At 71.2% G+C, this 46618-nt stretch carries 32 protein-coding genes and 2 tRNA genes; 6 read left to right on the top strand and 28 right to left on the bottom strand.

Annotated elements, in window-relative coordinates:
- Positions 1-261 precede the first annotated feature (261 nt).
- Positions 262-1902: a N,N-dimethylformamidase beta subunit family domain-containing protein gene (locus ACIQ9E_RS20310; protein ID WP_403708912.1), complete on the top strand. Its 1641-nt coding sequence runs from the start codon at positions 262-264 to the stop codon at positions 1900-1902.
- 88 nt (positions 1903-1990) lie between these two features.
- Here ACIQ9E_RS20310 and ACIQ9E_RS20305 read toward each other — a convergent pair whose 3' ends face one another.
- From ACIQ9E_RS20305 to ACIQ9E_RS20210, 20 genes are all read right to left on the bottom strand, one after another.
- Positions 1991-3274, bottom strand: a complete 1284-nt coding sequence (locus ACIQ9E_RS20305) for a nucleotide sugar dehydrogenase (protein WP_403708910.1) — start codon at positions 3272-3274, stop codon at positions 1991-1993.
- The gene (locus ACIQ9E_RS20300) at positions 3271-4914 is read right to left on the bottom strand and encodes a glycosyltransferase family 2 protein (protein WP_403708908.1); all 1644 of its coding nucleotides are present in this window, start codon (positions 4912-4914) and stop codon (positions 3271-3273) included. Before ACIQ9E_RS20300 ends, ACIQ9E_RS20305 begins: the two co-directional genes overlap by 4 nt.
- Positions 4911-6515 carry a glycosyltransferase family 4 protein gene (locus ACIQ9E_RS20295; protein WP_403708906.1) on the bottom strand — a complete coding sequence of 535 codons (1605 nt, stop codon included), beginning with the start codon at positions 6513-6515 and terminating at the stop codon, positions 4911-4913. The genes ACIQ9E_RS20300 and ACIQ9E_RS20295 overlap by 4 nt, the downstream gene beginning before the upstream one ends.
- A 20-nt stretch (positions 6516-6535) precedes the next feature.
- Positions 6536-9127 (bottom strand): glycosyltransferase, encoded by a 2592-nt coding sequence (locus ACIQ9E_RS20290; RefSeq protein WP_403708904.1) that lies wholly within the window; start codon positions 9125-9127, stop codon positions 6536-6538.
- A 111-nt stretch (positions 9128-9238) separates the two neighbouring features.
- Complete coding sequence (locus tag ACIQ9E_RS20285) at positions 9239-10276, bottom strand: Gfo/Idh/MocA family protein (RefSeq protein ID WP_403708902.1); 1038 nt, start codon at positions 10274-10276, stop codon at positions 9239-9241.
- A complete protein-coding gene (locus ACIQ9E_RS20280) occupies positions 10273-11403 on the bottom strand; it encodes a DegT/DnrJ/EryC1/StrS aminotransferase family protein (RefSeq protein WP_006349328.1) in 1131 nt (376 codons plus the stop codon). The genes ACIQ9E_RS20285 and ACIQ9E_RS20280 overlap by 4 nt, the downstream gene beginning before the upstream one ends.
- Before the next feature lie 357 nt (positions 11404-11760).
- The gene (locus ACIQ9E_RS20275) at positions 11761-15669 is read right to left on the bottom strand and encodes an Rne/Rng family ribonuclease (protein ID WP_403708899.1); all 3909 of its coding nucleotides are present in this window, start codon (positions 15667-15669) and stop codon (positions 11761-11763) included.
- Between the two features lie 306 nt (positions 15670-15975).
- A complete protein-coding gene (locus ACIQ9E_RS20270; protein ID WP_403708897.1) occupies positions 15976-16689 on the bottom strand; it encodes a TIGR03936 family radical SAM-associated protein in 714 nt (237 codons plus the stop codon).
- Positions 16690-16983: 294 nt separating this feature from the next.
- Positions 16984-18912, bottom strand: coding sequence for a TIGR03960 family B12-binding radical SAM protein (locus tag ACIQ9E_RS20265; protein ID WP_403708895.1), 1929 nt, complete (start codon positions 18910-18912; stop codon positions 16984-16986).
- 70 nt (positions 18913-18982) lie between these two features.
- Positions 18983-20500, bottom strand: a complete 1518-nt coding sequence (locus ACIQ9E_RS20260; protein WP_403708893.1) for a CHAD domain-containing protein — start codon at positions 20498-20500, stop codon at positions 18983-18985.
- A 93-nt stretch (positions 20501-20593) separates the two neighbouring features.
- Complete coding sequence (rodA, locus tag ACIQ9E_RS20255) at positions 20594-21796, bottom strand: rod shape-determining protein RodA (RefSeq protein WP_403708891.1); 1203 nt, start codon at positions 21794-21796, stop codon at positions 20594-20596.
- Positions 21797-21802: 6 nt separating this feature from the next.
- Complete coding sequence (gene mrdA, locus ACIQ9E_RS20250) at positions 21803-24037, bottom strand: penicillin-binding protein 2 (protein ID WP_403708889.1); 2235 nt, start codon at positions 24035-24037, stop codon at positions 21803-21805.
- A 22-nt stretch (positions 24038-24059) separates the two neighbouring features.
- Complete coding sequence (gene mreD / locus ACIQ9E_RS20245) at positions 24060-24725, bottom strand: rod shape-determining protein MreD (RefSeq protein WP_403708887.1); 666 nt, start codon at positions 24723-24725, stop codon at positions 24060-24062.
- A 9-nt stretch (positions 24726-24734) separates the two neighbouring features.
- Positions 24735-25829, bottom strand: coding sequence for a rod shape-determining protein MreC (gene mreC, locus ACIQ9E_RS20240; protein WP_403708885.1), 1095 nt, complete (start codon positions 25827-25829; stop codon positions 24735-24737).
- A 253-nt stretch (positions 25830-26082) separates the two neighbouring features.
- Complete coding sequence (locus ACIQ9E_RS20235; protein ID WP_006349316.1) at positions 26083-27102, bottom strand: rod shape-determining protein; 1020 nt, start codon at positions 27100-27102, stop codon at positions 26083-26085.
- Between the two features lie 323 nt (positions 27103-27425).
- Positions 27426-27839 carry a nucleoside-diphosphate kinase gene (gene ndk / locus ACIQ9E_RS20230; protein ID WP_403708883.1) on the bottom strand — a complete coding sequence of 138 codons (414 nt, stop codon included), beginning with the start codon at positions 27837-27839 and terminating at the stop codon, positions 27426-27428.
- Positions 27840-27985: 146 nt separating this feature from the next.
- Positions 27986-28363, bottom strand: coding sequence for a DUF4233 domain-containing protein (locus tag ACIQ9E_RS20225; protein WP_403708881.1), 378 nt, complete (start codon positions 28361-28363; stop codon positions 27986-27988).
- A 6-nt stretch (positions 28364-28369) separates the two neighbouring features.
- On the bottom strand, positions 28370-29926 hold the full coding sequence (locus ACIQ9E_RS20220; protein WP_403708879.1) for a bifunctional folylpolyglutamate synthase/dihydrofolate synthase: 1557 nt from the start codon (positions 29924-29926) through the stop codon (positions 28370-28372).
- Between the two features lie 42 nt (positions 29927-29968).
- Positions 29969-31132 carry a sensor histidine kinase gene (locus tag ACIQ9E_RS20215; RefSeq protein WP_403708877.1) on the bottom strand — a complete coding sequence of 388 codons (1164 nt, stop codon included), beginning with the start codon at positions 31130-31132 and terminating at the stop codon, positions 29969-29971.
- Positions 31133-31739: 607 nt separating this feature from the next.
- Positions 31740-34361, bottom strand: coding sequence for a valine--tRNA ligase (locus tag ACIQ9E_RS20210; RefSeq protein WP_403708875.1), 2622 nt, complete (start codon positions 34359-34361; stop codon positions 31740-31742).
- A 141-nt stretch (positions 34362-34502) separates the two neighbouring features.
- Between ACIQ9E_RS20210 and ACIQ9E_RS20205 the strand changes: the two genes are divergently transcribed.
- Positions 34503-35471, top strand: coding sequence for a hypothetical protein (locus tag ACIQ9E_RS20205; protein ID WP_403708873.1), 969 nt, complete (start codon positions 34503-34505; stop codon positions 35469-35471).
- 96 nt (positions 35472-35567) lie between these two features.
- Here ACIQ9E_RS20205 and clpX read toward each other — a convergent pair whose 3' ends face one another.
- The 5 genes from clpX to ACIQ9E_RS20180 all read right to left on the bottom strand — a co-directional run bounded on the left by clpX (position 35568) and on the right by ACIQ9E_RS20180 (position 40333).
- Positions 35568-36851 carry an ATP-dependent Clp protease ATP-binding subunit ClpX gene (gene clpX, locus ACIQ9E_RS20200; protein ID WP_403708871.1) on the bottom strand — a complete coding sequence of 428 codons (1284 nt, stop codon included), beginning with the start codon at positions 36849-36851 and terminating at the stop codon, positions 35568-35570.
- Between the two features lie 146 nt (positions 36852-36997).
- Entirely contained in the window at positions 36998-37657 is a 660-nt protein-coding gene (locus tag ACIQ9E_RS20195) for an ATP-dependent Clp protease proteolytic subunit (protein ID WP_403708869.1), read from the bottom strand.
- 94 nt (positions 37658-37751) lie between these two features.
- Positions 37752-38354, bottom strand: coding sequence for an ATP-dependent Clp protease proteolytic subunit (locus ACIQ9E_RS20190; protein ID WP_403709365.1), 603 nt, complete (start codon positions 38352-38354; stop codon positions 37752-37754).
- A 300-nt stretch (positions 38355-38654) separates the two neighbouring features.
- On the bottom strand, positions 38655-40058 hold the full coding sequence (gene tig, locus ACIQ9E_RS20185; RefSeq protein ID WP_403708867.1) for a trigger factor: 1404 nt from the start codon (positions 40056-40058) through the stop codon (positions 38655-38657).
- A gap of 198 nt (positions 40059-40256) precedes the next feature.
- Positions 40257-40333: transfer RNA gene (locus tag ACIQ9E_RS20180), tRNA-Pro, on the bottom strand.
- A 224-nt stretch (positions 40334-40557) separates the two neighbouring features.
- On the opposite strand from ACIQ9E_RS20180, the gene ACIQ9E_RS20175 reads away from it, so the two are divergent.
- Positions 40558-40631 (top strand) — tRNA-Gly (locus ACIQ9E_RS20175).
- A gap of 99 nt (positions 40632-40730) precedes the next feature.
- On the opposite strand, the gene ACIQ9E_RS20170 is transcribed toward ACIQ9E_RS20175, so the two are convergent.
- Complete coding sequence (locus tag ACIQ9E_RS20170; RefSeq protein WP_040916330.1) at positions 40731-40925, bottom strand: hypothetical protein; 195 nt, start codon at positions 40923-40925, stop codon at positions 40731-40733.
- A 431-nt stretch (positions 40926-41356) separates the two neighbouring features.
- Here ACIQ9E_RS20170 and ACIQ9E_RS20165 point away from each other — a divergent pair, with 431 nt between their 5' ends.
- Positions 41357-42511 (top strand): cation:proton antiporter, encoded by a 1155-nt coding sequence (locus tag ACIQ9E_RS20165; RefSeq protein WP_403708865.1) that lies wholly within the window; start codon positions 41357-41359, stop codon positions 42509-42511.
- A 203-nt stretch (positions 42512-42714) separates the two neighbouring features.
- Positions 42715-43116 (top strand): peptidase inhibitor family I36 protein, encoded by a 402-nt coding sequence (locus ACIQ9E_RS20160; protein ID WP_403708863.1) that lies wholly within the window; start codon positions 42715-42717, stop codon positions 43114-43116.
- A 57-nt stretch (positions 43117-43173) separates the two neighbouring features.
- On the opposite strand, the gene ACIQ9E_RS20155 is transcribed toward ACIQ9E_RS20160, so the two are convergent.
- Both ACIQ9E_RS20155 and ACIQ9E_RS20150 read right to left on the bottom strand, forming a co-directional pair.
- The gene (locus ACIQ9E_RS20155; RefSeq protein WP_403708861.1) at positions 43174-45279 is read right to left on the bottom strand and encodes a DUF6596 domain-containing protein; all 2106 of its coding nucleotides are present in this window, start codon (positions 45277-45279) and stop codon (positions 43174-43176) included.
- A 57-nt stretch (positions 45280-45336) separates the two neighbouring features.
- On the bottom strand, positions 45337-45666 hold the full coding sequence (locus ACIQ9E_RS20150; RefSeq protein ID WP_403708859.1) for a YciI family protein: 330 nt from the start codon (positions 45664-45666) through the stop codon (positions 45337-45339).
- 168 nt (positions 45667-45834) lie between these two features.
- On the opposite strand from ACIQ9E_RS20150, the gene ACIQ9E_RS20145 reads away from it, so the two are divergent.
- The gene (locus ACIQ9E_RS20145) at positions 45835-46515 is read left to right on the top strand and encodes a DUF998 domain-containing protein (protein WP_403708857.1); all 681 of its coding nucleotides are present in this window, start codon (positions 45835-45837) and stop codon (positions 46513-46515) included.
- Positions 46516-46618: the final 103 nt, after the last annotated feature.

The following is a 46618-nucleotide window of genomic DNA, read 5'->3' as shown; positions in this document are numbered from 1 at the left end:
CCACCCCCCCCCCCCCGCGGCCGCCCCCCCCCCCGCCGCCCCCCCCCCCCCCCCGCGCGGGCGGGGGGGGGGCGGCGCCCCCCGCCCCCCCCCCCCGCCCCTCGCCGTTGCATCCACCCCAGATTCGTGCATTCCGCATCATTGTTCGCCGAACACCGATAGGACATGAATCCAGCCATGCCTTGATATAGGCGCCGGAAAGGGCGCAACCCTTTCCCGGAGCCTCCCCTCTTACCTCCCGCAAAGCACCGGGAGGAAGCCATGTCAAGACCACCGCGCCGCGTTGTGCTGTCCCTGCTCGGAATCGGTGCCGCCGCCGGCGGCGCCGGTACCGGGGCCGTCGCCTACACCCTGCGCGAGACCCCCCTCCCCAAGACCGCCCGGACGGCCCCGGCGGTTCCCGTGATGCCCGCGGAGCCCATCGCGGCGAACGGGACGCCGCTGCGGAGCATCGCCGAGGAGAACCGGCTGCCGGGCTCCCGCGGCTGGCTCCCCGACGCCACCGTCCGCCGGGCCTCCGACGACCGGACCGGCGACATCATGGGCTACGCCGCCACCACCTCGGCCGGGCACGGCGAGGTGGTCGACTTCCATATATCCGTCGCCCGCGCCCGGACGTACCGCGTCGCGGTCTACCGGATCGGCCACTACGGAGGCCGGGGCGCCCGGCTGATGACCACCAGCCCGCCGCTGCCCGGGCGCCGCCGGACCGTACCGGCACCCGATCCCGGAACCGGAACCGTCGCCTGCGCCTGGCCGGTCTCCTGGAGCGTACGGATCCCGGACGACTGGCGTTCGGGCCTCTACCAGGCCGTGTTCACCTCCGACGAGGGCCATCGCAGCTCCACGCCCTTCGTGGTCCGCGAACCGCAGCGCGCCTCAGCCCTGCTCTGCGTGATCCCGTTCACCACGTACCAGGCGTACAACATGTGGCCCAAGGACCGGAAGAGCGGCAAGAACCTCTACGGCGGCTACCGCCCGGGCGGCGGCGCGGGCGGCTTCGAGCACCGCGCCGTCGAGGTCTCCTTCGACCGGCCCTACTCGGGCTCGGGCACCCCGTCCTGGTTCAATATGGACAGCTCCTTCGCCCGCTGGGCCGAGGAGAACGGCCACAACATCACCTATGCGAGCAGCATCGACCTGCACGACGGCACCGTCGACCCGGCCCGGTACCCCGCGGTCTTCTTCCCCGGGCACGACGAGTACTGGTCGAAACCGATGTACGACGCCGCGGCCCGCGCCGTCGCCTCGGGCCGCAACCTCGCCTTCCTCGGCGCCAACAACGTCTACTTCCACATACGGCTGGAGCAGTCCGCGAAAGGCCGGCCCAACCGGATCATGGCCTGCTACAAGACGCCGGACGACCCCAGCCCCGGCACCGCGGGCGCCACCGTCCGCTGGCGCGAGATCCGGGCCGACGGCGCCCTCGCCGAACAGCGGCTGCTCGGCATCCAGTTCAACGGCATCGTCAAAAAGCCCGCCCCGCTGGTCGTGCAGTCGGCGGACCACTGGCTCTGGCACGGCACCGGAGTGAAGAACGGCGAACGGCTGCCCGACATGATCGGTGTGGAGGCCGACGCCTACAACGGGAACGCCCCGGAGCCCCCGGGGGCCCGCCGGGTGCTGCTCGCGGCCTCCCGCTACACCGACTCCCGGCCGGGCTCGGCACCGCGCACCCAGAACACGGCGGTCACCGAGCAGTCCGGCGGCGGGACGGTCTTCATGGCCGGTACCTTCCACTGGCCCCTCGCCCTGGTCGACGACGACCGGTACACCAACACCCGGCTCCGGCTCTCCCCGGCCACCAGGGCCCGGATCCGCCGGGCCACCGCCAATCTGACCGGACGGCTGACCGGTGGCGGAGGCTCGCCCGGGACCGGGCCCGGCTCGGCGGTGCGGTGAGGTGAGGCACAGGGCGTACGGGAAAGGCCCCCGTACGGCAGCTCGACTGCCGTACGGGGGCCTTCCGCTCCGTCTGCGGGACCGGGGCTCAGCCGCCGATCACCACGCGCCGGACGCCCGCCCAGCGCTCCGGGTCGGTGGTGCGCCGGCCGTCGACCAGGACGGTGACGTCCGGCAGGTCGGCGGCGGCCAGCTCGCGGTACTCGGCGTGGTCGGCCTGGAGGATCGCGGCCGTCACCTTCTCGCCGCCGTGCGCGGGCAGCCCGTGCGCCACCAGCTCCTCGGCCGTGTACATCGGGTCCGAGACATACGGGTTGGCGCCCCGGGCCTTCAGGGCCGCCACCACGCCGTAGACGCCGGAGAACGCCGTCTCCTTGACGCCACCGCGGTAGGCGGCGCCCAGGACCAGCACATCGACGTCCTTCAGGTCGCCGTAGGCGGCGGCCAGCAGGTCGACGGAGTAGTCGGGCATGGCCGCGTTGGCCTCGCGGGCCGATCGGACCACCGTCGCCTCGGGGTCGTTCCACAGGTACATCCGCGGATAGATCGGGATGCAGTGGCCGCCGACGGCGATACCGGGCTGGTGGATATGGCTGTACGGCTGGGAGTTGCAGGCTTCGATGACCTTTTTGACGTCGATGCCGTTCTTGTCGGCGAAGCGGGCGAACTGGTTCGCCAGGCCGATGTTGACGTCGCGGTAGGTGGTCTCGGCCAGCTTCGCCAGCTCGGACGCCTCGGCGGTGCCCAGGTCCCAGACGCCGTTGGGCCGCGGCAGGTCGTCGCGCTCGTCGAAGTCGAGGACCTGCTCGTAGAACTCCACACCGGCGGCGGCCGACGCCTCGTCGATGCCGCCGACCAGCTTCGGGTAGCGGCGCAGATCGGCGAAGACCCGGCCGGTGAGCACCCGCTCCGGCGAGAAGACCAGGTGGAAGTCGGTGCCGGCGGTCAGGCCGGAGCCCTCCTCCAGCATCGGCGCCCAGCGGGTGCGGGTGGTGCCGACCGGCAGGGTGGTCTCGTACGAGACGAGGGTGCCCGGCTTGAGACCGGCGGCGATGGCCCGGGTGGCGGAGTCCATCCAGCCGAAGTCCGGCACCCCGTCGGCGTCCACGAACAGCGGGACGACCACGACGACGGCGTCGGACTCGGCGACCGCGGCGGCGGTGTCGGTGGTGGCGCGCAGCAGTCCGGCGCCGACCGTCTCCTTCAGCAGCCGGTCGAGGTCGTACTCACCGGGGAAGGGCTCCGTGCCGGCGTTGACCAGCTCGACGACCTTCTCGTTCACATCGGCGCCGACGACCTGATGGCCCTTGGCGGCGAACTGAACCGCGAGCGGCAGACCGATCTTGCCGAGCGCGACTACACAGATCTTCATCGGGACATTTTCCTCTTCACACGGGACATGACTTGTCGCACTCGTCCGCTCACGCTCACCTCGGGGCCCCAGAGGGGCGCCGTAGTGATCATCAGTCGGCCGTTGGGGGTGGCATTCGCCGACACACGGTACGGGACCTTCTCACGCCACCGGCGGGCCAGCGGCAGCGGGGTCTCGCCGACCGCCACGGCGACCTCGTGCCGGATGCCGCCGAGGGTCAGGAAGACCCTGGGGTGGGTACGGACGCGGGTGGCCGGCAGCGGGAAGGTCACGCGCAGCACGGTGCCGGTGCCGTCCTCGTCCGGCTCCCGGGTGATCAGGGCGTCGGTCGGGGGCACCGTGTCGGCTTCGGGCATCCGGCGGGCGCCGGTCTTGTCGCTCGCCTTGGAGAACGCCTTGGGGACCAGTCGCAGCGCGACCGCGGCCAGCGACTCCGGGGTGCCGGTGACGGGCACCCGGACCGCCAGGGAGACGGCCATGTCGTCGCCGTTCTGCTCCCAGCCGGCGGCGGCCAGCCGGGTGCCGTCGGCGATCCGCTTGGGCACGGCTTCGTCGTTCAGCCGGAACAGTTCGTCGTCCAGCCCGGCGAGTGCGTCCCGGAAACCGGGGTAGCGGGCGTAGGTGCGCTCGCCCTCCAGGACGAAGGGGACCGCGGCACCGGGGGCCTCGGCCTCGTTCGCCTGCTTCAGCAGCCGTACGTCACCGCGGCGGGCCAGTGCGATCCGTACCCGTGCCTGAACCCCGAGCGACTCGTTGAGCGGTTCGGTCAGGTACTCGTCGGCGAGCTGGGCGATCCCGTTGCAGAGCCGGTACTGGACGGCGCTGTCGAGGGCCGCGAAGTCGGGTCCCTGGACCAGCTTGGTCAGCTCCCAGGTGAAGTGGCGCTTCAGCACCGCGTCCCGGCGGGGTCCGGCCTCGATCAGCCCGGCGGTGTGCCGCATGATCCGCTCGGTGCAGTGCAGCCGGGCGAGGTGGTCGGCGCGGTAGGTGATGTTGCCCGCGTCGCCGCGCTTGACCGCGTAGTAGCAGGTGTAGTCGGCGACGACGGAGATCTTCCGGGCGCGGACGCACGCCTCGATGGTGAACGGCTGGTCGCTGCCGACCGGCAGGTCCTCCGGGAAGCGCAGCTTGTGGCGCTCGATCAGCTCCCGCCGGAACAGCTTGGTGTTGGCGAGGGTGAACGGGAGGGCCGAATCGTAGAGGCTGACGTCCGGATCGTTACTGCGGTAGAGCGCCTGGTGGACGTAGCGCCCGTTGGTGCCGACCATCTTGCCCACCACAACGTCCGAGGTGTGGGTGTCGGCGCAGTCGACGAGTCGTTTCAGCGCCTCCTTCCCCAGATGGTCGTCGGAGCCTATGAAGAACACATAGCGGCCGGTTGCCAGGTCGAGCGCCCGGTTGCTGGGGGCGGCGGGGCCGCCCGAGTTCTCCTGGTGGACGACCTTGATGGTCCCCGGGTAGCGGGCCGCCCACCGGTCGAGTTCCTCGCCGCTGCCGTCCGTCGAACCGTCGTCGACCGCGACGATCTCCAGCTTCTTGCGGCCGATGCTCTGGGCGGTCAGCGACTCCAGGCACTCGACCAGGTAGGGCATGGTGTTGTAGACGGCGATGACGACGGTGACGTCGGGAGCGGCCGTCATGAACCGCTCCCGGGCGTACGTCCCGTGCCGGGCACCAGCTTGGTGTAGAGCCCGTCGAGGACCTCGGCCTGTGCCTCCCAGGTCCAGTTGTCCAGCAGCCCCGGGGTGTCGTAGGCGGCCCGGTACTTCTCCGGGTCGGCGAGCACCGCCTTGATGGCCCGGACCAGGTCGGTGATGTCCTCGGCCCGGCAGACCTCGCCCTGGCCGGTGGAGCGGGTGACCTCCGACATGGTCTTCACATCGCTGACGACCAGCGGCAACCGCGCATGCGAGTACTCGAAGAACTTCGTGATCAGCGCGATCTCGTGGTTCGGCCAGTGGTGGATCGGTATGCAGCCGACGTTCGCCGCAGACAGGAACGGTACGACCTGCCAGTGCGGGACGTACGGTACGGCGTGCAGCCGGTCGCCGGCGCCCAGCTCCTGGGCGCGGCGGAGCAGGCCCTGGATGTATCCGGCGGCGGGCGCCGGGACCACGAAGGCCATGTGGACGCCGTCGAGCTGCGGCAGCGCCTCCACCATGTCGCCGAGGCCGCGCTGGGGGCCCGGGGAGCCGCTGTAGACGACCAGCGGGACGTCGGGGCCGATACCGCACAGCTCACGCAGGTCGGGTACGGGCTTGCCGTCCTTGGAGATCTCCTCCGCCAGCTCGTCGGCCCCGGCGGGCCGGTCGGGCGCGTTGAGGACGACGGTGGGCTGCTCCTTGAGGCCGTGGCGCTCCTTCAGCAGGTCGCCGAGGCCGTCGGAGACGGTGACCACGGCGTCCGCGAAGGGGGCGTACTCGCTCTCGTGGGAGGTGTTGCCCGGGATCCAGTGGGCGTTGTCCTCCCAGGGGCGGACGCCGGGGAGGTACTCGTGGGCGTCCCAGACGAGCTTGCAGGTACGGCCGGCAGCGCGGGCGCGGATGGCGGCCCGGGCGCCGACGCCCAGCATCCGGAAGTCGTTGGCGTGGATCAGATCGGGCTTGAGGGCGTCGATCTCCTTGCCGTACGTCAGCTCGTAGTCCCAGAGCACCGGCTCCAGACGGCGCCAGGCGCGGGGGCCCTTGAGGCTCTTCCAGGAGGCGGTGAAGGCACGGTCGAGGGGGCCGCGCAGGGCGCGGCCGGCCTTCTGTGCCTGGCTGGTCTGGCGGGACCGGAACCCGACCCACTTCTGGACGGCCTTGGAGACCGGGCCGGCCACCGTGAGCCGGACCTTCTCCGCCTTGCGGAACAGGGGGGTGCCGACGGCCTGGGGGGCGACCCGCAGGGCGGCCCGCCGGGTGGCGACGTCGGCGCGCCACGCCTTGGCCCACTGACGGCGGTAAGCGGACATCGGGCCGGGCGGGTAGGCCAGCGGGCGGCGGAGCGGAGAGCGGTGCCGTTCGGCGTGACGCTTGGCGAGGGGGGTCTTCAGCGGGAGCAGCCGCACCTCGGCGTCGCCCAGCTTCCAGGTGCGCCCGTTGCCGGAGCGGACCAGCCCGAGCAGGACCACGTCCCACCCGGCCGCGGCAGCGGACTCGGCAGCCTTCTGGACCCGGGAGTCCCCTTCGACCTTGTTGTCGACCAGCATGACGACGCGTCCCCGGGTGGTTCGGCCCGCGCCGGCATTCTGCGTTTCCATGGACAGCCTTTCTGGCCCGTTCACTTGAGGAAGTTGCTCAGAACCTGAGCTGTCCAGGTTCCGTCGTGGTACGTACGTGCGAACTCCGCCGACTCGGCACCGATCCGGACCGTGGAATCGCGGTCCTCGACCAGGGACTCGATGACCTTGCGCAGATCGCGGGGGGTGGCGTTGACGATGGGCAGGGCGCCGTCCGTGACGGCCTTCACCTCGTCGCTGATGTACCCGACCACGGGGCGGCCCGCGGCCATCGCCTCGACGGCGAAGGTGCCGTAGCTGCCGGTGGTGAACTGGTCGAGCACCAGGTCGCAGCTCTGCACCAGGGCGCGCATCTCGGCCCAGGGGATGCCCTCGGCGAGGCGGAAGTCGATCAGGCCCTCGTCATGGAGTTCGGTGAGTACCGGCATGATCCGGTCGGTGCCCTTGGTCCAGCGCTTGGAGGGCGCGTGCATCACCACGGGCCGCTTGCGCTCCATCAGCGGGCGGTCGGTCGCCCAGGCCGCCACGTCGACGACGAGCGGCGCCCAGGTGGCGGTCGGCAGATCGTCGAGGAGGTCGGGGGTGGTGACATAGAGCGGCAGCCCGCTCTCGTCCGCGATCCGCCGGTTGGTCTCGGCCTTGACCTGGAGCTTCTTGGCGATGCCGTCGGGGGCGTCGTGGAACAGCGAGTACTCGTGCCGCTCCATGTGCTTGCCGGGGTGGCGGATCTCGCTGCCGTGCGCCAGCAGCGCCACCTTGATCTTGGCCTGGCGGAGCGCGGCGAGGTCACCGGCGATATTGACGCCGTTGAGGTGGCCGAAGACCGGCATGAAGGCGTCGACCAGCAGATGGGTGTAGCGGCCGATGATCCGCTGGACCTGCTCGGTCTGGACCGGCAGCTCCGGGAGTCTGGTGGCGTCGACGTAGACGTCCGCCGGGTAGTCGAAGGACTGCGGCAGCTTGTTCATCACGACTTCGGCGGACACGTCGGGGCTCACCCGGGTGATCGCCTGGGCGTACGCGGCGCCTTGGCCCGCGTAGTTCGCGGGGCCGAGACCGAGCTTGATCCTGGTGCCGCGGAGCTTGCGCCAGGTGGGCGCGGACTCGCCGGACGAGGGCGCCGGTGCGGCGACGGCCGCGGGGCCCTCCTGCGCGGTCCACGAGGTCTCGGAGACCGGCGCGGACGGGGTCCTGCCGGAGAGCTCGCGGTAGAGCTTGAGGAGCTTGCCGCTCTGCGCCTCCCAGGACAGGTCCGTGAGGATGTCCTCGGTGATGCGCTCCGCGAGCGCCTTGCGGTTCTCCATGGCGCGGCGGGCGGCGCCCGCGAAGGTCTTCGGGTCCTTCCAGGTGAAGACCTCGCCGATGCGGTGCTCCTCGACGTACGCCTTGACGACCTTCACATCGCTGGTGACCAGCGGCAGCCCGGCCTGAAGGTACTCGGAGACCTTGGTCGGCAGCGAGACCTCGGTATTGGGCACCTTGCGGAACGGGGTGAGGCCGAGGTCCGCGGAGGCGAGGTAGTTGGCCACCTCGTGCTGGGGGACGTACGGCACCAGATGGATACGGTCGCGTACGCCGAGGCTCTGGGCCCGCTGGAGCAGCCCCTCCAGCAGCGGGGTGACCCGGCCGACGACCAGGGCGAGGTGGTAGCCGGGCAGCTCGGGCAGTCCGTCGATCACCGCGTCGACACCGCGCTCCGGGCCGATCCACCCGGAGTACACCATCAGCGGCACATCGGCGGCGAGACCGCATGCCTCGCGCACCGAGGTACGGGAGGTACCGCTGCCGATGACCTCACGGACCGGGGAGTTGCCGACGACCAGCGGCAGCTCGGGGAGCTTGTGGTCCTTGCGCAGCAGCTCGGCCATCTGCGTGGAGACCGTGACCACCGCGTCGGCGCGGCCGATGAACTCGGCCTCCACCGCGGGCAGCGCGTACTTCTGGTGCGGGTTGGGCCACTCGACGCCCTTGATGTACTCATGGGCGTCGTACAGCCAGGCGCAGGTGTGGCCCTGGGCCCTGAGGCGGGCCGCGCTCCGGCCCGCCGTGACGATCATGGTGGCGTCATTGGCGTGGATGACGTCCGGCTTGAGCTTCTCGATGACCGGGCCGAAAGCCAGGTCGAGATCGACGATCTGGGGCCAGTCCAGCCGCCAGTCGCCGACCGGCCCGGCGTCCTTGGGGTGGCTGCGGCGCTGCTCCCAGCGGAATGCCTTGACCCGCAGCCGGTGCACCGTCCGGCGGGCCCGCAGCAGCACCTTGAGGGAGGTGCGCCGGGACGAGCCGACCCAGCTCGTCTCGGCCGACCGCTGCCGGGCCCAGTCGTGGTAGGTCGCCGTGTAGAGCTTGAGCGCCGACGGGTCGTGGATCCGGAACTGGGTGGCGGCCGCCCGTACCGCGTGGTTCTTGCGCGCCTTGACCGCACGGAGGAAGTCGGTGCCGACGGGGATCCGGATGACGTCGACGGAGCCCATCCTGGTGCGCTGGACTCGCTTGGTGTCGCTCCTGCCGATCAGCGTGACGTCCCACCCGTCGCGGGCCGCGGCGATGGCGGTCTTCTGAACCCGCGAGTCGCCGGTGATTCCGTTGGCGACGATGACCGCGAGCCGCGGTCGCCGGGCAGGGGCTTGCATGACGTACTTCCTCCGTGGGAGCCATGGGGTCGGCCTCCCGGCCGCCGGTGAAACGGCCGGGAGCCGGTGGTCAGCGATGGTCGGGTCGCTGCGGACGGCTGGTCGACCAGGTCAGCCGTTGCCGGGGAACGCCGGTCCGCCCGTCTCTCCGAGGGCGACCGTGACACCGGACGCGGCTGATTCGAGGACGGCCGCGGCTACCTCGACCGTACGCGTTCCCTCCCGCAGTGTGCAGATATCGTCGGACTTTCCGAGAACAGCATCGCGGAACAGCTCGTGCTCGACGAGCAGCGGCTCGCGCTTGGCGATCGCGTACCGGATCATGTCGCCCTCGGCGACACCGCGGAACGCCTGGAGCGCCTCCCACTCGGTGGCCAGGGCGGCGTTCGAGTAGAAGGTGAGGTCGGCGGTGAGGGTGTCGGCGATGAAGCAGCCGCGCTCACCCGTGACGGAGGTGAAGCGCTCCTTCATCGGGGAGAGCCAGTTCACCAGGTGATTGACCATCGTGCCGTCGGAGAGCTGGCCCACGGCGGAGACCATGTCCTCGTGCGGACGGCCCGACTTGGAGACGGTGCGCGCAGCGATCGATGTGTACCGCTGGCCGGTGACCCAGCCGGTGAGGTCGATATCGTGGGTGGCCAGGTCCTTGACCACGCCGACATCGGCGATCCGGTGCGGGAAGGGGCCCTGGCGGCGGGTGACGACCTGGTAGACGTCGCCCAGCTCACCGGCCTCCAGCCGCTGGCGCAGGGAGCGGAGCGCGGGGTTGCAACGCTCGATGTGGCCGACGCCCGCGACGAGTCCACGGGACTCGAAGGCCTCGACCAGCTTGCGCGCGCCCTCGACGCTGTCGGCGACGGGCTTCTCGATGAGCGCCCCGACACCGGCGCCGGCCAGCTTCAGACCGACCTCTTCGTGGAGGGCGGTGGGGCAGGCGACGACCGCGTAGTCGACGCCCAGCTCGATGAGCTGGTCGACCTCGGCCAGCACGGGGGCGCCCTGCGCCCAGCCGTTCTTGTCACCCATCGGGTCGACGACGCCGACGAAGTCGACGCCCTCCAGACCGGCGAGGACTCGGGCGTGGTGGCGGCCCATCGAACCGAGGCCGATCAGACCGGCCCGCAGGCCGGCGGCACCCTGGGTGGTCACAGGTTCTCTCCAAGCTCGTTCACGGCGGCGACGATGCGGTCGAGGTCGTCACGGGACAGCGACGGGTGCACCGGCAGGGAGACGACCTCGGCGGCGGCCTGCTCGGTCACCGGCAGGTCCCAGTTGCGGCCGGCCTTCTGGTCCGGCTCCCAGAACGGCCGCAGCCGGTGGATCGGGGTCGGGTAGTAGACGGCGTTGCCGATCCCGGCCTCGGTGAGCTTTGCCATCGCGGCGTCCCGGGCTTCGGCACCACCGGCCACCCGGATCGTGTACTGGTGGTAGATGTGGCGGGCACCCTCGGCGACGACCGGCGTGGTGATGCCCGGCGCGCTGATGTGCTCGCTGAGGTACGCGGCGTTGGCGATGCGCTGCTCGGTCCAGCCCGGCAGCTTCGCGAGCTGGACCCGGCCGACGGCGGCGGCCACGTCGGTGAGCCGCATATTGCAGCCGACGATCTCGTTGGCGTACCGCTGCTCCATGCCCTGGTTGCGCAGCAGGCGCAGGGTACGGGCGATCTCCGCGTCCCCGGTGGAGACCATGCCGCCTTCGAGGGAGTGCATGTTCTTCGTCGGGTAGAAGCTGAAGGTGCCGCCCGCGCCGAAGGCGCCGACGGGCGTGCCGTTGAGGGCGGCGGCGTGGGCCTGGCAGGCGTCCTCGACGACGGCCAGCTTGTGCTTGTCGGCGATCGCCGTGATGCGGTCCATGGCGGCCGGGTGGCCGTAGAGGTGGACCGGCATGATCGCGGCGGTGCGCGGGGTGATCGCGGCCTCGACGGCGGCCGGGTCGAGACAGTACGTCTCGGGGTCTATGTCCGCGAAGACGGCGTCGGCACCGACGAGACGGACCACGTTGGCGGTCGCGGCGAAGGAGAAGGAGGGGACGATCACCTCGTCGCCGGGCCCGATGTTGAGGGCCATCAGCAGCAGGTGCAGGGCGGAGGTGCCGGAGTTCACGGCGACGCAGTGGCGGCCGTCGACCAGCTCGGAGAAGCCCTCCTCGAAGGCGGCGACCTCGGGCCCCTGTACGACCCGGCCGCTGCGCAGTACGCGGACCGCGGCCTCGATCTCCTCGTCACCGATGACCGGGCGGGCAGCGGGGATGGGCTGCCTGTTGCTGCTGCTCGTCATGGACGTCCTCCTAGAACACCAAGAGCTGTCTGTGGCAGGAGGTCTGGAGAATGAGCGGACGTCATCTGTGCGGCCGCGCACACCCCATCCGGCGCTAGCCGACGCCCTACCGAGGATCTGGACCGGGTCCTGCTAGCCGGACCGGGCCGGTCACCCACCGTAGTGTCCGGGACTGGATCCTCACCCGGCAGCGACCGCCGTCACATTATCAGGGATTTCGGACCCCTTTTCGGGGACGTTCAGGCCTCCCCGGCATCAATTCGGAGACAATCGCAGTGTTCCGCCCCACGGCTGTGGGACGGAACACTGCGATTCACCGAAAGGCCGGGAACCGTTCGGCTCCTGGGTGCGTCACGGTCAGCCCTCGGTGACCGCCGTCACCGTCGCGGGGGCCGACTTCGCGGCCGCCGCGGTCTTCTTGACGGCCGCCTTCTTCGCGGTCGTCTTCTTGGCCGCGGTCTTCTTGGCCGCCGTCTTCTTGGTGGCGGCCTTCTTCGCGGTGGCCTTCTTGGCGGTCTTGCGGGCCGCCTTCTTGGCCGGGGCGGTCTCCGCGGCATCCCCGGTGGCCGCGGGGGCCTCCGAGGCCTCGGCGGAGGTGCCGATGACGACGACCGCGCCGGACTCGTCCGCACCCGCGCCCGCCGGGGCACCGGCCGGAGCGGTGACCTTGCGGACCACCCGGCGGCGCGCCCGCGGCGGCGCGGCGTCCGGCTCGGGCTCCGCCGGGGCGGCCGGTCCGTCCTGGACCGGGGCCTCGGGGGCCTTCGCCACGACGACGACCTCGGCCTCGGGGGCCTCGGCCGCCTTCGGCGAACCGGCCGGGGCGGATGCCTTGCGGGTCGCCCGGCGGCGGCCCCGGCCGGCCGGGGCGGTCTCGGCCGGTTCGGGCGCCGCGGTCTGCTGCGGCTCCTCGACGGTCTCCGCCACGACGGGCTCCGTCACGGCCTCCTGCGGTACGGCCTCCGGCTGCGCGGTCTCACGCTGCGCGGCCTTCGGGGCACCACCGGGCGCGGACGCCCTGCGGGTGGCCCGGCGGCGGCCCCGGCCACGCTGAGCGGCGGCCTCGGCCTCGGCGGCGCTGTTGTACAGCTCCTCGTCGGGTACGAATGCGGGCTCGGCGAGCGCGACCGGCTCGGCGACCTCGGCGGCCACGTCCTCGGCCGTCTCGTGCTCGTGCTCGTGGGGGGCTTCGGCGGCGTGGTCGTGCGCCGCGGCGTCGCCACCGCGTCCGCGCTTCTTGGACCGCTTGCCCCCGCCACCGCCACCGGCGGACGCGGCCTGGTCCATGTGCACGATCACACCACGGCCGTTGCAGTGGACACAGGTCTCGGAGAAGGACTCCAGCAGCCCCTGGCCGACCCGCTTACGGGTCATCTGGACCAGGCCCAGCGAGGTCACCTCGGCGACCTGGTGCTTGGTCCGGTCCCGGCCCAGGCACTCCAGCAGCCGCCGCATCACCAGATCGCGGTTGGACTCCAGCACCATGTCGATGAAGTCGACGACGACGATGCCACCGAGGTCGCGCAACCGGAGCTGGCGCACGATTTCCTCGGCCGCCTCCAGGTTGTTCCTGGTGACGGTCTCTTCGAGATTGCCGCCCTGACCGGTGAACTTACCGGTGTTGACGTCGATCACGATCATGGCTTCGGTCTTGTCGATCACCAGCGAGCCACCGCTGGGCAGCCAGACCTTGCGGTCCAGCGCCTTCATCAGCTGCTCATCGATGCGGTACGTGGCGAAGACGTCGACCTCGCTGGTCCAGCGCTGAAGCCGGTCGACCAGATCGGGCGCGACGTGCGCGACATAGCCGTGGACGGTCTGCCAGGCCTCGTCACCGCTGACGATGACCTTGGAGAAGTCCTCGTTGAAGATGTCGCGGACGACCCGGACCGTCATATCCGGCTCGCCGTAGAGCAGCGTGGGCGCGTTGCCGCTCTTCGCCTTCTTCTTGATGTCCTCCCACTGCGACTGGAGCCGCTCGACATCGCGGCGCAGCTCGTCCTCGCTCGCGCCTTCGGCCGCGGTGCGCACGATGACGCCCGCGTCCTCGGGGACGATCTTCTTGAGGATGGTCTTCAGCCGGGCCCGCTCGGTGTCGGGCAGCTTGCGGCTGATCCCGGTCATCGAACCCTCGGGCACGTACACCAGATAGCGGCCGGGCAGGGAGACCTGGCTGGTGAGCCGGGCGCCCTTGTGGCCGATCGGGTCCTTGGTGACCTGGACCAGCACGGACTGGCCGGACTTCAGCGCGGCCTCGATGCGGCGGGGGCCGTTGGCCATGCCGAGCGCCTCGAAGTTGACCTCGCCCGCGTACAGCACGGCGTTGCGGCCCTTGCCGATGTCGACGAACGCGGCCTCCATCGACGGCAGGACGTTCTGCACCTTGCCCAGGTAGACATTGCCGACGTACGACGTCGACTGCTCCTTGTTGACGTAATGCTCGACGAGGACGTTGTCCTCCAGAACGCCGATCTGGGTGCGCTCGCCGCTCTGGCGGACGACCATGACGCGCTCGACGGCCTCACGGCGGGCGAGGAACTCGGCCTCGGTGATGATCGGGACCCGGCGGCGGCCCTGCTCCCGGCCCTCGCGGCGGCGCTGCTTCTTCGCCTCCAGACGCGTGGAGCCCTTGATGGACTGGACCTCGTCGGAGGCCTCTTCGCGGGTACGGGCCCGGGGCTCGCGGACCTTGACGACCGTACGCTCCGGATCGCCGGCGCCCGGCTCCTCGTCGACGGCCGGCTCACCGCTGCGACGGCGACGGCGGCGACGGCGACGGCTCCCGGCGGAACCGGGACCGGCCTCCTCGTCCCGCTCGGCGTCCTCGTTGCTCTCGTGGTCTTCGTGGTCCTCTGTCTCTTCGGAGGACTCGGCGGACTCGGCCGCCGGGGCGGTCTCGTCGGCCCCGGTGTCGTCGGACTGCTCGGGGGCCTCGCCACGGCGACGGCGGCGGCCGCCCCTGCGGCGGCGGCGCGAGGGCCGGTCCTCGTACTCGTCGTGTTCGTCCGCCTCGGCGTCGGCCTCGGTCTCCTCGGCTTCGGCCTCGGCGGAGGAGGGTGCGGCGGGCTGCTCGGGGGCCTCGCCACGGCGACGGCGGCGACGGCGGCCGGCGGGCTCGGGGGCGGCCTCGGCCACGGCTTCCGCCGTCTCGGCGGTCACCTCCGCGGCCCCGGTCTCGTCGGGCTCCTCCTCTTCGAGGTGCTCCGCCTCGTCGGTGAGCGGCTCCTCGTACACCACGGCGGCAGCGGCGGCCGCCGTCTCCGGGGTCTGGAACATCGGCTCGGAGAAGACGGGTGCCTGGAAGACGGCGACGGCGGGGCGGGCGGCGCGGCGGGCGGCCGGCTCGTCGCTCCGGGCCTGCTCGGCAGTGAACTGCGGCGCCACGACACGGCGGCGGCCACGGCCACGGCCTGCGGCGGTCTCGGCGGCGGCGATCTGGTCCTCGTGGGCGGTGATCTCCGCGACGGTGTCGCTGGGCAGCGTCTCGCCGCCGGCCTCGGCCTCGGGCTCGACCGCGGCGGCCGGCTCGGGCGCGGTGGCCTTGCGGGTGGCACGGCGGCGGGCACGCGGCGCAGGCGCCTCCTCGGCGGCCTCCTCCGCAACCGGCTCGGCGGCGACCGGGGCGGTCTCAACCGGCTCGGGCGCGGTGGCCTTGCGAGTGGCACGGCGACGCGCACGCGGCGCAGGCGCCTCCTCGGCGGCTTCCTCGGCAACCGGGGCGGCCTCGACCGGCTCGGGCGCGGTGGCCTTGCGAGTGGCACGGCGACGCGCACGCGGCGCAGGCGCCTCCTCCACAACCGGCTCAACAGCAACCGGGGCGGCCTCAACCGGCTCGGCAGCCGTCGCCTTGCGGGTGGCGCGGCGGCGGGCACGCGGCGCGGGCGCCTCCTCGGCGGCCTCCTCCGCAACCGGCTCGGCGGCGACCGGGGCGGTCTCGACCGGCTCGGGCGCGGTGGCCTTGCGGGTGGCACGGCGGCGGGCACGCGGCGCGGGCGCCTCCTCGGCAACCGGCTCAGCAGCAACCGGGGCGGCCTCGACCGGCTCGGCAGCCGTCGCCTTACGAGTGGCACGGCGACGCGCACGCGGCGCAGGCGCCTCCTCCGCGACCGGCGCGGCGGCGGTGTCGGCGGAGCCTTCGGCGGCGCTCGCGGCTGGCGGTCCCGCGGGGCGGGAAGCGGCGCGGCGGCGGCGCGGCGGCAGCGTGTCGCTGGGGCTGTTCGATTCAGGGGTGGTCCCGGTGGTACCGGGTTCGTTCGGCTCGTGCATGCGGGCGGTTCTCCCGTCACGCTCCCGGGCGGACGCGCTCACGGTCCGGCCTTGATCCGCGCGAGGCGCGGTGATGCCGTCCGGGGCGGGGCCGCCGCACGGGAGCTTCTGTCTGGCTCGCCGGTTCCGTACGCGATCTACGTACGGCCTGGCGAAAGTCTGGTGGTCTTTCGCGGCCCGACCCAGGTGGCTTCCGCGTACGAGGGCCGCGCTGCGACGACGATCCGGTCGCGGCGGGACCGGACCGGTGTCCCCGGGCGGGGACGTCCTCGCGTTCGTCGAGGGGAGGCGGGCAGGCGGCCGTGGCTAGGCCGGTACCGCCTCGCGGTCGACTGCGAGCGGGTCGGTCACCGTGCCGGACTCCTCGTCGAAGAGCCCCTGCGCCAGCCTGGTCACCGCTGCGGGGACCGGCGGCGCCAGGTCGGCCACAGCGCGGAGACCGGACAGGACGTCGTCGGGTCGTACGGCAGGCGTCACGTGCCGTACTACCAGCCGCAGTATCGCACAGGGCCCGGCCGACGGCGCATCGGCCTGTGGAGGAAGGGCTTCGAGGGCGGCTACCGCGCCACGGGCGTCGAAGGTGCGCAGACCGTTCTTGGTACGCCGCTCGACCTCGACCGTTTCGGCGGCGAGGAAGGCGGCGACGGCGGATCCGGCCGCTTCTGCGGAGACCCCGTCGAGGCGCAGCTCCCATACGGAAGCGGTGAGCCGGTCGGCGAGTCCCGGGGTGCGGGCCTCCACCGCGTCGACGATGTCGAGCCCGTCGGGCAGCGAATCGTCGAGCAGTGCGCGCAGTACCGCGGGGTCGCGGTGCTGGGTGAGGGCGATCTCCAGATACTCGGCCTCGCTGCCGGTGCCGGTGGGGGCGGCATTGGCGTACGAGACCTTGGGGTGCGGGGTGAAGCCCGCCGAGTACGCCATGGGCACTTCGGCCCGGCGCAGCGCGCGCTCGAACGCCCGCTGGAAGTCTCGGTGGCTGGTGAACCGGAGGCGGCCGCGTTTGGTGTAGCGCAGTCGCATGCGCTGTACCGCGGGTGCGGGCGGCGGGCCTTCGGGCTGTCGCTTGCCCAGTGGTTCTTCTCCTCGGTGCGGGGCGGTCGCGGGTGGCGCCGCCCTCGGAATGCTGGGTGTCCCGTGGGGGCCGGGACCCGGCTCGCACCTGCTGTGCGCAGGGAGGCTCGGATCCGGCCGCCGCTGTCGGTGACAGTCGTTCTCCTACCCAGAGTACGCGCAGGGACCACCACCGGTTCCCAAGGTTCCGTCCGCGGCCCGCGGGAACCGCCGTGACGGCGGGCCCGCGGACCGTACCCGGGGCTACTTGACCACGGTCAGCGGGAGGAGCTTCTTGCCGGTGGGGCCGATCTGGATCTCGGTGCCCATCTGGGGGCAGACCCCGCAGTCGAAGCACGGCGTCCAGCGGCAGTCCTCGACCTCGGTCTCGTCGAGGGCGTCCTGCCAGTCCTCCCAGAGCCAGTCCTTGTCGAGCCCGGAGTCGAGGTGGTCCCAGGGGAGCACCTCCTCGTAGCCGCGCTCCCGGGTGGTGTACCAGTCGACGTCCACGCCGGTCTCGGGGAGGGTCTTGTCGGCGCAGGCCATCCAGCGGTCGTACGAGAAATGCTCGCGCCAGCCGTCGAAGCGGCCGCCGTCCTCGTAGACGGCGCGGATGACGGCGCCGACGCGGCGGTCGCCGCGGGAGAGCAGGCCCTCGACGATGCCGGGCTTGCCGTCGTGGTAGCGGAAGCCGATGGAGCGGCCGTACTTCTTGTCGCCGCGGATCTTGTCGCGGAGCTTCTCCAGCCGGGCGTCGGTGGCCTCGGCGGAGAGCTGCGGGGCCCACTGGAAGGGGGTGTGCGGTTTGGGCACGAAGCCGCCGATGGAAACCGTGCAGCGGATGTCGTTGGAGCCGGACACCTCGCGGCCCTTGGCGATGACGTTGACCGCCATATCGCCGATCTGGAGGACGTCGTCGTCGGTCTCGGTCGGCAGACCGCACATGAAGTAGAGCTTGACCTGCCGCCAGCCGTTTCCGTAGGCGGTGGCGACCGTGCGGATCAGGTCCTCTTCGGAGACCATCTTGTTGATGACCTTGCGCATGCGCTCCGAGCCGCCTTCGGGGGCGAAGGTGAGGCCGGAGCGGCGGCCGTTGCGGGTCAGCTCGTTGGCGAGGTCGACGTTGAAGGCGTCGACCCGGGTCGAGGGGAGGGACAGGCCGATCTTGTCCGCCTCGTACCGGTCGGCGAGTCCCTTGGCGACGTCGCCGATCTCGGAGTGGTCGGCGCTGGAGAGGGAGAGCAGGCCGACCTCTTCGAAGCCGGTCGCCTTCAGGCCCTTGTCGACCATCTCGCCGATGCCGGTGATGCTTCGCTCCCGGACGGGACGCGTGATCATGCCGGCCTGGCAGAAGCGGCAGCCGCGGGTGCAGCCGCGGAAGATCTCCACGGACATCCGCTCGTGGACGGTCTCCGCGAGCGGGACGAGGGGCTGCTTGGGGTACGGCCATTCGTCGAGGTCCATGACCGTGTGCTTGGAGACCCGCCACGGGACTCCGGAGCGGGTGGGCACGATCCGGCCGATGCGTCCGTCGGGGAGGTACTCGACGTCGTAGAAGCCGGGAACGTACACCCCGCCGGTCTTCGCCAGACGGAACAGCACCTCCTCGCGTCCGCCGGGGCGACCCTCGGCCTTCCAGGCCCGGACGATATCGGTGATATCGAGGACGGCCTGCTCGCCGTCGCCGATGACGGCGCAGTCGATGAAGTCGGCGATCGGCTCGGGGTTGAAGGCCGCGTGGCCGCCCGCGAGCACGATCGGGTCGTCGATCCTGCGGTCCTTGGCCTCCAGCGGAATGCCCGCGAGGTCGAGGGCGGCCAGCATGTTCGTATAGCCGAGTTCGGTGGAGAAGCTGAGGCCGAACACGTCGAAGGCGCCGACGGGCCGGTGGGAGTCGACGGTGAACTGCGGCACCCCGTGCTCCCGCATCAGCGCCTCCAGATCGGGCCAGACGCTGTACGTCCGCTCGGCGAGCACACCCTCGCGCTCGTTCAGCACCTCGTAGAGGATCATGACGCCCTGGTTGGGCAGCCCGACCTCGTACGCGTCCGGGTACATCAGCGCCCAGCGGACGTCGCACGACTCCCACGGCTTGACGGTGGAGTTCAGCTCACCGCCGACGTACTGGATCGGCTTCTGCACATGCGGGAGCAGAGCTTCGAGCTGTGGGAAGACCGACTCGGCAGCAGACATCTCAGAGATCTCAGGGCTTTCGTGAGCTGGCAGGGATGACCATCCAGCCTACCCCGATCGGGCGAGCCCCTCAGCTCCCGACCGTCTCCCGCAGCCGCTCCGGGGCGGCCCGTGCCCACACCTCGGGCAGCTCCCGCTCCCGGTCGGCGGCGGACCGCTGCTCCTGTCCGTAGAGAAGCCCCCAGGTGAAGGCGGATTCCCCGGCGGCATGGGCCTGGGCGGCCAGCAGTTTCAGGGTGTCCCGGGCGACGACGCTGTCCTGGTGGTCGCCGAGGACGGTCTGGACCGCCTTCATCCGTTTGGCGAAGCGCCGGGCGGGCCCACCGAGGGCGGGGGCGGCGACCTCGCCCGCGTACCGGGCGCGTTTGGCGGCCTTGCGGGCGTCGTGCATGGCCAGATCGCGATCGGGGCCCGCGGGCAGCGACAGGGCGTGTTCGATCCGGTCGGCCAGCCGTCCGTAGTCCTTGCGCAGCGCCCGGGGCAGCACCTGCTCCGGGCTGCCCGCGGCCCGTTTCCGCAGCGGTGGGGCGGCGAGGAACCCTTCGAGGGCGGTGAGCAGGGCGATGTACCGGCGGCTGTCGAGGGCGGTGACGGCCCGGCGGCGGGAGCCGGAGCCCCGGGCGCCGGTCCAGATCCGCAGCCGGCCGCGGACCGGGCCCAGCAGCAGGGTCCTGGGGAGGGCGTCGAGCCGGCCCCGCAGCCGTTCGGCGAGCACCTCGGTGTCCCGGGCCGCGCCCAGCTCGCCCGCGAGCCACTTCAGCTCCTCGCCGAGCGGGTCGGTGACGGTCCGGTCCAGGACCGCCGAGTAGGAGCGGAAGGCGCTGCGCAGCCTGCGGGTCGCGACCCGCATCTGGTGGACGGCGTCGGGCAGATTGCGCCGCACGCCGGGATCGTACGAGAGCAGGGCCCTGACCTGGGCTTCCAGATAGGCGAGTACTTCATTGCCCGCGGTGCCCGGCACGGTCGGCGGGCCGGGGGCGGGCACGGGTGCCAGTCCGGTCTCGTCGAGGGCGCGGGCCAGTTTGGAGGGGGCGTCCGCGCCCCGGATCCCGGCCTTGCGGAGCTTCTTGCCGACCTTGTCGAGAAGTGCGGGGTCAGCGTCGTCGGCGAGTTCGACCTCGATTTCGTCCCAGGCCGCGGTCCGGCCGTCGTCGAGGCGTTCGGCATGTACCGCGTCCCGGCTGACCTCGGCCAGCAGGGCGCCGTCGCCGTCGACGAGGTGGTGGAGGTCCCGGGCCGAGCGGAGCCGGACCACGGGCTCCAGCGCGCTGTCCCTGGTCCTGGCCCGGACCAGGGCCTTCAGGGTGCGCGGGACCGCCCCGGAGAGCGGGGCCCGGATCTCGTCGCGCACACCGGGCGCGACGGGGAGTTTGAGGTGCCAGCCCGCGTCGTCGCCGCCGGTGCGGCGCCGCAGGGTGATGGAGGCCGCGGCGAGCCGCAGGTCCGAGGTGTCGTAGTAGACCGCGTCGAGTTCAGTGGTGCCCTGGTCGACGACGCCGGCCACGCCGGTGACCCGGGTCAGGTCGGGCAGGGTGGTCTCGGGGGTGGCTTCGTACTTCCGCTCGATTTCGCGCTTCGTGTCCGCCATATATCGAATCTAGTTCGGGTTGATTCACCGCGGCAGTCCCCGGACGCGCCGGAAACGGCCGATACGGTCCTTTGGCCGGGGCGACGGGCCTGCTCAGGCCGTTATCGGCCGCTGCACCCTGATCGACTGGAGGAGTCCGATCGCCACCCAGACGGCGAACATCGCCGATCCGCCGTACGAGACGAACGGCAGCGGCAGCCCGGCGACCGGCATGATGCCGAGCGTCATGCCGATGTTCTCGAAGGACTGGAACGCGAACCAGGCGATGATCCCGGCGGCCACGATCGTGCCGTACAGCTCGGTGGTCTCGCGGGCGATCCGGCAGGCCCGCCAGAGCACCACTCCCAGCAGGACCAGGATCAGCGCGGCGCCGGCGAAGCCCAGCTCCTCCCCGGCGACGGTGAAGACGAAGTCGGTCTGCTGCTCGGGCACGAACTGGCCGGTGGTCTGCGAGCCCTTGAACAGCCCGGTGCCCGTCAGACCGCCGGAGCCGATGGCGATCCGCGCCTGGTTGGTGTTGTAGCCGACGCCTGCCGGGTCCAGTTCCGGATTGGCGAAGGCGGCGAAGCGGTTGATCTGGTACTCGTCGAGCAGTCCCAGTGCGGCGACCAGGACCGCCCCGCCGACGCCGCCGCCGATCAGCCCGAGGACCCACCGGTTGGGCGCCCCGGACGCCAGCAGCACCCCGAGGACGATCACCACCATCACCATCACGGAGCCCAGATCGGGCATCCGCATGATGATCAGCATCGGTACGACGGCGAGGACCAGCGATTTGGCGACCGTACGGTGGTCGGGATGGGCCATATCGCCCGCGTCCACCCGGGCCGCGAGCAGCATCGCCATCCCCAGAATGATGGTGATCTTGACGAATTCGGACGGCTGGACGGTGAAGCCGCCGCCGATCACCAGCCAGGCGTGGGCGCCGTTGATGGTGGCCCCGAGCGGGGTGAGCACCAGCAGGATCAGCGCCACCGAGATGCCGTAGAGCACCGGGACGGCGCCGCGCAGGGTGCGGTGGCCCAGCCAGATGGTGCCGATCATCAGGGCGACGCCGATGCCGGTGTTCAGCACATGGCGGAAGAGGAAGTAGTACGGGTCGCCCTGGTTCAGCTCGGTGCGGTTGCGGGTCGCGGACCACACCAGCAGGGAGCCGATCCCGCTCAGCGCGAGGGCGGCGAAGAGCAGGGGCCAGTCGAGGCGGCGGACCATCGAGTCGCGGGAGCTGAGCTGGGCCCGGAGCCCGCCGCGCTGCGGGCCGTAGCCGGAGACGGAGAAGCCATTGGTGCCGGCCATGCGGTCTCAGTCCCTCCGCGCGGGTGGTCCCGCGAGCTGCTGGTCCCGGTCCTGTTGGTCCTGGTCCTGGTTCTGCCGGTTCTGGTCCTGCTGGGTGCCGCCGTCGGCCGCGCCCTGCTCTTCCTCGGGCTTCGGCGGTACATACGGTTTGATCTCGGGCGCGTAGATATTGCCGTCGGGCTGGACCTTCGGCAGGGTCTGCTGCGGCTTCGGCAGCAGGGCCCGTTCGAGGTCCTGCTCGCCCTTCTCGTTCAGCCCGTACATGGCCTCGTAGATATTGCGGACCGCGGGGCCGGAGGCCCCCGAACCCGTACCACCCTGGGCGATCGTCATCACGATCGTGTAGTCGTCGGTGTAGGTGGCGAACCAGGAGGTCGTCTGCTTGCCGAAGACCTCGGCGGTACCCGTCTTGGCGTGCATCGGGATCTTCTCGTGCGGCCAGCCCTGGAACCGCCAGGCGGCCGAGCCGGTCTTCACGACCCCCGCGAGGGCATCGTTTATCTGGTTCCTGGTCTTGTCGTCCATCGGCAGCCTGCCGTGCGACTTCGGCTTGATCAGCTCGACCGACTTCCCGTCCGGGCTGATGATCGCCTTGCCGACGGTCGGGTTCCAGAGCGTGCCGCCGTTGCCGATGGCCGCGTAGATCGTCGCCATCTGTATCGGCGTGACGAGGATGTCGCCCTGTCCGATGGAGTAGTTCACGGAGTCACCGGCGCGCATCTGGTTGCCTTCGAGGCAGTTCTCGAAGGCGATCTGCTCGCCGTAGTCCCCGCCCTTCTTGCCGGTCTTGCACCAGGAGTCCTTGTTGGCCTCCCAGAAGCGCTGCTTCCACTCCCGGTCCGGAACCCGGCCCTTGACCTCGTTCGGCAGGTCGATACCGGTCTCCGCGCCGAGCCCGAAATCGTGGGCCGTACGGTAGAACCAGTTCTTGGCGTCCTTCTTCGGCTTGATGCCGCCGTCCTTGCGCCACTCGTTGTAGGCGAGCCCGTAGTAGACGGTGTCGCAGGAGACCTCCAGCGCCCGGCCCAGGCTGATGGAGCCGTACCCCTTGGACTCGAAGTTCTTGAACTCCCGGCCGCCGAAGGAGAGCGACGACGGGCAGGGGTAGTTGTCGTTGAATCCGTATCCGGCGCGGACGGCGGCGGCGGACGACACCACCTTGAAGATGGAGCCCGGCGCCGCCTGTCCCTGAATGGCCCGGTTGAGCAGCGGGAAGTTGGAGTCGGTGCTGGTCAGGGCGGCGTAGTCCTTGGCCGAGATACCGCCGACCCAGGCATTGGGGTCGTACGTCGGCAGGGAGGCCATCGAGATCACCCGGCCGGTCTTGTTCTCCATCACCACGACCGCGCCCGCGTCGGCTTTGTAGTTCTCGCGGGTGTTGCGGTCGACCTCCTTGCGGGCGGTCTTCATCGCCTCGTTGAGTTCGTACTCGGCGACCGCCTGCACCCGGGCGTCGATGGACGTCACCAGATTGGATCCGGCCCGCGCCTTGTCGTGGGCCGCCTCGCCGATCACCCGGCCGAGGTTGTCGACCTCGTAGCGGGTGATCCCGGCCTTTCCGCGCAGCGCCTTGTCGTAGGTGCGTTCGATACCGGAGCGGCCGACCTGGTCGGAGCGGAGATAGGGCGAATCGCTGTCCTTGGCCTTCTCGATCTCGGCGTCGGTGACGGGCGAGAGATAGCCGAGGACCTGGGCGGTGTTGGCCTTGCCGGGGGCGGTGTAGCGGCGGACGGCGGTGGGCTCGGCGGTGATGCCGTCGAAGTCCTCGGCGCGTTCGCGGATCTGGAGCGCCTGCTGGGTGGTCGCCTCGTCGGTGACCGGGATCGGCTGGTACGGGGAGCCGTTCCAGCACGGTTTGGGGGTCTTGGAGTCACAGAGCCGGACCTTGTCCATGACCTCCTTCGGCGTCATGCCGAGGACCGCCGCCAGCCGGGTGAGGACGGCCTTGCCGTCGTCTGGCATCTTCATCAGCTCGGTGCGGGACGCGGAGACCACCAGCCGGGTCTCGTTGTCGGCGAGGGCGACCCCGCGGGCGTCCAGGACGGAACCGCGCACGGCGGGCTGGACCACCCGCTGGACGCCGTTGTTCTTCGCCTCGTCCGTGTACTCCTGGCCGTTGCGGACCTGGAGGTACCAGAGCCGGCCGCCGAGGGTGAGGAGCAGGGAGAAGACCAGGACCTGGATGACGACGAGCCGGATCTGGACCCTGGGGGTCCGCCCGGTCTCCGGGATATTGCTCATGGTGTGTGCACCCCTCCCTCGGTCACAGCCGCTTGACGCCCTTGATCCGGCCCGCGCGCGAGGCCCGCGAGCGGGCGGAGCGCAGTCTCAGCCCGCCGCGCTGACTGCCGATCCGCAGCCCGGTGCCGGAGGCCAGCCAGCCGGCGGAGACGTCCCCGCCGCCGCTCTGGGCGTCCGCGACCGGATCGTTCTCCGCCCGCCGGGCCAGCGCCATCACCAAGGGCACCGTGAAGGGGGCGAGCAGCAGATCGTAGACCGCGGCGCTGAACAGCAGTCCGCCCAGGCCCACCTGACCGGCCGACGTATCACCGACGAGGGCGCCCACGACCGCGTACAGCAGGGTCGAACCGACCGCCGCCGCGACGACCACGACCATCGGTCCGGTGGCCGAGCGCAGCCGGCCGTCCTGGGGGCGGGCCAGACCGGCGAGATAGCCGATCACACAGAGCACCAGGGCATACCGCCCGGCGGCGTGGTCGGCGGGCGGTGCGAGATCGGCGAGCAGCCCGGCGCCGAAGCCGATCAGGGCGCCCGTGACATGGCCGTAGACGAAGGCCAGCCCGAGGACGGTGAGGAGCAGCAGATCGGGGACGGCGCCCGGCAGCTGGAGCCGGGCGAGGACGGAGACCTGGACGACGAGCGCGACCACCACGAGGGCGGACGACAGGAGCAGTCGGTTGAGGCGCATACGGGTCTCCTACTCCTGCTGCTGGTCTTCGGTGCGGCCGGAGGTGGTTCCGGCGTCCCGGCCGGGGCCGGGGCTGCCGCCGGGGTCCGGGGCCGGGCCGGTGGCCGTGGCGTCGGGCTGCTGCCGGTCGGCGAGCTGCGGATCGGTGCCCTGGTCCGCGGTCCCGTCGCCCTCCGCCTGCGCCCCGCCCGGGGTGCCGGGGGGCGTCACGGTGACGGTGACGGTCGGTACCGGGACGGCCTTCGGCCGGGCGGGCAGTACGGCGTCCCGCGGATCACTGGACGGCGCCGAGACCACGATGCCGACGATGTCCAGCCGGCTGAAGCCGACATAGGGGCGGACATGGATGGTCCGGGTCAGATCGCCGCCGAGCGGGTCCACCCGGACCACCTCGCCGATGGGCACGCCCGGTACGAACGGCCGGGACGCCTGCGAGCCGAAGGTGACCAGCCGGTCGCCCTTCTTCACCTTGGACTTGCCGTTGAGGAGCTGTACCGACAGGGGGCGGTCGCCCTGTCCGGTGGCGAAGCCGAGTTCGTCGGTCTTCTCCATCCGGGTGCCGACCGTGAAGCCGGGGTCGCTGGCGAGCAGCACCGTGGAGGTGCCGGGGCCGACCGTGGTGACCCGGCCGACCAGACCGTCGCCGTTGATGACGGTCATATCCCGTTTGATGCCGTCCCGGGAGCCGACATCGAGGGTGACGGTCCAGGAGAAGCCCTGGGCCGCCCCTATGGCGATGACCTCGGCGGCCTTGACGCGGTACTGGCCCGCGCCCGCCGTGCGCAGCAGCCGGTCCAGCTCCCGGGCCCGGCTGCGGTTGCGGTCGTCGCTGCCGAGCTTGGCCTTCAGCTCGGCGTTCTCGCGCTCCAGCTCGCTGATCCGGTCGTGCCGCTCCCCGGAGTCCCGTACCGCCCCGATCGCGTTGCCCACGGGGTCCACGGCGGTCGCGACGCCGTTCTGGATCGGGCCGAAGACGGTGGCGGCGGCCTGCCGGGCGCCGTCGACCGGGGAGTCCTCGCCACCGCGGATGTCCACCGTGATCAGTGCGAACGCGATGGCGATCAGCAGCACCAGGAGCAGCCGGCTCTCTCGTGTGTCCCTCACGTGCGGCGGCCGTGCCTTCCTCGTCGGAATGTGGTGTTTCTTCCGTCCTGCTCAACGATCGGGCGCACGGGCCGGCAGGCACCCGTACCGGGGGTGTCCCCGGAGCCGGCAGGGCTCCGGGGCCGGTCGCCCTCTCGCACACCGCATCCGCCGGTGTGCCTTTCCTGCACGTTCTTCTGTTGGTACGTCCGGTGTATCCGGTACGTCCGAAGGGCCCTCGGGACCGTCGGACGCCGGGCCGGCCCCCGGCCGGCTAGCGGCGGGGCTGGGCGTCCAGCACCTGCTGGAGCGCCTCGAACTCCTCGACGCATTTGCCGGACCCGAGCGCCACCGAGTCCAGCGGGTCCTCGGCGATATGGATCGGCATTCCGGTCTCCCGGCGCAGCCGCTCGTCGAGTCCGCGCAGCAGCGCACCGCCGCCGGTGAGGACGATCCCCCGGTCCATCACATCGCCGGACAGTTCCGGCGGGCACTTGTCCAGGGTGGTCTTCACGGCGTCGACGATGGCGTTGACCGGCTCTTCGATCGCCTTGCGGACCTCTGCGGCCGAGATGACCACGGTCTTGGGCAGCCCGGAGACCAGATCGCGGCCCCGGATCTCGGTGTGCTCGTCCTGGTCGAGATCATAGGCCGAACCGATGGTGATCTTGATGGATTCGGCGGTCCGCTCACCGAGGAGGAGAGAGTACTCCTTCTTGATGTGCTGGATGATCGCGTTGTCCAGTTCGTCGCCGGCCACCCGGATGGACTGTGCCGTGACGATTCCGCCGAGGGAGATGACGGCCACCTCGGTGGTGCCGCCGCCGATGTCGACGACCATATTGCCGGTGGCCTCGTGGACCGGGAGCCCGGAGCCGATGGCCGCGGCCATGGGCTCCTCGATGATGTGCACCTGGCGGGCCCCGGCCTGGGTGGAGGCCTCGATGACGGCACGGCGCTCGACTCCGGTGATACCGGAGGGCACACAGACCACCACGCGCGGACGGGCCAGATAGCGCCGCTTGTGGATCTTCAGAATGAAGTATCGGAGCATCCGCTCGGTGATCTCGAAGTCGGCGATGACTCCGTCCTTCAACGGCCGGACGGCGACGATGTTGCCCGGTGTCCGGCCGATCATCTTCTTCGCCTCGGCACCGACCGCGAGAATGCCGCCGGTGTTCGTGTTGATGGCGACCACGGACGGCTCGTTGAGAACGATCCCCCGGCCCCTGACGTACACCAGCGTGTTGGCGGTCCCGAGGTCGACAGCCATATCACGGCCGATGAACGACATGTTCTTCCCCAAGAGGATGCGTATGGCCTTCCTTCACGGAGCCTTGACGGCTCTTCAGGAGGGCGCGGGTGGATGCTTGTGGAGTGGCGGGTTCCATCGTAGTGCCGCACCGGGTGAACCGGCGCGGTGGACCGCCTCTGTATAGGTGACGTGGTGTCGCAGCGATGCGTTCCCGAAAAGAGTCCGCATATACCGACGGGCGACCGAATTCCTTCGGTCGCCCCAGGTCACCGATCTCCATTGACCCCGCTGGGGGAGCCGGACAGCGCCGAACGGCTCCATCGTCACGGTGAGGGCTGACGCCGGATCAGAAAAGTACGGGTTCAGGAAAGACCGGGGAAAAAGATCTTCAGTTCCCGAATGGCGGACTCCTCGGAGTCCGAGGCGTGGATGAGATTCTCCCGGACGATGGTGCCGAAATCCCCCCGGATGGAGCCGGGCTCTGCGGCAATCGGGTCGGTGGGGCCCGCCAGTCGGCGTATCCCTTCGATCACCCGCTCGCCGTCCACCACCAGCGCGACGACCGGACCGGAGAGCATGAACTCCACCAGCGGCTCGTAGAACGCCTTGCCGATGTGCTCGGCGTAATGCTGCTCCAGGGTCGCGCGGTCGAGCTGCCGCAGCTCCAGCGCCTCGACGGTCCAGCCCGCCTTGGCCTCGATACGGCCGACGATCTCACCGACCAGCTTGCGGCGGACCGTGTCCGGCTTCAGGAGGACGAGGGTGCGCTGGGTCATGTTCTGGGGCTCCTTGCAACGGTCCTGTGCGGTGGTGTGAGGCTACATCCCGTCACTCGAACAGCCGCACCGGGTCCCGTACCGCGTTCGACCGGCCCCCGACAGCGTGGTTGGCGCGATCGGCGTGGTGGGCGCGACCGGTGCCGTCAGGCCGGGTCGGGGCGGCCCGCTCCCTCGGCCTGTGCCATCCGTTCCGCCTGCGCCGCCCAGTGGGCCTTCGCCTCGTCGATCTTCCGCCCGTAGTGGACCGACGCCCACCACAGACCGGTGAAGCAGACGCCCAGGATGAACATCATCGGGACGAAGAAACCGCTGACGACCAGTCCGGCCTGGAGCGCCCAGCCGAGCTGCACCCCGCCGGGCCGGGTCAGCATCCCGCAGAGCAGGAGCGACAGCGCCATGGCGATCCCGCACACCGTCCAGACGGTGGCCATCGACAGACTGTCGTCCTTCATCGCCACCAGGCCCGCGAAGCCGATGACGAAGAACTCCCCGATCAGGGTGGACGCGGCAAGCGTACGCATCGGCTGTCAGCCCTTCCCCAGCAGCAGCCGGGCTTCCCCGGCCGTGAACACCGAACCCGTCACCAGCACTCCGGCGCCCGCGTACTCGGCGTCCTCCTCGGCGAGGGTCACCGCCGCCTCCAGGGCCTCGTCGAGCTGCGGCTCCACCACCACACGCTCCTCCCCGAAGACCTCTACGGCGATCGCCGCCAGCTCGTCGGGGTCCATGCTCCGCTCGGTGGAGTTCCGGGTGACCACGATCTCCGCGAACACCGGCTCGAACGCCTCCAGCAGACCGCGGACGTCCTTGCCGGCGCTGGTCCCGACGACACCGATCAGCCGGGAGAAGCCGAAGGCCTCCGTGACCGCCTCCGCGGTCGCCCTGGCACCGGCCGGATTGTGCGCCGCGTCCAGCACCACGGTCGGACTGCGCCGCACCACTTCCAGCCGCGCCGGGCTGGAGACCGAGGCGAAGGCCCGGCGGACCGTGTCGATGTCCAGCACCCGCGCGTGGTCCGCGCCCACCCCGAAGAAGGCCTCGACCGCGGCGAGCGCCACCGCCGCGTTGTGCGCCTGGTGGGCGCCGTAGAGCGGCAGGAAGACCTCGGGGTACTCGCCGCCGAGACCGCGCAGGGTCAGCAGCTGGCCGCCGACCGCGACCTCCCGGGACACGATCCCGAACTCCATGCCCTCACGGGCCACCGTCGCATCCACCTCGACGGCCTTCTTCAGCAGCACCTGCGCCGCGTCCACCGGCTGCTGGGCCAGGACGACCGTCGCCCCCTGCTTGACGATCCCCGACTTCTCGGCGGCGATCTCGCCGGGCGTACTGCCCAGACGGTCGGTGTGGTCCAGGTCGATGGGCGTCACCACGGCCACCGAAGCGTCGATGACATTGGTCGCGTCCCAGGTCCCGCCCATGCCGACCTCGACGACGGCCACATCGACCGGAGCGTCCGCGAACGCCGCGTACGCCATACCGGTCAGCACCTCGAAGAACGAAAGGCGGTAGTCCTCCGCCGCGTCCACCATCTCCACGTACGGCTTGACGTCCTCGTACACCGAGACGAACCGCTCGGCGCTCACCGGCGAACCGTCGAGGCTGATCCGCTCGGTGACGGAACGCACATGCGGCGAGGTGTAGCGGCCGGTCCGCAGATCGAAAGCGGCGAGCAGCGCCTCGACCATCCGGGCCGTGGACGTCTTGCCGTTGGTGCCGGTGATGTGGATGGAGGGGTACGCCCGCTGGGGCTCGCCCAGCACGTCCATCAGTGCCGCGATCCGCTGTACCGAGGGCTCCAGCTTCGTCTCGCCCCAGCGCGAGGCCAGCTCGGTCTCCACGGCCCGCAGCGCGGCGGCGACCTGCGGGTCCGCGGGCGGCTCCGGAACCTGGGCGTCCGGCGGACCGGCCTGGGCACGCAGCGTACGGCTGCCCGCTTCGATCACCGCGAGGTCGGGATCGCGGTCGGTCTCCGTATCGACGATCTCGTCGAAGACGTCACGCTCGTACGGCTCCGGCTCGTGCGCCCGGGGCTCGTTCGGCTGGGGGTCGTTCGGCTGGGGGTCGGCGGGATGCTCACTCACGGACCCAGTCTAGGCGGCAGGCAGGTGATCACTTCCAGGGGTTCACGGCGCGGCGGGCGGGCGGCCCGCCGGGAGGACGGCGACCACCTCCCAGACGTCCGCGTCCGGCCCCGCGGCCAGCTCCCCGCCCATGCTGGCGACGCGCTCCCGCATGGAGAAGGTACCGGTGCCGCTGGAGACCGGTTCGGTGAGCGGCGCCGCGGCCGGGAGGGGGTTGCGGACCACCACGCGCAGCCGGGCGCCGTCGAGGCCGATGGCCACCGTCACGCGCTCCCCCGGAGCGTGCTTCGCGGCATTCGTCAGACACTCCTGCACCACCCGGTAGACCGCGGCCTGGCGCAGCGGCGACAGCGCGTACGCGGCGTCCGCGATCCGCAGCACCACCGGGCTGCCCATCGCCCCGCTCTCGGCGGCCAGCGCCGCCAGACCGTCGAGACCGGGTGTCGCCGTCCGCTCGTCGGCCCGGTGCACCAGGGTGTCGTTGAGCATCAGATGGGCCCGCCGGGCCGTGTCCGCCAGCTCCTCGAAGTCCTTCTGATGGGCGCCCCCGCGGGCCCGGGCGGCCAGCACCTCGGCCCGTACCGCCAGCACCGTCAGCTCCCGGCCGACCAGATCGTGGACATCCCTGGCCACCGAGATCCGCTCGTTCTGGACCGCTTCGACCGCGGCGGTACGGGCCCGCTCGGCCTGTAGCTCCCGGACCAGATCCTGCCGGTACGCCGCGATACCGACCCCGGCAGCGAGCACCCCGATCGGCAGGACCAGACCGAGGAACGAGCTGAGGGAGTCCGCGCGGTACGCCGGCCAGCCGGGCAGCAGGAACAGGGCGTACGCGACGACGACATAGCCGGCTGTCGCCACCACGGCCGCCGCCCGCCCCCGGAACCGGCCCAGCGAGTAGAGCGCGAACTGGATGAGGGTCAGCTCGTGCAGCCAGCCCAGCAGCCCGAGCGCCACGGCGTACGGCACCCAGGGCGCCCGGCGCCGCAGCACCAGGGTCGACGCCCCGGCGGCGAGCACCAGGGTCGCGGTGAAGCCGGTCAGCGAGTTGTCGGCCCTGGCGAGCCCGGGGACGTCGAGCACCATCAGCGAGAAGCAGCTGACGGCCGCGATCACATCGAGCGCGGGCGGCGACGCGGCCCAGCGGCGGGTGCGCCCGCGCACCGCCGCGACGAGGCGGAGTGCGGCGTACCGTGCGGGCGACATGCCCCCATGATGCGTGCCGTCCCCTGGGCGGGGCGCATCCGGGGGCTCCGCGCCCGGGGCCCGGCCCCTCCCAGGGGCATCGACCCCGGGGCGTCTCCGGTAGCTGAATGCACCAGGTGCCGTGGCACGAGCACCTGGGCCCGCTGGGGGGCGCACACCACCGGACCCGGAGCCGGCGGGCACCCGGAGCCACCCGGGCCGGATGTGCAGGGCGCTGGAGTACGAGGACCCAGGGGCGCTGGGGGTACCTCCCACGCCGCCGGGCGTAGGGGGAGAACTGCGCGACCAGCCGTCCACGGCAGGTGGTCCGGCGACGAGCGTTCCCGGCACATGCGGCCGATGGCTCAGGGCGGCGGCATCCCGCCGCAGCAGTGAGACAGGAGTTCCGACCGCTGCGCCGTCGTGGCCGTTCGCGCAGTTCCTCCCCCTATGCCTTCGGCAATGGGGGGACCCCCAGCGCCCCTGGGTACCTGTGTTCCAGCGCCGTGCAGACTCCGGCCCCAGGGCCCTGGCTGCCCACTCTCACCGGCCCGGGAAAAAGGGGACGCCCCCGGAGCCTCGGGGCGGGCCCGGGGTCCAGGGGCGGGTGGGGGCGAGCCCCCGGGGGTCAGGCAGCGGGGAGGCCGGCCAGCTGGTTGGTGATGCGGGCGATGTCCGCCTCCGCCGACGACAGCCGGCCGCGGATCTTGTCGACCACCTGGTCCGGCGCCTTCGCCAGAAACGCCTCGTTGCCCAGCTTCGCCTCGGCCTGCGCCTTCTCCTTCTCGGCGGCCGCCAGGTCCTTCGCGAGCCGCTTGCGCTCCGCGGCCACGTCGATGGTGCCCGAGAGGTCGAGGGCGACGGTCGCCCCGGCCACCGGCAGGGTCGCCGTGGCGCTGAAGGACTCGCCCTCCGGCTGGAGCCGGAGCAGCTGGCGGATGGCCGCCTCGTGCGGGGCGAGGGAGGTACCCGTCAGGTCGAGCCGGGCGGGCACCTTCTGGCCGGGCTGAAGGCCCTGGTCGGAACGGAACCGGCGGACCTCGGTGACCAGCCGCTGGACCAGTTCGATCTCGCGCTCGGCGGCCTCGTCGCGGAAACCGCTGTCGGCGGGCCAGTCCGCGACGACCACGGACTCACGGCCGGTGAGCGTGGTCCACAGGGCCTCGGTGACGAACGGCATCACCGGGTGGAGCAGCCGCAGGCTGACGTCCAGCACCTCGCCGAGGACCCGGGCGGACACCTTCGCCTGGTCGCCGCCGGCGAAGTAGGTGGTCTTGGAGAGCTCGACGTACCAGTCGAAGACCTCGTCCCACGCGAAGTGGTAGAGCGCGTCCGACAACTTGGCGAACTGGTAGTCGTCGTAGAACGCGTCGACGTCGGCGACGGTCTTGTTGAGCCGGGACAGGATCCACCGGTCGGCCGCCGACAGCTCCTCGGCCGAGGGCAGTCCGCCCTCCACCGTGGCGCCGTTCATCAGGGCGAACCGGGTGGCGTTCCAGATCTTGTTGGCGAAGTTGCGGGACGCCTGGACCCAGTCCTCGCCGATCGGGACGTCGGTGCCCGGGTTGGCGCCGCGGGCCAGGGTGAAGCGGACCGCGTCGGAGCCGTAGGTGTCCATCCAGTCCAGCGGATTGACGGTGTTCCCCGCCGATTTCGACATCTTCTTGCCGAACTCGTCGCGGACCATGCCGTGGAAGGCGACCGTACGGAACGGGGGCTCGCCGTCCATCGCGTACAGACCGAACATCATCATCCGGGCGACCCAGAAGAACATCAGGTCGTAGCCGGTGACCAGGACATCGGTGGAGTAGAACTTCTCCAGGTCGGGGGTCTGCTCGGGCCAGCCCAGGGTGGAGAAGGGCCACAGTCCGGAGGAGAACCAGGTGTCGAGGACATCGGGGTCCTGCTCCCAGCCCTCGCCCGCCGGCGGCTCCTCGTCGGGGCCGACGGCGACCATCTCGCCGTTCGGGCCGTGCCAGACGGGGATCCGGTGGCCCCACCACAGCTGGCGCGAGATGCACCAGTCGTGCATGTTGTCGACCCAGTCGTAGTACCGCTGGGTCATATCGGCCGGGTGGATGGCGACCTTGCCCTCGCGGACGGCGTCGCCCGCGGCCTTGGCGAGCGGCTCGACCTTGACCCACCACTGGAGGGAGACCCTCGGCTCCAGGGTGGTGCGGCAGCGGGAGCAGTGGCCGACGGAGTGGGTGTACGGCCGCTTCTCGGCCACGATCCGGCCCTCGGCGCGCAGCGCGGCGACGATCGCCGAGCGGGCCTCGAAGCGGTCCAGGCCCTGGAAGGGGCCGTGGACGGTGATGATGCCGCGCTCGTCGAGGACCTCGATGGACTCCAGGCCGTGGCGCTGGCCGATGGCGAAGTCGTTGGGGTCGTGGGCGGGGGTCACCTTGACGGCGCCGGTGCCGAACTCGGGGTCGACATGGGTGTCGGCGACGACGGGGATGGTGCGGTCGGTCAGCGGCAGCTTGATGCGCTTTCCGATGAGGTGGGCGTACCGCTCGTCGTCGGGGTGGACGGCGACCGCGGTGTCGCCGAGCATCGTCTCGGCGCGGGTGGTCGCCACGACGAGGGTCTCGTCCCCCTCGCCGTACTTCAGCGAGACCAGCTCGCCCTCGTCGTCCTGGTAGTCGACCTCGATATCGGAGATGGCCGTCAGACAGCGCGGGCACCAGTTGATGATGCGCTCGGCGCGGTAGATCAGCCCGTCGTCGTACATCTTCTTGAAGACGGAACGGACGGCCCGGGACAGGCCCTCGTCCATGGTGAAGCGGTCCCGGCTCCAGGCGACGCCCTCACCGAGGCGGCGCATCTGGCCCTGGATCTGGCCGCCGGACTCGGCCTTCCACTGCCAGACGCGTTCGACGAACGCCTCCCGGCCCAGATCGTGGCGGGACTTGCCCTCCTTGGCCAGCTCCCGCTCGACGACGTTCTGGGTGGCGATGCCGGCGTGGTCCATACCGGGCTGCCAGAGCGTCTCGTACCCCTGCATCCGCTTCCGGCGGGTGAGGGCGTCGATCAGGGTGTGCTCGAAGGCGTGGCCCATATGGAGGGAGCCGGTGACGTTCGGCGGCGGAATGACGACGGTGTACGGGGTCTTGTCGCTCTTGGCGTCCGCTTCGAAGTAACCGCGTCCTACCCAGCGCTCGTACAGCGTCCCCTCTACCTCGGCCGGCGCGTACTGGGTCGGCAGTTCGGGGGTGCTGGCTGGCTGCTGCTGAGTGTTCTCGGTCACGGACTCAGTCTAGGGGGTGTCACAGGGCTGTACGGAAACGGGAAGGTTCGGTAACGGTGTGACCCCCGTCGCCCGCGGAAAACGCCTCGTGGGCGAGGATGTGAGGTCCGGATAAGCGGACCCACAGGGGGAAGTCAGAGGATGAGTCACAACCAGCCGGGGCCCTACGGGCAGCAGCCCCCGGCGCCGCAGCCCGGTTACGGCTACCCGCAGCAGCCTCCCGGGCAGCCGGGGCCCTACGGACAGCAGCAGGGCGGTGGCTATGGATTCCCCCAGCAGGGCGGACCGAATCCGTACGCCCAGCCGGGACAGCCCGCTGCTCCCGGGGCTCCTGGTGCTCCTGGTGTGCCGCAGCAGCCCGGTCAGTGGGGTCCGCCGCAGCAGCCGGGGCCGTACGGTCAGCAGCCCGGGTACCCGGGGCAGCCGCCGGTGCCGGACGCGCCGCGGAAGAAGAAGACCGGTCTGGTCATAGCCGCGGCCGTGGTGGCGCTCGCGGTCCTCGGCGGCGGTGGCTATCTGCTGTTCTCGGGTGACGGCGACGGTTCCGGCGGGGTCGCGGACAGCACCCGCGGCTACAAGATCACCCCGGCCGCCGAGGTGGACGAGTACGCGCGCAAGAGCGACTCCGGCAACCGGCAGATGAAGGAGTCGGACCGCAGGAGCGCGGAGTCGATCGGTATCGAGGACCCCCGGCAGGTGGCCGCGGGCTACCAGGCGGGGGCCGATCCGGCGAGCGGCAGAATGCTGGTGCTGACCGGCTTCTGGGGCAAGGTCGACCAGCCCGAGCAGGCGGCCGACAAGTACTTCGCGATGGTGGAGAAGGACGCCGCCAAGGAAGGCAACGTCAAGCTCCTCGGCAGCCGCGAGGCGGTGCGGCCGAAGAACTTCAGCGGTGCCGTGATGAAGTGCCAGAGCGCCAAGGACTCCTCGGGAAAGCAGGAGTTCGAGGTCCCCATGTGCGTCTGGGCCGACTACAGCAGTGTGGTCGTGGTGATGCATATGGAGCTGTCGATGCTCTCGGGCAAGGGCAGCCCGGCGAAGCCGATGGCGACGGACAAGCTGGCGGATCTGGCGGCGAAGCTCTACAACAACTCGCGTACCAAGCTCTGATACCTCCCCGCCGACGGGCCGACCCCCGTCCTCCGTACACAACGGTACGGAGGACGGGGGTCGCTGCCGTCGGAACCCGGGGGCGCCGGGCGGGAGTTACGCCGACTTCTCGTGGCGGCCGTCGCTCTGGACGATCCGGGGCACCAGGGTGGGGTTCACATGGTCGCGGACCACATCGGCGGTGATCACCACGCGGGCGACGTCCTTACGGGACGGCACCTCGTACATCACCGACTGGAGGACCTCCTCCATGATGGCGCGCAGCCCACGGGCGCCGGTGCCGCGCAGGATCGCCTGGTCGGCGATGGCCTCCAGGGCCGGGCGGTCGAAGTCCAGCTCGACCCCGTCGAGTTCGAACAGCCGCTGGTACTGCTTGACCAGGGCGTTGCGCGGCTCGACCAGGATCTTCAGCAGCGCCTCGCGGTCGAGGTTGTGGACCGAGGTGATGACCGGGAGGCGGCCGATGAACTCGGGGATCATCCCGAACTTCACCAGGTCCTCGGGCATGACCTCCTGGAACTGGTCGCTGGCTTCGATCTCCCGCTTGGAGCGGATGGTGGCGCCGAAGCCGATGCCCTTGGCCCCGGCCCGGGACTCGATGATCTTCTCCAGACCGGCGAAGGCGCCACCGACGATGAACAGCACGTTCGTGGTGTCGATCTGGATGAACTCCTGGTGCGGGTGCTTCCGCCCGCCCTGCGGCGGTACGGAGGCGGTGGTGCCCTCCAGGATCTTCAGCAGCGCCTGCTGGACCCCTTCGCCGCTGACGTCCCGGGTGATCGACGGGTTTTCGCTCTTACGGGCGACCTTGTCGATCTCGTCGATGTAGATGATCCCGGTCTCGGCCTTCTTGACGTCGTAGTCGGCGGCCTGAATGAGCTTCAGCAGGATGTTCTCGACGTCCTCACCGACATAGCCGGCCTCGGTGAGGGCCGTGGCGTCGGCGATGGCGAACGGGACGTTCAGCATCCGGGCGAGGGTCTGGGCGAGCAGGGTCTTGCCGGAGCCCGTGGGGCCGAGGAGCAGGATATTGGACTTGGCCAGCTCGATGGCGTCGTCCCGGCCGTTCGGCCCGCCGGTCTCACCGGCCTGCACCCGCTTGTAGTGGTTGTAGACCGCGACGGAGAGGGCCTTCTTCGCGGGCTCCTGCCCGACGACGTACCCCTCCAGGAACTCGTAGATCTCGCGCGGCTTGGGCAGTTCCTCCCAGCGCACCTCGGAGGTCTCGGCCAGCTCCTCCTCGATGATCTCGTTGCAGAGTTCGATGCACTCGTCGCAGATGTACACACCGGGGCCTGCGATGAGCTTCTTCACCTGCTTCTGGCTCTTTCCGCAGAACGAGCACTTGAGCAGATCGCCGCCGTCACCGATGCGTGCCACGAGGTGCTTCCCCTTCGCCTGGGAGCGGCCTGGTGCAGCCGCTCCTGGTGCCTCATATTCGACGGTACCGTGCCGGGGCCCTCGTTCGGGCCCCTCTTGGCGCGGTTCACATTGTCGTGCACCGCGCCAGGAGTGACGGCACCGGGTCAGACGGCTGCGGCCGCCGTGCTCTTGCGGGTGGACACGATCTGGTCGATCAGACCGTACGCCAGGGCGTCCTCGGCGGTCAGGATCTTGTCGCGCTCGATATCGTCGCGGACCTTCTCCAGCGGGGTGGTGGAGTGCTTGGAGAGCATCTCCTCCAGCTGGCTGCGCATCCGGAGGATCTCGTTGGCGGCGATCTCCAGGTCGGAGAGCTGCTCCCGGCCGGTCTGCGAGGACGGCTGGTGGATCAGCACCCGGGCGTGCGGCAGGGCCATCCGCTTGCCGGGGGTGCCGGCGGCCAGCAGCACGGCCGCGGCCGAGGCCGCCTGGCCCATGCAGACGGTCTGGATATCGGGCTTCACGAACTGCATCGTGTCGTAGATCGCGGTCAGCGCCGTGAAGGAGCCGCCGGGGCTGTTGATGTAGATGGAGATGTCCCGGTCGGGGTCCATCGACTCCAGGCACAGCAGCTGGGCCATGACGTCGTTGGCGGAGGCGTCGTCGATCTGGACCCCGAGGAAGATCACGCGCTCCTCGAAGAGCTTCGCGTACGGGTCGTACTCGCGCACGCCCTGGGAGGTGCGCTCGACGAAGCGGGGGACGACATAGCGGCTGTCCGGCTGCGGGCCGGTGTAGAGGCCGCTCGCGGAGAAGGTGCTCATGGGGTGTTCTCGGCCTTCCGGTTCGATGGGCCCGGTGGCGCCTTCGGGGGCGCCGCCGCGGGCCGGGTGGCTGTGCGGTGGGGTGCGCGGTCGCTCAGGCGCCGGTACCGCCACCGCCCGGGACGTTCGACGCGGACGACATGATGTCGTCGATGAGGCCGTACGCCTTGGCCTCCTCGGCGGTGAACCAGCGGTCGCGGTCGCCGTCGCGCAGGATCGCCTCCACGGTCTGGCCGGAGTGACGGGCGGTGATCTCCGCCATGCGCTGCTTGGTACGGAGCAGGTACTCGGCCTGGATCTTGATGTCGGAGGCGGTGCCGCCGAGGCCGGCCGAACCCTGGTGCATCAGGATGTCGGTGTTCGGCAGCGCGAAGCGCTTGCCGGGGGTGCCGCCGGTCAGCAGGAACTGGCCCATCGAGGCCGCCATGCCCATACCGATGGTGACCACGTCGTTCGGGATGAACTGCATGGTGTCGTAGACCGCCATACCGGCCGTCACGGAGCCACCGGGGCTGTTGATGTAGAGGTAGATGTCCTTCTCCGGGTCGGCGGCCAGGAGCAGCATCTGTGCGGTGATCTTGTTCGCGATATCGTCGTCGACCTGCTGGCCGAGGTAGACGATGCGCTCGCCGAGCAGTCGGTTGAAGACATGGTCGCCGAGGCCACCGAGGGACGGCTCACCGGCGGCTTGGGGCATCAGGTTCGTCACGTGTCCACCTGCTCGTCTCTGACGGCTGCCCGCCGTCTCAGCGTCTTTTCAGCCGGGGGCGGGATACTCGCCTGCCCCTCGTATTCATGGACCCTAACGCGCAGGTCGGACAACGCCATCCCGGTTCCCGAACTGTTCGCTCGGAGCGCAAGGTCACCCCCGCGGGAATGCGGCCGCGGCGGGGCGCGGGCGGGCCCGGGGGGAGCCAAAGGGCAGGGCCCGGACGCGGTGTGCGTCCGGGCCCTGCCGGCGTTCCTGGGGGCGGCCCGGGGGCCGTCCCCGGGGTGCTTACGCCTCGGCCTTGCCGTCCTTCTCCGCCTCGGTGTCGGCGTCGGCGTCGACCACGGCCTCGACGGCCTCGGCGGCGGTCTCGGTCTCGTCCTCGTCTTCGAGGTCCACGACCTCGCCGTTGGTGTCGACGACCTTGGCGGCCTCGACGACCACGGCCAGCGCCTTACCGCGGGCGACCTCGCCGACCAGCATCGGGACCTGGCCGCCCTCGACGACGGCCTGGGCGAACTGGTCGGGGCTCATGCCGGAGGAAGCCGCACGGCGCATGAGGTGCTCGGTCAGCTCCTCCTGGCTGACGTTCAGCTTCTCCTTGGAGACCAGCTCGTCGAGGACGAACTGGGTCTTGATGCCCTTGATCGCCTGCTCGCGGCTCTCGTTCTCGAACTCCTCGACGGTCTTGCCCTGGATCTCCAGGTACTTCGCCAGGTCGAGGCCCATCTGGCCGAGCTGGTGGTGCTCCAGGTTGTGCTTGCGGGTGTTGACCTCGTCCTCGAGCAGCTTCTCGGGGATGGGCACCTCGGTGATCTTCAGCAGCTCGTCGAGGACCCGCTCCTGGGCCTGGGTGGCCTGGTCGTAGGCCTTCATGTTCTCCAGGCGCTTGCGGCTGTCGGCGCGCAGCTCCTCGAAGGTGTCGAACTCGCTCGCCAGCTGGGCGAAGTCGTCGTCCAGCGCGGGCAGCTCACGGGCGGAGACCTGGGTGACCTTGACGGTGACCTCGGCCTCCTTGCCCGCGGCGGAGCCGCCCTTCAGCTCGGAGGTGAAGGTGGCCTCGCCACCGGCCTCCAGGCCCTTCACGGCGTCGTCGATGCCGTCGAGCAGCTCGCCGGAGCCGATGGTGTAGGAGACACCGCTCGCCACGCCGTCGGCGAGGACCTCGCCGTCGACCTTGGCCTCCAGGTCGACGGTGACCGTGTCGCCGTCGGCGGCGGCGCGCTCGACCGGGGTGGTGGTGACGAAGCGCTCACGGAGCTGCTCGACCGACTTGTCGATGTCCTCGTCGGTGACCTCGACCGCGTCGACCTCGACCTCGATGCCGGAGTAGTCCGGGATCTCGATCTCGGGCCGCACGTCGACCTCGGCGGTGAAGTTCAGCGTCTCGCCGTCCTTCAGCTCGGTGATGTCCACCTCGGGCTGGCCCAGCGGGTTGATCTCCGCCTCACGGACCGCCTCGGAGTAGAACTTCGGAAGCGCGTCGTTGACCGCCTCCTCCAGGACCGCACCACGGCCGAACCGCTGGTCGATCACCCGGGCCGGGATCTTGCCCTTGCGGAAGCCCTTGACCGTGACCTGCTGGTTGATCTTCTTGTACGCCGCGTCGAGGCTGTCCTTGAGCTCCTCGAAGGGCACCTCGACAGTGAGCCGAACCCGGGTCGGGTTCAGGGTCTCCACGGCGCTCTTCACGGTTCGGTCTCCTTGATGGCTGAATTCTGGGGTCGTGCCACGTCCCGCCCGCTCGGAGCGGCTCGGCTCGCCGGCCCGGGCCTCTGGCACGAGCCGCTTCGGCACCGGCCCGTGTTCGGACACGCGGGCACGCAGTTTGCATAGTAGCTGCATGCAGGATGCGCCCCACAATGCGATCTTGCGGGGCGCTGATGACGGTGGTCGGGGTGGCCGGATTCGAACCGACGACCTTCCGCTCCCAAAGCGGACGCGCTACCAAGCTGCGCCACACCCCGTCGGTGCGACACGTAGGGTACATGTTCGCAGGCCGTCCGGCCGCTGGTTATTACGTGCAGAGACAGGGCGCACGGAGGCACGGAGGGGATGCGGAGGCGGACGCCGGGAGGTACCGGGGGTTTCAGGGCCGCTCGCGGCAGTACGGGTGTGCGGGGGGCGCCCGGAACCCGCTACGATGCTCTTCGTGCCGCGGACCTGCGGTACGGCGCCATCAGTGGCGCTCGCGGGCGTAGCTCAATGGTAGAGCCCCAGTCTTCCAAACTGGCTACGCGGGTTCGATTCCCGTCGCCCGCTCCATGACGAAGGCCCGTGGCCGGTTTCCGAACCGGCCACGGGCCTTTGTGCTGTCCGCCCCCGGACTCCGCGGGCCGCGGCCGCCGGGTCCCCGGGGCCGGGTCAGAAGCTGATGCCGCTGATGCTGTCGGCGAGGGAGTCGAGGAACTCGCGGATGTCCGGGGCCATTCCGGTCGAGGCCAGGAAGAAGCCGAAGAGGACGGCCGCGAGGGCGGGTCCGGCCTTGAGCGCCCCCGAGCGCATCAGCAGCACCAGGACGATGCCCATCAGGAGCACCACGGACAGGGAAATCGCCACACTGATCACACTCTCGGTCGCTCGGTCTCGCGAGGGCAGGGCCCCCATTGACGGGAGCCCGGTGGCCACCCGGCGGGGCTCCCGCGCCTGCGGGAGATCGTGACCAGCGGCGGCGCGGTCCATGCCGATCCGGAACGGATTCTTCCGTGAGCGGAATCCGGCCGGTTTTACGGCAGGGGCCGGCCGCGGTCGGCCGGCGGCCCCGGTATCGGCAGGGCGCCCGGAGCTGCGGGTCCGGCTCGGCGGCGGCGGGGCGTCCGGGGACGTACGACCCCGATTAGTTGCGGACATCAATCATTTGGTAAACTAATTACTGACGGTTCCTTGACGCCCTCTTGACTCGTCCCCAGCCGGCCGCTCCGTCCCCGTCACCGCAGGCCGGCGAAACCGCGAAGGATTGAGCCATCGGACACGCAGACACCCTCATCGCCATGGGCGGCGCCTTCCTCGCGGCCGCCTTCCTCGCCCGGCTCGGCGGCCGGATAGGGCTGCCGACGATCCCCCTGTTCATCCTGGCCGGAATCCTTCTCGGCCCGCACACACCGGGCATCGTCCTGGTCTCCGATCCGCACGACCTGGAGATGCTCTCCGCGCTGGGTCTGGTCCTCCTCCTCTTCTACCTGGGTCTCGAATTCCACCTCGACGACCTCAAGCGCGGCGGCCGCCGCATGGCGCTGGCCGGGGGCACCTATCTCGCGCTGAACGTCGGCGCCGGACTCGCCTTCGGGTTCGCCCTGGGCTGGGGGACCTCCGAGGCGCTGGTCCTCGCCGGTGTCCTCGGCATCTCCTCGTCGGCGATCGTGACGAAGGTCCTCGTCGACCTCGGCCGGATCGGCAACCCCGAGACCAAACCGATCCTCGGCATCATCGTGGTCGAGGACATCTTCCTGGCGCTCTATCTGGCCGCGCTCCAGCCGATCCTGTCCGGCGCGGACAGCCTGTCGGCCGCTGTGATGGACGCCGGTAAGGCCTTCGGCTTCCTGCTGCTGCTGGCGCTGGCCGCCCGGTTCGGCACCCGGGTCGTGAGCCGGCTCATCGACACCCGCGACGACGAGCTGCTCGTCATCTCCTTCCTGGGCGCTGCGGTCTTCCTCGCCGGGGTCTCGGAGTGGTTCGGGGTCGCGGACGCCATCGGCGCCTTCATGGTCGGTCTGATGCTGGGCAGCACCGCGTCCGGGGACCGGATCCGGAAGCTGGTCCATCCGCTGCGGGACGCCTTCGGCGCGATCTTCTTCTTCGCCTTCGGCCTCTCCATCGACCCGGGCGATCTGCCGGCCGTGCTCTGGCCGGTGCTCGCCGCGGTCGCCGTGACCCTGGCGATGAACGTCCTGGCGGGTGTCGCCGCGGCCCGGATGTACGGTTTCGGGCCGGAGCCCGCCGCGAACATCTCCACCACCCTGCTGGCGCGGGGCGAGTTCGCGCTGATCCTCGCCACGATGGCGGCAGCGGCCGGACTCGACGACCGGCTCTCCCCCTTCATCGCCGGATACGTCCTGATCCTCGCGGTCCTCGGTCCGCTGGGGGCCGGCCGGTCCGGGCTGCTGGCGAGGCTGCTCCCCGCGCGCGAGCGGGCGGGAGTCGCCTGATCGGGGCGCTCACGGGCCGTACGGAGCGCGGCGGTTGCCCTCGGGCGCCGCCGCGCTCGTGTCCGTACGACGGCACCACCCGCACCCCCGCACGCCGGGGCCATCCGGGTGACGGCCGAGGTTGGGGGGTTCGGGGCATGGACAGCGTTCCCCGGGGCGCCGGGAGAACCCGGTGCTCTCCGCCTCGACCAGGAGGTTCCACCATGCGCCGTATCGCCGTCGCCGCCGCCGCGGTTGCGCTCACCGCGGGACTGGCCGCCGCGCCGTCCGCCACCGCCACCACCGCTCCGGCGAAGACGCCGAGCCCGGCGGCGGCCGCACCCGTGGGCTTCTCCGGCTCCAACTGTCCGTCCAACAGCCTCTGTCTCTACCGGGACGTCAACTTCACCGGCGGCGGGATCGCCATCAAGCGGGGTGACGGCATCGGCTACCTCGGGGACTACGGATTCAACGATCAGATGTCGTCGTGGTCCAACGATTCCGGTACCACCTGCTACTGGTGGGTCGACGCCTACAAGGGCGGCGCCATCCACGACATGCGCAACGGCTACCGGGTGAACCTCCCCGGGAACGAGAACGACACCGCGTCGTCGGTGCAGTGCTGAGCGCCTGACGAACAGCCGTGAGGGGGGACCGGGCCGTGGGCCCGGTCCCCTTCCGTTTCAGGGGGCGAGGCCGTTCCGGCCCGAGCGGCCGAGCCGTTTCAGGGTCCAGTCGCCGCCGTCGGGGTCGAGCGCGGCGCCGGTCCGTTTGAAGAGGTACTCGGCGCGTTCGTAGCTCAGGCGCGCCCGGCCCGTCCCCGGGTCGACGGCAGCCGCCTTCCGTGCGGGGCCCGCGCGGCGCCCGGTGAGGAACACCGGGCCTTCGGTACGGTCTCCGATCAGTTCGTCGAGCAGCCGCGCCGCCCCCGACCGCCAGGCGATCGGACGCCGTCCCGACCGGGCCCGGCGGTCGTCCCGGTCCAGATCGGGCACATCGAGGGCGAGTACGGCGGTCACCGGCGCCCCCGATTCGTACAGCAGCCGCCACAGGGTCCGTTCGCGCAGCGGGAGTCCGGGGCGGCTCCAGAGCGCGCCGAGTGCCTCCGGGGAGATCGGGCGGACCGCGGCCGGGGTGCCGGAGCGCCGCGGCGGGCCCTGGGCGGCGGCCGGGTCCAGCGGCACCCATGCGGCGAAGGAGCGGAACGCCGAGCGGTGCCGGTTCCAGGTGGCAGGCGCGGCCGTCGACCAGGCGGTGGTGAAGGCCCGCTCGACGGTTTCGGGGGTGAGTCCGGACAGGGGGAAGCCGTCACCGAGGGTGCGGCGCAGCCGGGTCAGGGTCTGGGCGTAGGAGCGCACGCTCGCGGGGTCGAGGCAGCTGTGCGCGAGGAAGGCGTCGGCCGCGGCGGCGAGACCGGGTGCGCCGGTGGTGCCGTCCGGGGGCGCGCTATGGGCTCCGGCGAGGGCCGCGGTGTCCGCGCGGCGGAGCAGGAAGGCCCGTTCGGCGGTGTTCGCGGTGAGGGCGGCGGCCCGTTCGAACTCGTGGCGGGCCTCGTCGTAGCGGCCGAGCCGGACCAGCAGATCGCCCCGTACCCCCGGCAGCAGGTGGTAGTCGCGCAGGGCGGGATCGGCGGCCAGCCCGTCGACGAGGGCGAGCCCGGCCCGCGGGCCGTGGGCATGGCCGACGGCGACGGCCCGGTTGAGCCGGACGACCGGGGTGGGCAGCAGCCGTACCAGGGACTCGTACAGCCCGGCGATCCCCGCCCAGTCGGTGTCCGCGGCCGTGGGCGCCTGGGCGTGGGTGACGGCGATCGCGGCCTGGAGGGTGTACGGCCCCGGCGGTCCGCCCGCCGCGCGGGCGGTGTCGCGGGCCCGGAGCATCGCCGCGAAGCCTCGGCGGATCAGCAGAGGGTCCCAGCGGCCGCGGTTCTGCTCGTGGAGCGGGACGGGTTCGCCGGCGGGGCCGGTGCGGGCGCCGGCCCGGGACTCCTGGATCTCCATCAGGGCGACCAGCCCGTGGACTTCGGGCTCGGCGGGGGCGAGGCCGGCCAGCAGTCTGCCGAGCCGGAGTGCTTCGAGGGTGAGCCCGGGGCGGAGCAGATCGTCGCCGCCGGAGGCGGTGTACCCCTCGTTGAAGATCAGGTAGACGACTTCCAGTACGGAGGAGAGCCGCTCGGTCAGCTCGGGGCCCGGCGGCAGTTCGAAGGGGACCCGGGCCTCGGCGAGGGTGCGTTTGGCACCGGCGATCCGGCGGGCGACGACCGTCTCGGTGACCAGGAAGGCGCGGGCGATCTCGGCGGCGGAGAGCCCGGCGACCAGGCGGAGGGTGAGGGCGACGCGGGCGGGCGTGGGCAGGACGGGGTGGCAGGAGAGGAACATCAGCCGCAGTACGTCGTCCGGCCCGCCCGCCCCGCCGCCGTCGCCACCGCCGCCGTCTCGGTCGCCGTCCGGTGGTCCGGCTCCTTCGGGTGCCTCGTACGCGGCGGAGCCCGGGGACGCGTCCTGCCGCTGCCGCTCCCTGGCCTCGTGCGCGAGCCGGCCCTGTTTCTCCTCCAGGGTCCGGGCCCGGCGGATGGTGTCCACGGCCCGGCGGCGGGCCACGGCCATCAGCCAGGCGCCCGGATTCTCCGGGACGCCGGAGCCCGGCCACTGTTCGAGGGCGGAGACCAGGGCGTCCTGGGCCAGTTCCTCGGCCAGTCCGACATCGTGGACGAGGCGGGTGAGAGCGGCGACGATCCGCGCGGACTCCTGTTTCCAGACCGCGCCGACGGCGCCCCGGACGTCCGTCACCACTCTCCCACCCGTCTCCCGCCCGATTTCCCTGTGCTGGTTCCGCCGGGGCCGGGGTCAGCCGCCGAAGACCTCCTGGATCACGCTCTCGCCGTCGCCGACGATCCGGCGGAAGCGGCGGGCCAGTTCGATCGCCTCGTCCCGGTCGCGGGCCTCGACCAGGGCGAAGCCCACGACCGCCTCCTTGGCCTCGGTGAAGGGGCCGTCGGTGACGGTGATCTCGTCGCCGGAGGAGATGACCCGGATTCCGTCCGGGGCGAGTCCACCGGTGGCGAGCAGCGTTCCGGAGGCGGTCAGCTCGTCGATGAACGCGGCCATCTCCGTGAAGAGCTTCTCGTCGGGGGTGGTGGGCTCGGCGGGGGCCTTGGCCATCATCAGGTACCGCATCGTGCTTCTCGCTTCCGTTCCGGCCCGGCGTCCGATCGCCGTGCTCTGCCCAGACGTCGAACAGCCTATGCGACAGGGAATGAGGGCATTCCCTGTCGCATGGTTCTTTCGACGCAGGGGTGAGCAACGAGGAGGCGGGGACGGCCCCGCCGCGAAGGGATGTCTGCCATGAGCCTCACCACCACCGCTGTGTCCCCCGCCGGTGTCGCTGCCGCCCTGTCGGGGCGCCGGGCGCGGGCCGGGCTCGCCGCCGGGGCCGCGGCGGGCCCGCTCTGGGCGGTCGTCTCCCTCGCCCAGGCCGCGGTGCGGGACGGGTACGACATCACGCGGCATCCGCTGAGCATGCTCGCCAACGGCTCCCCCGGCTGGATCCAGACCACCAATTTCGTGGTCGCGGGCCTGCTGGCGATCGCCGGTTCGGCGGGGCTGCGGCGGGCGCTGCGCGGTAGGCCCGGCGGCACCTGGGCGCCTGCGCTGCTGCTGGTCCACGGCGTCGGGATGGTGCTGGCCGGGGTCTTCACCGTGGATCCGGGGGACGGTTTCGCCGGCGCGCCGGCCGGGGCGCCGCAGACGATCTCGGCGGCGAGCGCCGCTCATCTGGCCGCCGGTTCACTGTCGTTCATCGCCCTGATCGCCGGGCTCTGGGTGCTGGGCCGGCACTTCTCCCGGGCGGGTGAGCGGGGCTTCGCGGCCGGCTGCCGCGCGGCCGGTACGGCTCTGCTGGTCGGCAACGCGTGGGCGATGAGCGGCAGCGCGGGGGGTTCGCTCGCCATCGCCGTCGGCGGGATCGTCGCGATGGTGTGGGCGTCGGTGATCGCCGGCCGGCTGTTCCGGCGGGTCACCGTCTGACGGCGGAGCCGCCCGTGGGGGGGGGGGGGGGGCCCGGCCCCGCGGGGGGCCCCCCCCCCCCCCCCCCCCCCCCCCCCCCCCCCCCCCCCCCCCCCCCCCCCCC

This window comes from Streptomyces sp. NPDC094448, assembly GCF_044763775.1.
GTDB lineage: Bacteria > Actinomycetota > Actinomycetes > Streptomycetales > Streptomycetaceae > Streptomyces.
The sequence above is the reverse complement of the archived record's forward strand: the minus strand, read 5'-3'. Positions and strand labels throughout refer to the sequence as shown.

What these genes read in the sequence shown, in the direction of transcription:
- ACIQ9E_RS20310 (WP_403708912.1), top strand. Translation starts at nt 262, where the DNA reads ATGTCAAGACCACCGCGCCGCGTTGTGCTGTCCCTGCTCGGAATCGGT.
- ACIQ9E_RS20305 (WP_403708910.1), bottom strand. Translation starts at nt 3,274, where the DNA reads ATGAAGATCTGTGTAGTCGCGCTCGGCAAGATCGGTCTGCCGCTCGCG.
- ACIQ9E_RS20300 (WP_403708908.1), bottom strand. Translation starts at nt 4,914, where the DNA reads ATGACGGCCGCTCCCGACGTCACCGTCGTCATCGCCGTCTACAACACC.
- ACIQ9E_RS20295 (WP_403708906.1), bottom strand. Translation starts at nt 6,515, where the DNA reads ATGGAAACGCAGAATGCCGGCGCGGGCCGAACCACCCGGGGACGCGTC.
- ACIQ9E_RS20290 (WP_403708904.1), bottom strand. Translation starts at nt 9,127, where the DNA reads ATGCAAGCCCCTGCCCGGCGACCGCGGCTCGCGGTCATCGTCGCCAAC.
- ACIQ9E_RS20280 (WP_006349328.1), bottom strand. Translation starts at nt 11,403, where the DNA reads ATGACGAGCAGCAGCAACAGGCAGCCCATCCCCGCTGCCCGCCCGGTC.
- ACIQ9E_RS20275 (WP_403708899.1), bottom strand. Translation starts at nt 15,669, where the DNA reads ATGCACGAGCCGAACGAACCCGGTACCACCGGGACCACCCCTGAATCG.
- ACIQ9E_RS20270 (WP_403708897.1), bottom strand. Translation starts at nt 16,689, where the DNA reads ATGCGACTGCGCTACACCAAACGCGGCCGCCTCCGGTTCACCAGCCAC.
- ACIQ9E_RS20265 (WP_403708895.1), bottom strand. Translation starts at nt 18,912, where the DNA reads ATGTCTGCTGCCGAGTCGGTCTTCCCACAGCTCGAAGCTCTGCTCCCG.
- ACIQ9E_RS20260 (WP_403708893.1), bottom strand. Translation starts at nt 20,500, where the DNA reads ATGGCGGACACGAAGCGCGAAATCGAGCGGAAGTACGAAGCCACCCCC.
- rodA (WP_403708891.1), bottom strand. Translation starts at nt 21,796, where the DNA reads ATGGCCGGCACCAATGGCTTCTCCGTCTCCGGCTACGGCCCGCAGCGC.
- mrdA (WP_403708889.1), bottom strand. Translation starts at nt 24,037, where the DNA reads ATGAGCAATATCCCGGAGACCGGGCGGACCCCCAGGGTCCAGATCCGG.
- mreD (WP_403708887.1), bottom strand. Translation starts at nt 24,725, where the DNA reads ATGCGCCTCAACCGACTGCTCCTGTCGTCCGCCCTCGTGGTGGTCGCG.
- ACIQ9E_RS20235 (WP_006349316.1), bottom strand. Translation starts at nt 27,102, where the DNA reads ATGTCGTTCATCGGCCGTGATATGGCTGTCGACCTCGGGACCGCCAAC.
- ndk (WP_403708883.1), bottom strand. Translation starts at nt 27,839, where the DNA reads ATGACCCAGCGCACCCTCGTCCTCCTGAAGCCGGACACGGTCCGCCGC.
- ACIQ9E_RS20225 (WP_403708881.1), bottom strand. Translation starts at nt 28,363, where the DNA reads ATGCGTACGCTTGCCGCGTCCACCCTGATCGGGGAGTTCTTCGTCATC.
- ACIQ9E_RS20215 (WP_403708877.1), bottom strand. Translation starts at nt 31,132, where the DNA reads ATGTCGCCCGCACGGTACGCCGCACTCCGCCTCGTCGCGGCGGTGCGC.
- ACIQ9E_RS20205 (WP_403708873.1), top strand. Translation starts at nt 34,503, where the DNA reads ATGAGTCACAACCAGCCGGGGCCCTACGGGCAGCAGCCCCCGGCGCCG.
- ACIQ9E_RS20195 (WP_403708869.1), bottom strand. Translation starts at nt 37,657, where the DNA reads ATGAGCACCTTCTCCGCGAGCGGCCTCTACACCGGCCCGCAGCCGGAC.
- ACIQ9E_RS20190 (WP_403709365.1), bottom strand. Translation starts at nt 38,354, where the DNA reads ATGCCCCAAGCCGCCGGTGAGCCGTCCCTCGGTGGCCTCGGCGACCAT.
- ACIQ9E_RS20165 (WP_403708865.1), top strand. Translation starts at nt 41,357, where the DNA reads ATGGGCGGCGCCTTCCTCGCGGCCGCCTTCCTCGCCCGGCTCGGCGGC.
- ACIQ9E_RS20160 (WP_403708863.1), top strand. Translation starts at nt 42,715, where the DNA reads ATGCGCCGTATCGCCGTCGCCGCCGCCGCGGTTGCGCTCACCGCGGGA.
- ACIQ9E_RS20150 (WP_403708859.1), bottom strand. Translation starts at nt 45,666, where the DNA reads ATGCGGTACCTGATGATGGCCAAGGCCCCCGCCGAGCCCACCACCCCC.
- ACIQ9E_RS20145 (WP_403708857.1), top strand. Translation starts at nt 45,835, where the DNA reads ATGAGCCTCACCACCACCGCTGTGTCCCCCGCCGGTGTCGCTGCCGCC.